General features: G+C 71.2%; 49 protein-coding genes, 2 tRNA genes, 1 other RNA gene and 3 pseudogenes (1 of these 55 only partly in view). 37 read left to right on the forward strand and 18 right to left on the reverse strand.

What is annotated here, in order from left to right:
* Positions 1-1439: DNA polymerase III subunit gamma and tau (locus ACFWPI_RS29510; RefSeq protein WP_380425156.1), on the reverse strand; the 1439-nt coding region annotated here is incomplete at its 3' end.
* 81 nt (positions 1440-1520) lie between these two features.
* Positions 1521-1611: signal recognition particle sRNA small type (gene ffs, locus ACFWPI_RS29515), an RNA gene on the reverse strand.
* Positions 1612-1721: 110 nt separating this feature from the next.
* Here ffs and ACFWPI_RS29520 point away from each other — a divergent pair.
* A tRNA-Ser gene (locus ACFWPI_RS29520) sits at positions 1722-1809 on the forward strand.
* Between the two features lie 348 nt (positions 1810-2157).
* Positions 2158-4140: an AAA family ATPase gene (locus ACFWPI_RS29525; RefSeq protein ID WP_380374479.1), complete on the forward strand. Its 1983-nt coding sequence runs from the start codon at positions 2158-2160 to the stop codon at positions 4138-4140.
* A gap of 87 nt (positions 4141-4227) precedes the next feature.
* On the opposite strand, the gene ACFWPI_RS29530 is transcribed toward ACFWPI_RS29525, so the two are convergent.
* The 3 genes from ACFWPI_RS29530 to ACFWPI_RS29540 form a co-directional block, all read right to left on the reverse strand.
* Positions 4228-5454, reverse strand: a complete 1227-nt coding sequence (locus ACFWPI_RS29530) for a tyrosine-type recombinase/integrase (protein ID WP_380374481.1) — start codon at positions 5452-5454, stop codon at positions 4228-4230.
* A gap of 10 nt (positions 5455-5464) precedes the next feature.
* Positions 5465-5770: an excisionase family DNA-binding protein gene (locus ACFWPI_RS29535; protein WP_380374484.1), complete on the reverse strand. Its 306-nt coding sequence runs from the start codon at positions 5768-5770 to the stop codon at positions 5465-5467.
* A gap of 363 nt (positions 5771-6133) precedes the next feature.
* Positions 6134-6700, reverse strand: coding sequence for a helix-turn-helix domain-containing protein (locus tag ACFWPI_RS29540; protein ID WP_380374487.1), 567 nt, complete (start codon positions 6698-6700; stop codon positions 6134-6136).
* On the opposite strand from ACFWPI_RS29540, the pseudogene ACFWPI_RS29545 reads away from it, so the two are divergent.
* The 9 genes and pseudogenes from ACFWPI_RS29545 to ACFWPI_RS29585 form a co-directional block, all read left to right on the forward strand.
* A pseudogene (locus tag ACFWPI_RS29545) lies at positions 6674-7837 on the forward strand (AAA family ATPase); the annotation flags it as partial. The gene ACFWPI_RS29540 and the pseudogene ACFWPI_RS29545 sit on opposite strands and share 27 nt — an antisense overlap.
* Before the next feature lie 821 nt (positions 7838-8658).
* Positions 8659-9975, forward strand: coding sequence for an XRE family transcriptional regulator (locus tag ACFWPI_RS29550; RefSeq protein ID WP_380374489.1), 1317 nt, complete (start codon positions 8659-8661; stop codon positions 9973-9975).
* 103 nt (positions 9976-10078) lie between these two features.
* Positions 10079-10285, forward strand: a complete 207-nt coding sequence (locus ACFWPI_RS29555) for a hypothetical protein (RefSeq protein WP_380374491.1) — start codon at positions 10079-10081, stop codon at positions 10283-10285.
* A gap of 70 nt (positions 10286-10355) precedes the next feature.
* Positions 10356-11096, forward strand: coding sequence for a hypothetical protein (locus ACFWPI_RS29560; protein WP_380374493.1), 741 nt, complete (start codon positions 10356-10358; stop codon positions 11094-11096).
* Between the two features lie 2 nt (positions 11097-11098).
* Positions 11099-12403 carry a UDP-N-acetylglucosamine 1-carboxyvinyltransferase gene (locus ACFWPI_RS29565; protein ID WP_380374495.1) on the forward strand — a complete coding sequence of 435 codons (1305 nt, stop codon included), beginning with the start codon at positions 11099-11101 and terminating at the stop codon, positions 12401-12403.
* 2 nt (positions 12404-12405) lie between these two features.
* Positions 12406-13449: a serine hydrolase domain-containing protein gene (locus ACFWPI_RS29570; RefSeq protein WP_380374498.1), complete on the forward strand. Its 1044-nt coding sequence runs from the start codon at positions 12406-12408 to the stop codon at positions 13447-13449.
* Between the two features lie 11 nt (positions 13450-13460).
* Positions 13461-14495 carry a UDP-N-acetylmuramate dehydrogenase gene (locus ACFWPI_RS29575; RefSeq protein WP_380374500.1) on the forward strand — a complete coding sequence of 345 codons (1035 nt, stop codon included), beginning with the start codon at positions 13461-13463 and terminating at the stop codon, positions 14493-14495.
* Between the two features lie 1188 nt (positions 14496-15683).
* Positions 15684-16526: a DUF6551 family protein gene (locus tag ACFWPI_RS29580; protein ID WP_380374502.1), complete on the forward strand. Its 843-nt coding sequence runs from the start codon at positions 15684-15686 to the stop codon at positions 16524-16526.
* A 254-nt stretch (positions 16527-16780) separates the two neighbouring features.
* Positions 16781-17263 (forward strand): hypothetical protein, encoded by a 483-nt coding sequence (locus ACFWPI_RS29585; protein ID WP_380374504.1) that lies wholly within the window; start codon positions 16781-16783, stop codon positions 17261-17263.
* A 70-nt stretch (positions 17264-17333) separates the two neighbouring features.
* Here the strand turns inward: ACFWPI_RS29585 and ACFWPI_RS29590 are convergent.
* Positions 17334-18337 (reverse strand): annotated as a pseudogene (locus tag ACFWPI_RS29590) (IS5 family transposase).
* 365 nt (positions 18338-18702) lie between these two features.
* On the opposite strand from ACFWPI_RS29590, the gene ACFWPI_RS29595 reads away from it, so the two are divergent.
* Together ACFWPI_RS29595 and ACFWPI_RS29600 are read left to right on the forward strand one after the other, a co-directional pair.
* Positions 18703-19833, forward strand: coding sequence for a hypothetical protein (locus ACFWPI_RS29595; RefSeq protein ID WP_380374506.1), 1131 nt, complete (start codon positions 18703-18705; stop codon positions 19831-19833).
* Between the two features lie 247 nt (positions 19834-20080).
* Positions 20081-20572: a hypothetical protein gene (locus ACFWPI_RS29600; protein ID WP_380374508.1), complete on the forward strand. Its 492-nt coding sequence runs from the start codon at positions 20081-20083 to the stop codon at positions 20570-20572.
* 49 nt (positions 20573-20621) lie between these two features.
* On the opposite strand, the gene ACFWPI_RS29605 is transcribed toward ACFWPI_RS29600, so the two are convergent.
* The gene (locus tag ACFWPI_RS29605; protein ID WP_380374510.1) at positions 20622-21581 is read right to left on the reverse strand and encodes an aldo/keto reductase; all 960 of its coding nucleotides are present in this window, start codon (positions 21579-21581) and stop codon (positions 20622-20624) included.
* 182 nt (positions 21582-21763) lie between these two features.
* Here ACFWPI_RS29605 and ACFWPI_RS29610 point away from each other — a divergent pair, with 182 nt between their 5' ends.
* Positions 21764-22180: a VOC family protein gene (locus ACFWPI_RS29610; protein WP_380374513.1), complete on the forward strand. Its 417-nt coding sequence runs from the start codon at positions 21764-21766 to the stop codon at positions 22178-22180.
* A 1-nt stretch (position 22181) separates the two neighbouring features.
* Here ACFWPI_RS29610 and ACFWPI_RS29615 read toward each other — a convergent pair whose 3' ends face one another.
* Positions 22182-22889: a helix-turn-helix domain-containing protein gene (locus tag ACFWPI_RS29615; protein WP_380374515.1), complete on the reverse strand. Its 708-nt coding sequence runs from the start codon at positions 22887-22889 to the stop codon at positions 22182-22184.
* Positions 22890-23028: 139 nt separating this feature from the next.
* Positions 23029-24558, reverse strand: coding sequence for an MFS transporter (locus ACFWPI_RS29620; protein ID WP_380374517.1), 1530 nt, complete (start codon positions 24556-24558; stop codon positions 23029-23031).
* Positions 24559-24791: 233 nt separating this feature from the next.
* Here ACFWPI_RS29620 and ACFWPI_RS29625 point away from each other — a divergent pair, with 233 nt between their 5' ends.
* Positions 24792-25544 (forward strand): TetR/AcrR family transcriptional regulator C-terminal domain-containing protein, encoded by a 753-nt coding sequence (locus ACFWPI_RS29625; protein ID WP_380374519.1) that lies wholly within the window; start codon positions 24792-24794, stop codon positions 25542-25544.
* A gap of 172 nt (positions 25545-25716) precedes the next feature.
* On the opposite strand, the gene ACFWPI_RS29630 is transcribed toward ACFWPI_RS29625, so the two are convergent.
* The gene (locus ACFWPI_RS29630) at positions 25717-28110 is read right to left on the reverse strand and encodes a germacradienol/geosmin synthase (protein WP_380374521.1); all 2394 of its coding nucleotides are present in this window, start codon (positions 28108-28110) and stop codon (positions 25717-25719) included.
* 344 nt (positions 28111-28454) lie between these two features.
* Between ACFWPI_RS29630 and ACFWPI_RS29635 the strand changes: the two genes are divergently transcribed.
* Positions 28455-29090, forward strand: coding sequence for an HhH-GPD-type base excision DNA repair protein (locus ACFWPI_RS29635; protein ID WP_371518035.1), 636 nt, complete (start codon positions 28455-28457; stop codon positions 29088-29090).
* A 137-nt stretch (positions 29091-29227) separates the two neighbouring features.
* Here ACFWPI_RS29635 and ACFWPI_RS29640 read toward each other — a convergent pair whose 3' ends face one another.
* Positions 29228-30748, reverse strand: coding sequence for an MFS transporter (locus tag ACFWPI_RS29640; protein WP_380374524.1), 1521 nt, complete (start codon positions 30746-30748; stop codon positions 29228-29230).
* Positions 30749-30880: 132 nt separating this feature from the next.
* On the opposite strand from ACFWPI_RS29640, the gene ACFWPI_RS29645 reads away from it, so the two are divergent.
* Entirely contained in the window at positions 30881-31846 is a 966-nt protein-coding gene (locus ACFWPI_RS29645; protein WP_363370701.1) for a YafY family protein, read from the forward strand.
* A 31-nt stretch (positions 31847-31877) separates the two neighbouring features.
* On the opposite strand, the gene ACFWPI_RS29650 is transcribed toward ACFWPI_RS29645, so the two are convergent.
* Both ACFWPI_RS29650 and ACFWPI_RS29655 read right to left on the reverse strand, forming a co-directional pair.
* The gene (locus ACFWPI_RS29650; protein ID WP_380374526.1) at positions 31878-32759 is read right to left on the reverse strand and encodes a hypothetical protein; all 882 of its coding nucleotides are present in this window, start codon (positions 32757-32759) and stop codon (positions 31878-31880) included.
* Positions 32760-32764: 5 nt separating this feature from the next.
* On the reverse strand, positions 32765-33283 hold the full coding sequence (locus ACFWPI_RS29655) for a YbhB/YbcL family Raf kinase inhibitor-like protein (protein WP_063348638.1): 519 nt from the start codon (positions 33281-33283) through the stop codon (positions 32765-32767).
* 255 nt (positions 33284-33538) lie between these two features.
* Between ACFWPI_RS29655 and ACFWPI_RS29660 the strand changes: the two genes are divergently transcribed.
* The gene (locus ACFWPI_RS29660; RefSeq protein ID WP_380374529.1) at positions 33539-34705 is read left to right on the forward strand and encodes a hypothetical protein; all 1167 of its coding nucleotides are present in this window, start codon (positions 33539-33541) and stop codon (positions 34703-34705) included.
* 26 nt (positions 34706-34731) lie between these two features.
* On the opposite strand, the gene ACFWPI_RS29665 is transcribed toward ACFWPI_RS29660, so the two are convergent.
* Positions 34732-36297, reverse strand: coding sequence for a helicase HerA-like domain-containing protein (locus ACFWPI_RS29665; protein ID WP_380374532.1), 1566 nt, complete (start codon positions 36295-36297; stop codon positions 34732-34734).
* A gap of 202 nt (positions 36298-36499) precedes the next feature.
* On the opposite strand from ACFWPI_RS29665, the gene ACFWPI_RS29670 reads away from it, so the two are divergent.
* Both ACFWPI_RS29670 and ACFWPI_RS29675 read left to right on the forward strand, forming a co-directional pair.
* Complete coding sequence (locus ACFWPI_RS29670; RefSeq protein WP_063348635.1) at positions 36500-36796, forward strand: type II toxin-antitoxin system VapB family antitoxin; 297 nt, start codon at positions 36500-36502, stop codon at positions 36794-36796.
* A 253-nt stretch (positions 36797-37049) separates the two neighbouring features.
* Positions 37050-37730 (forward strand): LytR C-terminal domain-containing protein, encoded by a 681-nt coding sequence (locus ACFWPI_RS29675; RefSeq protein WP_380374565.1) that lies wholly within the window; start codon positions 37050-37052, stop codon positions 37728-37730.
* A gap of 74 nt (positions 37731-37804) precedes the next feature.
* Here the strand turns inward: ACFWPI_RS29675 and upp are convergent, their stop codons facing one another.
* Positions 37805-38440, reverse strand: a complete 636-nt coding sequence (upp, locus tag ACFWPI_RS29680) for a uracil phosphoribosyltransferase (protein WP_063348633.1) — start codon at positions 38438-38440, stop codon at positions 37805-37807.
* Between the two features lie 164 nt (positions 38441-38604).
* On the opposite strand from upp, the gene ACFWPI_RS29685 reads away from it, so the two are divergent.
* The 8 genes from ACFWPI_RS29685 (at position 38605) to ACFWPI_RS29720 (ending at position 43613) form a co-directional block, all read left to right on the forward strand.
* The gene (locus tag ACFWPI_RS29685; protein WP_063348632.1) at positions 38605-38841 is read left to right on the forward strand and encodes a hypothetical protein; all 237 of its coding nucleotides are present in this window, start codon (positions 38605-38607) and stop codon (positions 38839-38841) included.
* Between the two features lie 303 nt (positions 38842-39144).
* Positions 39145-39681, forward strand: coding sequence for a tRNA adenosine deaminase-associated protein (locus ACFWPI_RS29690; RefSeq protein WP_063351275.1), 537 nt, complete (start codon positions 39145-39147; stop codon positions 39679-39681).
* Between the two features lie 63 nt (positions 39682-39744).
* Positions 39745-40272, forward strand: a complete 528-nt coding sequence (tadA, locus tag ACFWPI_RS29695) for a tRNA adenosine(34) deaminase TadA (RefSeq protein ID WP_063348631.1) — start codon at positions 39745-39747, stop codon at positions 40270-40272.
* Between the two features lie 92 nt (positions 40273-40364).
* Positions 40365-40451: transfer RNA gene (locus ACFWPI_RS29700), tRNA-Ser, on the forward strand.
* Between the two features lie 452 nt (positions 40452-40903).
* A complete protein-coding gene (locus ACFWPI_RS29705) occupies positions 40904-41068 on the forward strand; it encodes a hypothetical protein (protein ID WP_167745863.1) in 165 nt (54 codons plus the stop codon).
* Positions 41069-41160: 92 nt separating this feature from the next.
* Entirely contained in the window at positions 41161-41454 is a 294-nt protein-coding gene (locus tag ACFWPI_RS29710) for a Dabb family protein (RefSeq protein ID WP_063348630.1), read from the forward strand.
* A 338-nt stretch (positions 41455-41792) separates the two neighbouring features.
* Positions 41793-42575, forward strand: a complete 783-nt coding sequence (locus ACFWPI_RS29715) for an RNA polymerase sigma factor SigF (RefSeq protein ID WP_244293642.1) — start codon at positions 41793-41795, stop codon at positions 42573-42575.
* Between the two features lie 144 nt (positions 42576-42719).
* Positions 42720-43613, forward strand: coding sequence for an RNA polymerase sigma factor SigF (locus ACFWPI_RS29720; protein ID WP_063348628.1), 894 nt, complete (start codon positions 42720-42722; stop codon positions 43611-43613).
* Positions 43614-43658: 45 nt separating this feature from the next.
* Here ACFWPI_RS29720 and ACFWPI_RS29725 read toward each other — a convergent pair whose 3' ends face one another.
* Positions 43659-43841, reverse strand: coding sequence for a hypothetical protein (locus tag ACFWPI_RS29725; protein ID WP_380374540.1), 183 nt, complete (start codon positions 43839-43841; stop codon positions 43659-43661).
* A 581-nt stretch (positions 43842-44422) separates the two neighbouring features.
* On the opposite strand from ACFWPI_RS29725, the gene ACFWPI_RS29730 reads away from it, so the two are divergent.
* From ACFWPI_RS29730 to ACFWPI_RS29765, 8 genes and pseudogenes are all read left to right on the forward strand, one after another.
* Entirely contained in the window at positions 44423-46774 is a 2352-nt protein-coding gene (locus tag ACFWPI_RS29730; RefSeq protein WP_380374542.1) for a hypothetical protein, read from the forward strand.
* Positions 46775-46888: 114 nt separating this feature from the next.
* Positions 46889-48403, forward strand: coding sequence for a GT4 family glycosyltransferase PelF (gene pelF / locus ACFWPI_RS29735; protein ID WP_079135759.1), 1515 nt, complete (start codon positions 46889-46891; stop codon positions 48401-48403).
* Positions 48404-48621: 218 nt separating this feature from the next.
* Positions 48622-50139 carry a hypothetical protein gene (locus ACFWPI_RS29740; RefSeq protein ID WP_380374545.1) on the forward strand — a complete coding sequence of 506 codons (1518 nt, stop codon included), beginning with the start codon at positions 48622-48624 and terminating at the stop codon, positions 50137-50139.
* Positions 50140-50329: 190 nt separating this feature from the next.
* Positions 50330-51322, forward strand: a complete 993-nt coding sequence (locus ACFWPI_RS29745; protein ID WP_063348624.1) for a GDP-mannose 4,6-dehydratase — start codon at positions 50330-50332, stop codon at positions 51320-51322.
* A gap of 74 nt (positions 51323-51396) precedes the next feature.
* Positions 51397-52098, forward strand: a pseudogene (locus ACFWPI_RS29750) (NDP-sugar synthase); the annotation flags it as partial.
* A gap of 125 nt (positions 52099-52223) precedes the next feature.
* The gene (locus ACFWPI_RS29755; RefSeq protein WP_380374548.1) at positions 52224-53141 is read left to right on the forward strand and encodes an NAD-dependent epimerase/dehydratase family protein; all 918 of its coding nucleotides are present in this window, start codon (positions 52224-52226) and stop codon (positions 53139-53141) included.
* Positions 53138-53833 (forward strand): spherulation-specific family 4 protein, encoded by a 696-nt coding sequence (locus tag ACFWPI_RS29760; RefSeq protein WP_063348622.1) that lies wholly within the window; start codon positions 53138-53140, stop codon positions 53831-53833. Before ACFWPI_RS29755 ends, ACFWPI_RS29760 begins: the two co-directional genes overlap by 4 nt.
* Positions 53834-53855: 22 nt before the next feature.
* Positions 53856-54896, forward strand: coding sequence for an endo alpha-1,4 polygalactosaminidase (locus ACFWPI_RS29765; RefSeq protein ID WP_380374551.1), 1041 nt, complete (start codon positions 53856-53858; stop codon positions 54894-54896).
* Between the two features lie 75 nt (positions 54897-54971).
* Here ACFWPI_RS29765 and ACFWPI_RS29770 read toward each other — a convergent pair whose 3' ends face one another.
* Positions 54972-55181, reverse strand: a complete 210-nt coding sequence (locus tag ACFWPI_RS29770) for a hypothetical protein (RefSeq protein ID WP_063348621.1) — start codon at positions 55179-55181, stop codon at positions 54972-54974.
* Positions 55182-55335: 154 nt separating this feature from the next.
* Here ACFWPI_RS29770 and ACFWPI_RS29775 point away from each other — a divergent pair, with 154 nt between their 5' ends.
* Positions 55336-56301: an aldo/keto reductase gene (locus ACFWPI_RS29775; protein ID WP_380374554.1), complete on the forward strand. Its 966-nt coding sequence runs from the start codon at positions 55336-55338 to the stop codon at positions 56299-56301.
* 522 nt (positions 56302-56823) lie between these two features.
* Here the strand turns inward: ACFWPI_RS29775 and ACFWPI_RS29780 are convergent.
* Positions 56824-57537: the 3' portion of a C40 family peptidase gene (locus ACFWPI_RS29780; protein WP_380374556.1), read on the reverse strand. It continues 300 nt past the right edge of the window; 714 of the gene's 1014 nt are visible here — the last part of the coding sequence; its start codon lies off the right edge, out of view; it ends in the stop codon at positions 56824-56826.

Below are 57537 nucleotides of genomic sequence, written 5' to 3' on the forward strand. Positions count from 1 at the left end.
GGCGCGGGGGCCGCGGCCGGGGCGCCGCCCGCCGGCGGGAAGCTGCGCGGGATCGGCCAGGCACCCGGCGCGGGCCCGGCGGGCGCCGCGGGGGCTGCCGGTGCGATCGGTGCGGCCGGTGCGGCCGGTGCGGCCGGTGCAGGGGCCACCACAGGGGCCGCCGCGACCGGCGCGGCCTGCACCGGGGCGGTCTCCACTACGGGCGCCGTCGCCGGAACGGGCGCGGCCATGGGCGCCGCCACCGGCACCCCCGCCGCCATCGGCGCGGCGAACCCGCCCGCCGCCGCCCGGCGCTCCAGCTTGTCCAGCCGCGCCTGCAACGACAGCTCGTCGCTGTAGGCACCCGGCAGCATCACCCGGGCGCAGATCAGCTCCAGCTGCAGCCTCGGCGCCGCGTTGCCGCGCATCTCGGTCAGCCCGGTGTTGACGATGTCCGCCGCCCGGCTCAGCTCCGCCGAACCGAACGCGTCCGCCTGCGCCTGCATGATCGCGACCCGGTCCGCCGGGGCGTCGATCAGCCCCTTCTCCCCCGCCTCCGGCACGGTGGCCAGGATCACCAGGTCGCGCAGCCGCTCCAGCAGGTCGGCGACGAAGCGGCGCGGATCGTGCCCGCCCTCGACCACCCGGTCGATCACCTGGAACACCGTCGCCCCGTCGTGCGCGCCGAAGGCGTCCACCACCTCGTCGAGCAGCGCCGAGTCGGTGTACCCGAGCAACGAGGTCGCCATCTGGTACGTCACGCCGCCCTCGGCGGCGCCGGCCAGCAGCTGGTCCATGACCGACATCGAGTCACGCACCGACCCGGCCCCGGCCCGGACCACCAGCGGGAACACCGAGTCCTCGACCTGGATGCCCTCCCGGCCGCAGACCTCCACCAGGTAGTCGCGCAGCGTGCCCGGCGGGACCAGCCGGAACGGGTAGTGGTGCGTCCGGGACCGGATCGTCCCGATCACCTTCTCCGGCTCCGTGGTCGCGAAGATGAACTTGAGGTGCTCCGGAGGCTCCTCGACCACCTTGAGCAGCGCGTTGAACCCGGCCGAGGTCACCATGTGCGCCTCGTCCAGGATGAAGATCTTGTAGCGGCTGTGGACCGGCGCGAAGAACGCCCGCTCCCGCAGCTCGCGCGCGTCGTCCACACCACCGTGCGAGGCCGCGTCGATCTCGATCACGTCGATCGAGCCGGGCCCGCCGGTCGCGAGGTCGCGACAGGACTGGCACTCTCCGCAGGGCGTCGGCGTCGGCCCCTGCTCACAGTTCAGACAGCGGGCCAGGATGCGCGCACTCGTCGTCTTCCCGCAGCCGCGCGGCCCGCTGAACAGGTACGCGTGGTTGACCCTGTTGTTACGCAGGGCCTGCTGGAGCGGAGCGGTCACGTGCTCCTGCCCGATGACCTCCGCGAAGGTCTCGGGGCGGTAGCGGCGGTACAGGGCTAGGGACACACCCCCGACGATATCGGGACGCACCGACAAACGCGTCGCCCCTCGCCTCGCCACCGTCCCCCGGCGACCGCCCGGGAACGCAAAGACCCCCCGTGCACCCGCCAGAGCCCTCTTACCCTTGCTGCCTTCCGGCCCTGGGGGGGTTCAGAGAGATAACGCCACACGAGGGGCTGACCCCCACACTACCGGATCCGGGCCCCCACGATCCACAGGCAACCCCACCCTCCCGCCTACGGGATTGCTGGTCGCGACCACCCCCGAACATGTACTAAGCTCTCCCACGGAGGATTCGCCTAGAGGCCTAGGGCGCACGCTTGGAAAGCGTGTTGGGGGCAACCCCTCACGAGTTCGAATCTCGTATCCTCCGCCATGGCTGACCAGCCATAACGAAGGCCCCGACCGCTCAGCGGCCGGGGCCTTCGTCGTTGCGTGGTCTCAATTCTGGTCTCAGTTCGAACCCTGGACCCGCGCAGAAGACACTCGGCACCGCCCGAATGACGGCAGCGAGGCTTGTGACAGGGCCCGAGGGCTGCTCCTGGAGCTCCCGCGACCGTGAGTCGCCCTTCCCGTGACCGCCGGACGGCACAGCGTGAACTGCGGAAACTGGGCCCCGCAAAAGCCTCCCGCGATTGTCGGTGCGTCCAGTCATACTGACGGATCAGGCTGCCAGGTCGCCTGCTGAACGACCAGGGCACCGTCGCCCAGGGAGGGAACGCCCGTGTTGGTGCTGTCCGTACAGATCGACAAGTTCCGGAACTTCACGAACGAGCAGACCATGGCCGTCGACGCCAGCGTCACCTGCTTGATCGGGAAGAACGAGTCGGGGAAGACCACCATTCTTCAGGCCCTCCACCGGCTGAACCCTGCGAACAACCCGGACACGTTCGACCTCACGAAGGATTACCCGCGCCGGCACCTGGCCCGGGACCGCCGGACACACAGCCTTCCCAACCTCGCACCCGTGACGGCGGCGTTCGCCCTGGAGGAACGCGACCTCGACGCCCTCGAAGACCAGTGGGGCGTGCGACCCCCGGCCGACGCCCGTATCGAGGCCTCCCGGACCTACGACGACGAGCTCAAGGTCCGGATAGTCTGCGACCTGCACCAGGTCCTGGAGCTGGTCTTCAACGAGGCTGGTATCGATGACCTCGACGACCGCGACTACCTGACCGCTGGCCACGGGAGCACCGCGGAAGTCGTGACCGCAGCGAACGCGCGGTCAAAGGAGCTGAAGGCGGACAAGAAAACCGCCCGCGCCAAGGTCATCGACAAGGTGCCGACCGAGCTCAAGAAGTACCAGTTGCTCCTCGACGGCAACCTGGACGACGACCAGCACCAAGCGCTCGTGGATCTCCTGCCGAAGTTCTTCTACTTCTCGACCTACGAGCTCTTGCCCGGCGAATGCGACCTCCACGACCTCGCCGCCCGCGTCCAGAGCCGCCGCACGCGGCGCGGCGACGCCACCATGCTCTCCCTGCTGCGTCTGGCTGGCGAGAAGCCCGGGGACCTTCTGGACGAGGACTACGACAGTCGCAAGGCCGAACTCCAAGCCGCGAGCATGGACCTCAGCCAGCAGGTTTTCGAGTACTGGAAGCAGAACGACGCCCTCACGGTCGTCTTCGACACCGACCTCGTGGCGATGCCCCCGAACGCCGAGACCGGGCAACCGGAGCCACACCACCGCATTCTCAAGATCGAGCTGCGCGACGAGCGGCACGGGGTGGAGACCAACTTCTCCACCCGCTCCACGGGCTTCCAGTGGTTCTTCTCGTTCCTCGCAGCGTTCAGCGCCTACCACGACCGCGGGGAGCGGGTGGTAGTCCTGCTCGACGAGCCCGGTACCAGTCTGCACGGCGAGGCCCAGGGCGACTTCCTTCGCTACATCTACGGTGAACTGGGCACCACACAGCAGGTGTTGTACACCACCCACTCCCAGCACATGATCGACCCGACGCGGTACGAGACCATGCGCGCCATCCATGACCAGGCAACTCGCCAAGACCCAAGTCTGGGAGTGGTCGTCACGCCCGTGAGCCTGTCGGCGGACCCCAAGACGATCCTGCCCGTGGAGGCCGCTCTTGGGTACTCCGTCGCCCAGCACCTCTTCCTGGGAGCCGGGCCGCTCCTGGCGGTGGAGGGCAGCAGCGACTTCGTCTTCCTGATGCGCGTGTCGGACTACCTGATCAACAGAGGTCGCACCGGTCTCGACCCGCGTCTGGCCATCATCCCGGTGGGCGGCGTGGGCAACATGCCAGCCTTCATCGCGGTCATGGGCCGGAGGCTGACGGTCCGCGCCATCATCGACGGCGCGGAGGCCACCAAGGTCACCTCCAAGGTCTTCAGCGCGGCCGAGGCGGCGGGCGTCGAGCCCTCCAGCATCATCGTCATCGGCCAGCTCGGCGGTCTGCCCGACACCGCTGACATCGAAGATCTCTTCACTGCCAAGGACTACCTCTGGCTCTACAACAAGGCCGCAGGCAGCTCTCTTACCGAGACCGACCTGATCCACACGGAGAAGCCCACCCCGATTCTGATGCGCCTCAAGATCGCACGCGAGAAGCAGGGCAAGCCCAGTGCCTTCGACCACGTTGGGCCTGCCCACGAGCTCACCCGCCACCGAGACGAGTTCTTCAAGCAGGTCGACGACCAGACCCTCGACCGCTTCGAAGAAGTGTTCAAGAAGCTGAAGGTCGTCTCCTGACCTCTTTCTCCCTCTGTGGCCCCGTTCGCTCGAACGGGGCCACAGAGGATCTACCGGCTCACTCGCTTGTGAGCCCCCCCTGGATCGTCACTCTGCGGTTTCCACCGCAGATCCGCTCCAGAGCAAGCCACCGATCTTCCGCCCGACGTCGTGCAGCATCGGGTCGGTGACGTGCTGGTAGCGCTGGGCCATGGCGGTCGAGGACCAGCCCATGATCGCCATGACGATCCGCTCCGGCACGCCGAGCAGGAGCAGAACGGTCGAGGCGTTGTGGCGGGCGTCATGAAGGCGGCCGTCGCGGATGCCGGCCTCGCGCAGGAGCCGCTTCCAGTGGTGGTAGTCGGTGCTGGGGTTGAGCGGCTCGCCGGTCTCCGAAGTGAAGACATATCCCTTGTCCGTCCAGAGGTCGCGCGCGAGCGCCCGCTCGCGGTCCTGCTCCTCCTTGTGCAGCCGGAGGATCACGACGAGCTGCTCGGGCAGCGGCACCGCGCGCCGCCCGGCCCGGGACTTGGTGTCCTTGGTCTCGCGCCGGACCAGATCCTTCTGCGGACAGAAGCCGGGCTTGCGCCCGCAGCGGTCACCACAGCCGTGCCGGTACTTGGGCCGCAGCCGGCCGCGCCGGACCCAGGCAACGCCTCGGGAGAAGTCGACGTCCTTCCACTGGAGCCCGAGCACCTCGCCCTGCCGCAGGCCAAGGGCGAGCGCAAAGATCCAGCGGGCGGAGTTGCGGCGCTGACGCGCCGTCTCCATAAGCGATTGGACCTCCTCGATCTCGAACGGCTCGACCTCCTCCTCTTCGAGCTTCGGGGCCTTGGCGATCGTGGCCACGTTACGGGTGAGGTGTTGGCGCCGTACCGCCTCGCCGAGGGCTACCCGGACCGTGCGGTGGGCCTGGTGGGCAGTCCCGGCGGCGCTGCCGCTGGCCTGCATCTTCTTGTAGAAGCGCTCCAGGTGCTCGGGCTCCAGCTTCTCCAGGCGGTGCGCGCCGAGGCCGGGGACGAGGTGCACGCGGACGGCAACCTCGTATCCGGCGTACGTGTTCTCGCTGACGGTGCCGGGGACGATCTCGGTGATCCAGTGGGTCAGCCACTTGTCGACCGTCCACTTCTGGCCGGCCTTGTGCACAGTGCCGTCGTCACTCAGCTGCTCCAGCTTGCGGACCTTGGCCGTGACCTCGGGCCGGGTCTTGGCACTGACGTGGCGCCGGTCGGGGGTGCCGTCGTCCTTTACGCCGACCGTGACGCGGCCGTGCCAGCGGCCGTCACTGCCCTCGTAGATCGAGGAGTCGCCGTTGGGCTTGCGGGTCTTCGCCATCTGCGCCCTCTCAGGCCGCAAGGGCGACGTTCGAAGCGGCGGCGGCCGTGCGGGCGGCCATGTACTCCTTGAGCGCCTCGGCGGGCACTCGGCGGAGGCGGCCGATCGTCACGGACGGGACTTCGCCGGAGGCCACCAGGGCATACATGGTCGTCCGGCCGACGCCGAGACGGCGGGCAGATTCCTCGACGGTGAGGGCGACGAGCGTCGGGTCGGCTGCACCACCGCCCTGATCTGCGATCAGGCGGAGGAGGACGCGCTCGGTAGTGCCGAGAGCGCGGGCCACCCGGGCAAGCTCCAACGATGTTTCGGGCATGGGTGTCCTATCCCGGCGGCGCTTTCGGCTATGCGCCGCCGTTGTCGGTGTTCCAGGGATGGGCGAATCGGTTGTATGGGCCCGCGTTTTGGCCCCGGCGTTCGTAGCACCGAGGGGTTGCGGAAGGCATGACGGGTCGAGGCTCCACAGGCGGGCAAAGCCCGTGGTCGGACCGGCGGGAGGGGACGTTAGCGGTTGATTACGGCCGCACCAAACCACCGAACATCCAGCATGATCTGGTCCTCATCGGATCAGCGGCAGGAGTGACGTGCGGACTCGGCAACGTGCGGCAGGCACCCTCAAGTGGCCAGGGCCGCCGTTGGGGGCGACGGGCTACGTCGCGGCTCCTGGGTCAGCGAGACCCTAGGCGTCGGGCGAGCCGGGCGGAAGGCTCGGCGAGTGGTGGTCGTCACCAGCGTCGTCAGCCACGACCTGGGTGATCATCGCGCTGATGAGTTCGGCAAGGTTCGGGTGGGCTGCGCCGTAGGCATCGAGCGCGTAACGGGCGCGATCCATCTCCTTGCGAGCGGCGACGGACTTATGCCAGCTCTCGGCAAACTCCGCCAGCAACCGCTTCACGTGGGCGTTGGCAGCGATCTCGGGTGGCCCGACCAGGTTGTCCAGGGAGATGCCGAAGACCTTGGCGAAGCCGATGGCCTCGTCCAGGTTCACCCTGCGACGCGGTTCGCCGCTCTCGATGCGCCACACCGCCGACTGGTTGAGCGGGTAGCCGGCCTCTGTCAGGCGCTCCGCGAGCGTGGCAGTACTCCACCCGCGCGCCTCGCGCTCCATCTTGATGCGTTGGGCGACGTTCTCCTCCCCTTCCAGTCGCCGTCTCGGATCCGCACCAGTCACGGTCAACCCTCCATGCATTGTTGTTAAGCCCATTTGCAATGCGCCGCCGCGCAGATCGTGCGTCGTGACGCCCAACTGCGGTCACTACATGCCACCGGCATCCGCACGGTCCAGCACGCGCTGACTCCGGGCGCCGACCCGGACGAGATCCGTACGACCGTCGAGGCCGAGATCCGTGCCGAGCGCGAACGCGCCCTGGCCTCCGGTAGCAGCCGCCTGTCTCGCTACATCGTCAACGGCTGGGACTTCGTCACCAAAACCGGCGCGAACAAGGAACCGCTATGGGGCACCCGAGAACAGACCGCCTGGGCCTCCGGCGAGAGCCTGATGATCGTCGGCGCGCCCGGCGTCGGCAAGACCACCATCGCCCACCAGGTCGTCCTCGCCCGCCTCGGCCTCCAAGCCGCCGTCCTCGACCTCCCCGTCGCAGAGGGAGAACGCGTCCTCTACCTCGCCATGGACCGCCCCCAGCAGATCGCCCGCGCCATGGCCCGCCGCATCCTGCCTGCCGACGAGGCCCACCTGCGCGACCGCCTCGCCGTGTGGCAGGGACCGCTCCCCGCCACCCTCGACAAGGAACCCGACCTCCTCGCCGAACTCGCCGCCGCCCACCGCGCCGACACCATCGTCATCGACAGCCTCAAGGACGCAGTCAGCACCCTCGTCGACGACTCCCTGGCCGTCGCCTTCAACAACGCCCGCATGCGGGCCCTTCGCGCAGGCGTCCAGATCATGGAGCTCCACCACCAGCGCAAGGCCACCGCCGACGCGCCACGCGGCCAGCGACCCACCCTGGACCGGGTGTACGGCTCGACTTGGCTGACCGCCGGAGCGGGCAGTGTCCTGTTCATCGCTGGAGAGGCCGGCGACCCGGCGGTCACCATTCACCACCTCAAGACCGTGACCGGCGAGATCGGCCCGCTGCCGGTCGTCCACGACCACCAGCGCGGAACCACCTACGTCGAGCCGACCCTGGACCCGGTCACCCTCCTGCGCGCCGCTACGGACGGTCTGACCGCCCGTGACCTGGCGACCGCCCTGACCGGCGAGGCCAACCCCGACCGCGCCGACATCGAGAAGGCCCGCCGCCACCTTGACCGCCTGGTCAAGAGTGGGTTGGCGGTCAAGGCCGAAGGCACCACCGGTGGCGCCGGGGGCGGCCAGCAGGCGCGTTACCGCCCCTCCGCCCGACACATCACCGCCGTCTCCTGACTGCCAGCGCGGTGACAGGAGTGACCGAGGACAGCGCAGTGACCGAGTCTCCGGTCAGTCCGTCGTACTGACCGACCGCAGTGACCAGAGTTCCGGTCAGCCCGGTGGCTGCGACCGACCGGACTGACCGGGGTGACCCTCGGCCAGCGGGCAGCGCCGACCGTCGCAACTGCCCCGCCGGTGAACGGGCGGATCATCGCCACCATGGGGCACCTTCCGGGCGTGGACCGCACACGGGACCGTCCACGCGCGCCTTCCGCAGAGGGCCTTGCGAGAGCCGTTCACACCGTCCACGCTCGGCAAAGAAACCGCAGGTAGAGCGATCACGGAGGCGTACACGCCGTCCACGCGACCCAGCGTTCACGCGCGAGCCCCCCTCTAATAGGGGGCTCGCGTGTACGCCCCGTCGTGAACGCCCTGCCATCGAGGAGATGGCCGAGTTTCCACCGCACGCCGTAACGTCCACTGGCCCGGCCTGCAAGGCTCACCCACATCTCGAACTGACGTCAGACCAGCGGAAGCCGGAGCAAGTTGTGGGATAAGCGATGCTTACCCCCGGCACCGCCAAGGCGGAGCAAGTTGTGAGGCAAGGAGTCCTTACCTCGCCTGCACCTCGCAGCGGATGGAGTTGCCCTCGCCCAGGGGTGCGAGGACAACGCGAATAACCTTCAGGGCAAGATCTTCAGGGACCAGCAACGCAGCCCGACCCAAGCCGGACAGTGCGGTGAACGCTGGCACGGTACTGAAAGCCCCACACCGTGGCCCCCGACCACCGGTACGGTAGCAATCCGTAGCGGCTTCAACACGGCATGGGGGCCAGCGTGGGGGGCAGTGGCATCACGTTCGGCAAGTTCATCGCGCTCCGTCGCGCCGAGATGGAGTGGACCCAGCTCCGTCTCGCCACTGAGCTCGACCGCAGCGAAGTCTGGATGTCGCTGGTCGAACGGGACTTGCAGCGGGTGAAAGACCTGACCCTGCTCCGGCGCCTCGCGCAGGTACTGCGCTGCGAGCTCAACGAGCTGATGGCCTTACCGCAACCGGCCTCCGAGCGGCCAAGGTCCCGCCCTCGCAAGTCCACCTCCGTTACGCTGACGAGCAGTTCCGCTGCCGAGGAGGACGATGTGCGACGCCGCCCGTTCCTGACCCTGGCGGCTGCCGCCCTGTTCACCCCGGTCGCAGGCCAGCAGGCCGCGCACGCCGAGACGACCTCACCGCTGGCCGGTCTGGAGGACCTGCTGCTCTACGGGACGGGACGGGTTCCGGCACCCCGCAGCGAGCCGACCCACGAGTTCGTAACCGCTTCTCTCCTGACGTCTCGTCGCGAGTTCAAGGCAGCACAGTACAACGCACTCGCTGAGGCCCTGCCGAGCCGGATCGCCGCCGCCCAAATGGTCGGTAGCACCGAGGAGCGGGCCCTGAACGTCGCCCAGCTCTACAACCTCGCGGTCCGGCTGTGCATCAAGATCGGCGACAACAACCTGGTGGCCATCACCGCCGACCGCGCGCTCACCGCCGCCCGGGACGGCGGCGACCCGCTGGTGGTCGCCGAGGCACAGCGGATGGTGTCCAGCGCCTGGCGCCGGCAGGGCAGCCTGGCCCGAGCAACCGACATCGTGGTCGTCGCCGCCGAAGACCTCCTCGTCGACACCGCGGTGCCCGAGTCCGCCCGACTGGCCGCCCGTGGTGATCTGTACGCCACCGCGGCCTACACCGCCGCAAAGACCGGAGACCGGGCCTACGCGCACTCGCTAATCCGGGAGGCCGCCGACAGCGCCGCAGCCGCCAGCCGGGCCTCCGGCCTGATGGACGGCGTCCAGGGCATCGCCCTGCACGAGTTGTCGGTGCACTACGAGCTCGGCGACGCCGGCCGGGCGATCGAACTGGCCTCCACGATCGACCCCACCGCGCTGCCGACCGCCGAACGTCAAGCGCGCTTCTTCACCGACGTGGCCCGCGCGTTCGACCAGTGGGGCAAGCCCGAACAGTGCTACCGGGCTCTGTTGGCCGCCGAGGAAGCAGCCCCGCAGGAAGTCCGCCGGGGTGCCGTCCGCGACCTCGCCAGCACCCTGCTGCGGCACGACCGCAAGCTGCCCGGAGTCCGGGACTTCGCCACCCGCGCGGGCGTGCAAATCATCTGACCCGTAGCCGGACTACGGGCCGTAGTCCGGCTACGGATCCGGCCTTTCGCCCGGCAGTTCACTGGGGAGCGTCCACCCCTCCCCCGCTGCCGAAGGCCCTCCCATGCCAACGCCCAGCACCTCCCCGCCGCCCGCCAGCCGGCGCCACGTCGCCCCGGCGGACCGCGACCGGCTCGGCACCTTCCTCACCGCCTCCTGGGCCGCCCTGCACCTGCCCGTGCTCACCCTCCTCGGCCTGGCTGTTCACAACCACCCGGCCGAGGCCAGCCCTCAGAGCGCGGCGACCGCACCCGATGCACCTGCCTCCTGAGGCCCCCAGGGGCCGTCGCGACGACCCCGCTCTCCTTCTTCCACTCGCTCGCCCGAGAGGAGACCCAGCCATGCACCGGCTGACCGACGCGCCCGCGCTGCACACCGAGTTGGAGCGCATCGACTACCGCACCACCCCCGCGTACTACTTCGACATCGAGCACGTCACCGACCCGGTCGTGCTGGAGCTGCTGAACTGCTGCCCCACCGTGTTCGGCCTCAAGAAGGCCATCACCAACCTGCTGGCCGGCAACCTGGACATCCCGCTGCCGGACGCGACCGGGACCATCGAGCCCGGCGCCACCGTTCGGGGCCACGTGATCGTGGCGCCCGGAGCCGTCATCGCCGAAGGCGCGTTCGTCACCGGCCCGGTGCTGGTCTGCTCCGGCGCGGTGATCGAGGCCGGCGCCCGGGTGCGCGGCAACACCGTCGTCGGCCCCGGCTGCCGCATCGGCTTCGGCGCCGAGGTCACCCGTTCCTTGCTGACCGGCGGGGTCTTCATGAAGCACACCAGCTTCGTCGGGGACTCCGTGCTCGGCCTCGGCGTCAACATCGGCGCATTCGTATCCACCACCGGCCTGCGGGTCACCTCCGGGCCGGTCACCGAACCGGCCACCGAAGAGGTCTGCGCTCACCTCGACGGCCGGCGAATCGCCACCGGCCAGACGAAGTTCGGCGCGGTGGTCGGCGACGGCGTGATCGTTCCCGCCGGCACTGTGCTCCAGCCCGCCACCCTGATCGGCGCGCACACCCTGCTCTACCCGAAGACCCAGGTCGGGGGCTTCTTCCCGGCCGGAAGCCAGGGAAGGTGACCATGCCCACCACCGACACCACCACGACGACCGACCAGCGGGCCGTACGGATCACCGGAGGCCGCCGCCTGGCCGGCACCGCCACTGTCCAGGGCAGCAAGAACATCGCCCTGCACCTGTACGCCGCCGCGATCCTCGCCGACGACCCGCTCACCCTGGCCGGTGCGCCCGAGATCCTGGACACCCTGGTCGTCGCCGACATCCTGCACCGCACCGGCACCCGCGCCACCGTGACCGGCGACGAGTTCGCCACCCGACCGGCCGACTCCTACTTCCCCGTTATCCCGGACGACCTCGGACGGCGCATCCGCACCACCGCGGTGATGGGCGGAGCTCTGCTGGCCCGCGCCGGCAAGGTCACCTTCCCCACCCCCGGCGGGGACGCCTTCTGCGCCCGCTACATCGACCGGCACCTGGCCGCGATGGAAGCCGCCGGGGCCGAGGTCGAGGTGAATCGGGGCCGGGTGCGGGCCCGCTTCACCGGTAAGCGGCTGCCGTTCATCACCGATGCCGAGACCCGCTCGTGGGGGCCGAGCCTGGGTGCGACGGTCACCGCGATGCTGCTGGCCGCCCGTACCCCGGGCACCTCCTCGATCCTCAACCCCAGTGTGGAGCCCGAGGTCACCCACACCGCCGCCCTGCTCTCGCAGGCCGGCGTCGGCATCGAGTGGCGCGGCAGGACGGCGCTGAACGTCACCGGCACCGACCGCATCCGGGGCGGGGTGTTCACCGTGCCGCCGGACCGGCTGGAGGCCGCCACCCTCGCGCTGGCCGCCGCCATCACCGGCGGCGCCGTCCACCTGGACGGCTTCCCTCCGGCCGCGTTCCCGGACGGGCTGGTGTCGGTGTTCGCCGACGCCGGAATCCAGCTCGACCCGCTGGACGGCGGCACGGCCGTCAGCCTCCCGGCCGGGCCTCGGCCGGTGCAGATGGCCACCGGCCCGCACCCGAGGTTCCCGACCGACGTGCAGCCGCAGCTGACCGCCTTCCTCACCCAGGCCGAGGGCACCTCTCGCATCGACGAGCGGATCTACACCCAGCGCGACACCCACCTGTCGGCCTTGGCCTCGTTCGGCGCGGCCGTCAACGCGAACGGCTCGGTGATCACCGTCCGGGGCCGGTCCGCCCTCACCGGCGCCGGCGTGGCCGGGGAGGACATCCGGGCGGTGACCGCTCTAGTGATCGCCGCGCTGGCCGCCGAGGGCACCTCTACGATCCGAGGGATGTATCACCTGCGGCGCGGATACGGCAGCCTGCTGCCGAAGTTGGCCGCGCTCGGTGCCGACCTGACGATCGACCAGGAGTAGCCGTGACCAACCCCGTGCCGTGGAAGCCGAACGCGCTCGCCGACCTGCGCGAGTGCCTGAACCTGATGACCGCTGACAGCACCGTGCCCGGTGGAGTCATCGCCCACGGCACCTTCGACACCGAGCCCGGCTACCTTGCCTCCGGTGTCGTCGCCCCCGAGTGCGGCGACGCCCGGCCGGGGCCGGACACGGTGTACGACGTGGCGTCGCTGACGAAGGTCCTGGCCACCTGGCCGCTGGTCGGCGCTTCCCTCCTGGACGGCTTCACCCTGGACACCCCGATCCGCGAACTGCTGCCCGACATCCCGGCCGACGCCCCCGGCGGCCGGGTCACACCCCGACAGATCCTCGCCCACACCTCCGGGCTCCGCGCCGACACCCGCCTCGACCAGTACCGGGGCCGCCCCGAACCGCTGGCCCAGCTGATCTGTGGAGAGGCCCTGATCGCCGATCCCGGGGCCGGACACCGCTACATCAACCGCGGGTTCATCCTCCTTGGCCTGGCCCTGGCCCACTATCGCTGCCAGCGCCTGGACGAGCTGGCGGCCGAACTCTGGCAGCACCTCGGCATGCCGAACACGACGTACGGACCGGTGCCCCGCTCCGCCCGGGTCGCCCCGACCGAGCAGCGGCTGACCGGCGGGCCCCGGCTGTGGGGCATGCCGCACGACGACAACGCCGCCCTGCTCGGCGGAGTCGCCGGCCACGCCGGGGTGTTCACCACCCCGGCCGACCTCGCCGCCTTCGCCACCCACCTGCTGACCCCGCACGCTGCCGGCGCTCCCCTGGGCCGCTGGCTCACACACAGCATGCAACCGCAGGCCGCGATCGAACCGGGCCTCGACCGTGGCCTGGCCTGGATCCTCGCCGACGAGGGCCGGGTCGCCTACCACCACGGCTTCACCGGGACCAGCCTCTACCTCGCCCCGGCCACCGGCCGCTACCTGGCCATCTGCACCAACGCCGTCTACCACCACCAGGACAACCGCACCCGCCTCGCCCCGCTGCGGACCCTCGCCCTGAAGGCGATCACCGACGAACCCTAGGAGGGCCACCCGTGCCCAGCACCACGCTCGCGTCCCTCACCACCCTGCGGCTCGGCGGCCCGGCCAGCGACGTCCTGCAGGTCGCCGACCCCGACGACTGGTTCGAACTGGTCCGCACGATCGGCGACCGGCAGGAGGACGCGCCCCTCACCCTCGGCCACGGCAGCAACGTCATCGCCTCCGACACCGGCCACGAGGGCACCGTCGCCGTGATGAACACCCGGGGCATCGCCGTGAAGCGGGTGGACGACGACACGGTGGCCGTGACCGTCCAGGCCGGCCACCCGCTCGCCGACCTCGTCCAGTGGGCCTCAGCCGAACACCTCGCCGGAATCGAGTGCCTGGCTGGCATTCCCGGCACTGTCGGGGCCGCCCCCGTCCAGAACGCCGGAGCCTACGGCCAGCAGGTTTCCGACACCCTCGACCACCTCACTGCCTGGGACTGGGACATGGGCCGCCTACGGACCCTGCCCGCCCAGGCGTGCCGCCTCCGCCACCGCGACAGTCGCTTCAGGAACGACCCCGGCCGCTGGACCATCCTGACCGCGACGTTCCGCCTCAACCGCTCACCGGCTGCGCCGATCACGTACCAGCCGCTCGCCGACGAACTCGGCGTCCCTGTCGGCGCCCGACCGCCCGTGGCCGAGGTGGCCGCCGCCGTCCTCGCCAACCGCCACCGCCGCGGGCTCCTCCTGGACCCCCACGGTCCCGAGGCCCGCCAGGCCGGATCGGTCTTCCTCAACCCGCCCGTCACCGCCACCCAGGCCACCCGCCTGTCCACCGCCGGCTGCCCCGTCCACACCGACAGCGACGGACAACTCCGGGCCAGCGCCGGCTGGCTGCTGGAGCACATCGGCTACCGCCCCGGTTACAAGATCGCAGCCGGCATCCGCTGCTCGGAACGCCGCACCCTCACCCTCACCGCCCACGACGGCGCGACCGCAACGGGCTTCGCCCAAGCCCTCACCGAGCTCTCGGCGCAGGTCGAGATCGCAACCGGGATCAAGCTCCGGCCCGAGCCGACGTTGGTCGGCGCCTGGGCATAAGAAGTCCGGGGGAACCAAGACCTCCAGGGCCGCCAAGACCGTCCCTCTTCGCACCGTGGAATCTCGTCTTCATGCACTCCGTGCGACGGCGGCTTCCCGACCCTCGGCTACATCGCCGAGCGCTCGAAAATCCTATATGCGTCTTATATTCACCATCCAGCTCCCCCTAATAGAGCATTCTTCATACCGCTTTTGAACCCCTCGCGGGCATCCCAAGAATCACCCCAGAGCGCTTCTTGCAATCCCGCCCACGCCCGGTCTAACCTTCCGGCCATCGAGGAAGATTCCATCGCTGCCACGGAATGTCGAATTGAAGTATAAAGAGATTCGTCTGGATAGCATCCTAGCGGACCGTCCCGTCCGAGTGAGTTCAGTAGAGGACGACCTGGCCGCGTCGATCAAGCGAAACTGGGTAAACGTTCCACTGATGGTGAACCCGGAAAACAACCGGCTCATTAGTGGTTACCGTCGATATGCCGCATGCCTGACGACTGGCAGGATTCTCGTGCGCGTCGGAGTTCCTGCAGATGCCCTGGAGGGATGCGAAGAGATCCGAAAGCATCTCGAGGATCCGAATATTCGGGCGGTACCACTTTATCCGCGCGAGCGACTAAACCTCGCTCTTCTACTTGGAGAACTCCCCAGGCCTGCGGAAACGGAGGCGGACTCCTTCAAGTTTGATACACACATCGGGCCAGCAGTCGGCCTCACCTCCAGCATTCTATGGAGGCTGCGATCCACTCTCGGAAAGACTTGCGAGGGCGAGGCCGCAGTGAGCGAGAAGACCGCGACAGCCCGGAGATCTTTTGCCCTGATGCTGGAGGCTGTCGAATACCCTCCGGCGGGCATGACAGCTGGCCAGGCAGTTCGTCAGCTGCACGACCTCCTAAAGAAAGGGATCTGCCCCCCATCGCTGCATGACCTGGCGTCGGGGGCACCGAGGGAAAAGCCCGCCGGATCACCGGTTCCATGGCAGAGAAACCACGCTCGACCAGATGCACCCAAAAGGATCGTCGCTTCGGAGGTCCGGCGAGCACTGGATGCGATCTCCGGAGCGTGCGTCGGGCTAGCCAGCCTTGGAACGTCAGGCCTTCCAAGGGAAGAGGTCGACCACGCCAATCGCGAGGTCAAAAGCATTAGTCAGCTCCTTCGCCAATTCACCAAGAGCCTGCCCACGGGAGAATTGAAATGACATCAAATGGCAAGATTTCCGGAATCGAAATGATTGCACCCGAGAATGTAACTGCAGACTCCAGGGTAAATACCAGGCCCGTCGACAAGACTTGGGTCCAAAGGAAGCACCGAGAAGGGTACGACGAGAAACGCATCGGCGTACCAACAGTCTCCGCTCGAAGCGATGGGACGTACGTCTGGCTCGATGGCCAGAACCGCGGAGCGCTGTGCGTGATGGCTGGCCGAGGCGGCGAGAAAATCGCCATGAAGGCGTTCAGAGGGCTGAGCCTGGCAGAAGAGGCTGAACTCTTCCTCGGCCTCAATGACAACCGCAGGGTTGCCCCCATCTACAAGTTTGCTGCCGAAGTCACCGCATGCCACCCAGAAGCGGTTTCCATCAGCCGGATTGTGGCGGAATTCGGTTGGGCAGTTTCCGATGCTGGAAACCCCAACAACATCGCAGCAGTGGCGGCCCTGAGCTCGATCTATCGTTCTACGACACCGACAGGGAAGACCCTCCGCTTGGCGCTCTCCGTCCTCACGCAGGCCTGGGGGCACACTCAGGAGGCTGTCACAGCCCCATTGATGCTCGGGCTTGCATCGGTCTTGAATGAGTGCCCAAACCTCAACGCGGCGTCGCTAATCAAGAAGCTCAGCGTCTACGACGGCGGCCCGTCGAGTCTGCTCGGCAAGGGGCGCGGCTTCCGGTCGGCCACAGGCTGCACTGTGCCACAGGGCGTCGACCAGGTCATCAGGATGGTCTACAACAACGGGCGCCGGGCTGGCCGCCTGAACACCTGGGGACCGCCGGCGGCTCGGACAGCGGCACCTCAAGAGCAGCTATCCGTTCGACTCTGACATCGCCACACTGCAGCCTCGGCAACAGACCTGCCACACCTGCCGTGCCTCTGAAGGCCCAGACGGCGACGCCGCCTGGGCCTTCAACTATGCCGTTCGGCGCGATACCCATGCCGGAACAACGAGCGCCAGACGTAGAAACAAGTGAAGACTAGTAATAGAGACAAGCATCGGTTAGTACATAGACACCAGGATATGTGACGTGCGAGTATCCAACTGTCCGCCAGACGGCGGACCCTTCGGGAGGGAATGGCATGTCACAGGAGCAGCAGTTCATCTCGGTACCGGTGCCGAGTCAGCACGTCACGCAGGTGTACGCGCTGCTCGCGGAGCTCGCCGGCGTCACGACGGCACGGTCTGCGGGAGGCACCGCCGCTCCACTGGAGGATGGCGAATGGCCCTTCGTCGAGTGGAGCCTGCATGACCTGCGCAAGCTGACGGAGGATGCGCTGGACTCCGTACAGGTGGTCACCGGCGTACTGGACATCCTGGCCAAGCAGCCTGGTGAGCGAGTGAGTTACACGTCTCTCGTCGAGCTGCTCAAGGTCGACCGGAAGCGCCTGCGGGGCGTCCTGTCCGCGTTCACCCGTGTCGTGCACAAGCACTACGGCCGACGGAACTGGCCGATGACCTGGGTGGAGGCCCCCAGCGAAGGTGCCGAGTTGAAGTCCGAGTTCTATTACACGGTGAGCGTGACCACCGCCGCACGGTGGCGGGAGATTCGTCCTCAGAGCTGACGGCGGCCGAAGCTCGCATCCGCCCCCTCGGGAGGGGCCTGAGACGACTAGGGAGCGTATTTGGTCGTGATCAAGGGTTGGCTCTGGTGAGGTCTTTGATCCAGATCATCGCGCCGCGGAGGTGGAGGCCAGCAAGGTAGCTCGCCGGGGTCTTGTCGTAGCGGGTGGCGATGCCTCGCCAGGCCTTCAGCTTGTTGATCAGGCGCTCGACGGTGTTGCGCTCCTTGTAGAGGTCGACGTCGTGGCTGACGGGCCGGCCACCCCGGCCGCCCTTCTTCTTCCGGTGCGCGGCCTGGTCCTTCTTCTCCGGGATGACCGCCTTGATCGCGCGCCCGCGCAGGTGGGCGCGGTTGCCGCGGGACGAGTAGGCCTTGTCCCCGGCGACCGCGTCGGGCCGGGTGCGGGGACGGCCGACCGGCCCGCGGACCCGGACCTTCTTGAGCACGGGGACGAACTGCGGACTGTCAGCGGCCTGCCCCTCGGTCAGAATGAACGCCAGCGGGCGGCACCTGCGCTCGCCGGCGACGTGGACCTTGCTGGTCTGTCCACCCCTTGAGCGCCCAAGCAGGGCGGCCTTCAGGCGGAGCTTGCACCGGCGCCGGAGGCGTCGCCGCTCTTCCCGTTCCGGGTCGCCCGCAGCGCCCTGTCCGTCTTGTCCTTGCGGGTCACCCCTTTTTGCCGGGCCTTCTCCGCCTCGTCGGCCGCCTTCTCCAAAGCGGCCAGCGCGTCGGGACCCAGGTGCATCCCGGCGGCATCGTGGTGGGCCCGAACAGTGGTGGAATCCACACTGACCAGCGATAAGTCCACCTCGCCCCGCCTCGCGGCCTCCGCGATCGCGCCCTCCAGCAGGGCTTCGAAGACGCCCGCGTCACGCCACTGCCGGAAGCGATTGGAGACGGTCGACCACGCGCCGAACTCCGCCGGCATCTCCCGCCACTGCCCACCGGTCCTGAAGCGCCAGATCACGCCCTCGAACTGCTGCCGCAACCGCTCCGGATACGGGCCGTACTCGCCGATCGGCAAGTACGACCCGATGAACTCCCACTCCGTATCTGATAGTTGCGCTCGCGTCACGCAACATGGTCTACCTGATCGGGCCACGCCATGAGGGCGAATCCCACATATTGATCACAACCGAATACGTGCCCTAGTTCTGGTTGCAGTTCTGGTTGCATTCACCCCCGTCCAGGATCGCTCAGCACCCAGCCGAAGGTGCGCTCCACCGCAGGTCGGGACGCCTGCGGCCCTCCCCGGACGGTCGGACGAACATTTGGAAAGCGTGTTGGGGGCAACCCCTCACGAGTTCGAATCTCGTATCCTCCGCCGGCAGAAGGCCCGGACCGTTCCGACGGTCCGGGCCTTCGTCGTTTCGCGGCGCGGGGACACCGCTGGGTGAACTCCGCGCGCTGGGCGGTTCGGCTGCGGCATAACTTTGAGTTATGAGACTTCACTCTTCGCGCACGAGGTTCTGGGGGCGGGTCGGCGTGGTCGCCGCCGCCGCGGTGGTGTTCGGCGCCACGGCGGTGGGTGGCGCCGTCGGCCGGGCGCCGTTCCTCGGGCCGCTGAACACCGTGTCACCGGTCGCCTCGACCGTGCCCGCGAACGGGGACCAGAACCCGTACGGCACGTTCGTGGTCCAGCACAGCGTGGGCAAGCTGCGCCGCGGCAACGTCCTCATCAGCAACTTCAACAACGGGCAGAACCTGCAGGGCACCGGTACCACCCTGGTCCAGGTCAGCCCGGACGGCACCGTCGGCGAGTTCGCCCGGATCGACCCGGCGAAGCTGCCCGGGCCCTGCCCCGGCGGGGTCGGGCTCTCGACCGCGCTGACCGTTCTGCCGGGCGGCTGGGTCGTGGTCGGCAGCACGCCCACCACCGACGGCACCTCCGCCACCGTCCAGGCCGGCTGCCTGCTGGTCCTGGACAGCAACGGGACGGTCCGCGAGACGATCGTCGGCGACGGCATCAACGGCCCGTGGGACATGACGGCCGCCAGCTTCGACGACCGCGACGAACTGTTCGTGACCAATGTGCTGAACGGCACGGTCGCGGGCGGCGGGGCCGAGGTCGACCAGGGCACCGTCCTGCGGATCACCCTGTGCCGGCAGGGCGACGCACCGCCGCAGCGGCTCGCGACCACCCGGATCGGCTCGGGCTTCGGCCAGCGGACCGACCAGGCCGCCCTGGTGATCGGCCCGACCGGCGTCGGGCTGGGCCACGACGACACGCTCTACGTGGCGGACACCCTCGCCAACCGGATCACCGCGATCCCCGACGCCGTCCACCGCACCACCGACGCGGGCACCGGCACCACCGTCAGCACCGGCGGCCACCTCAACGGGCCGCTCGGCCTGGCCGTCGCCCCGGGCGGCGACGTCCTCACGGTGAACTCCGGCGACGGCAACCTCGTCGAGACCACCCCCGCCGGCGACCAGGTCGCCGTCCGCACGCTCGACAGCAGTGGCACCCCGCCCGGCGCCGGCGCCCTGTTCGGGCTCGCGGTCGACCTCGACCACGACGCCGTGTACTTCGTCGACGACGCCGCCAACTTCCTGAACGTCCTCCACTGACCGCAACGGGCGGCGACAGCCGGAAGACCCGGACCGCCTCACGCGGTCCGGGCCTTCGTCGGCTCCACGGCCCCGACTGGCCGGCCGGTACCGGAAGTGGCTTCCGCCCTCCCGTGCAGCGCCGCGAGGTGGACTAATCGAGCCTTAGTCTCGGAATTAGTCCAGGTTAGTACCTGGACACCTGGACACATGGCGTGCAAGTATCTGTCCTGCCGCCAGACGGGCGACACGTCGGAGGGGAAGAAACATGACGCAGGACAGCCAGCAGTTCATCTCGGTGCCGGTGCCGGCTCAGTACGTCACGCAGGTGTACGCGTTCCTCGCGGAGCTCTCGGGGGCCGCTGCGGGGGCCGCGGTGGCGGCGGCGGCCGAGAAAGGGCCGCAGGAGGACGGCGAGTGGCCGTTCGTCGAGTGGACCGTGCAGGATCTGCGCCGGCTGACGGCCGATCCGCTGGACTCGGTACAGGCGGTGACCGGGGTGCTCGACATCCTGGCGAAGCAGCCCGGCGAGCGGGTGAGTTACACGTCCCTGGTCGAGCTGCTCGACGTGGACCGGAAGCGGCTGCGCGGCGTGCTGTCCGCGTTCACCCGGGTCGTGCACAAGCACTACGGCCGGCGGAACTGGCCGATGAGCTGGGTGGAGGCGCTCAGTGACGGGGCCGAGTTCAAGTCGGAGTTCTTCTACACGGTGAGCGAGACCACCGCCAACCGGTGGCGGGCGGTCCGCGCCCAGGGCTGACGGCACCCAGGACTGACGGCGCGCAGCCGGTTCGAGGCGGACGCCGCGGTCAGGCCGCGGTGTCCAGCCGCCGGCGCTGGTCCTCGTCGAGCACCAGGTCCAGGGCGGCCAGACTCTCGTCCAGCTGGGCGACGGAGCTGGCGCCCACGACCGGGATCGTCGGCACCGGGTGGCCCAGCAGCCAGGCGAGCACCACCTGGTTGACGGTGGCCCCGGTCTCCTTCGCCACCTCGGCCAGGGCGGCCAACTGGGCCTGCACCACCGGCCACTGGTACTTCTCGGACAGCGGCCGGTCGGGTCGGCAGTACGCGCCGCCGAGCAGCGGGGAGTACGCCAGCAGCAGCAGCTCCGGCCGCTGCGCGACGTACGACAGCAGCTCCTCGTCGGCGTGCTTCTGGATGCCGAAGTCCGCGTCCGGCCGTGGCCGGAGGTAGCTGTGGCGCTGCTGGACGCACCGGCAGCCGGGCCAACCCCGCTGCTCGGCAAGCTCGTTGGCGGCGGCCAGGTCCGCGGCGCTGTGGTTGCTGCAGCCGAGCCGGCCGACCTTTCCGTCGGCCACCAGCTCGGCGAAGGCCCCGAGGGTCTCCTCGACCGGGGTGGACGGGTCCGTCACGTGGGCGTAGTAGACGTCCACGCGGTCGGTGCCGAGCCGGCGCAGGCTGCCCTCGGCCGCGTTGTGCAGCGCAGCGGCGGACAGCCCCTCCATGTGTTCGGGGAAGGGGAGTTCGGACACCGGGCGGGCTCCCGCCTTGGTGGCGAGGACCAGTTCGGCACGGTTGCGCCGGCGGGCGATCCAGCGGCCGAGCAGTTCCTCGCTCTCGTACCCCGTCCCGCCGGGGGCCCAGAAGGCGTAGTTGTTCGAGGTGTCGACGAAGGTCCCGCCGGCCTCGGTGAACCGGTCCAGGATCGCCGTCGCGGTCTGCTCGTCCACGGTGGTGCCGAAGGTCATGGCGCCGAGGCACAGCGCGCTGGCCTTCGGTCCGTCAACTCCGAGGCTGCGGTACAGCATCAGTCATCCCTCCCAGGGGTCGGTAATGGTGGTGCGGGCCACGATCGGGGCGTGGCGCGCCGCGATCCGGTCACCAGAATCATCACCCCGGCCGCGCCCGACTCGGCCAATGCGCAGACCAGCCGGGAAACCGTCCGATTCGTTCAAGACGGGGCGTCCGGGCGCCGCCTACCGTGACGGGCATGAACAGCACACCAGCACCGCAGTTCGCCGTCGTGGGCCTCGCCGTCTTGGACCTGGCCGCCTCGATCGCCTTCTACCGGCGGCTCGGACTCGCGTTCCCCGACGGGGCCGAGCAGGAGCCGCACGTCGAGGCCGTGCTGCCGGGCGGGCTGCGCCTGGCCCTCGACCCCGAGTCCACCATCCGCTCGTTCCACCCGGACTGGCGTCCGCCGGCGGGCGGCGGCCGGACGGCACTGGCGTTCCGGTGCGCCGACCCCGCCCAGGTGGACGCGGTCTACGAGGACCTGGTCGGCGCCGGGTACCACGGCGAGTTGAAGCCGTGGGACGCCTTCTGGGGCCAGCGGTACGCCGTGGTGCACGACCCGGACGGCAACGGCGTCGACCTGTTCGCGCCGCTGCCGGGCGCCACGGACTGAGTCAACGGGGCAGCAGGGCGGTCGCCGGCATTCCCGCCAACTCCCGTACGTCGCGCGCCAGATGGGCCTGGTCGGCGTAGCCCGTCCGGGCCGCCGTCTCGGCGAGGGGCACGCCGGAGCGGGCCAGCGCGAGGGCGCGCTGCAAGCGGAGGATCCGGGCCAGGGTCTTGGGACCGTAGCCGAAGGCGGTCAGTGAGCGGCGGTGCAGTTGCCGCGCACCGAGGCCGACCGCCTCGGCGGTCGCCGCGACCGAACGGCCGGCCGCCAGGGCATCGGCGACCGCCCGGACGAGCGGGTCCACCGGCCGCGCGTCGGCCGCCAGGCGCAGCGCCAACTCCTCCAGGGCCACGGCCGGGTCGGGCGCCGCGTCGATGCGCCCGGTGCGGCGGCGCACCTCTGCTCCGGGCCGGAGATCGGCCAGGTCGACCCGCCGGTCGCGCAGTTCGTATGCGGGCACGCCCAGCAGGGCGGGGGCGGCGCCGGGCGGGAGGCGGACGCCCGCCCACGGGCCGCGCAGCCCCGGTCCGAGCTGGAAGGCGCGGGTGTCCGGCCCGGCGACGAGGAGCCGGCCCTCGGTCCAGAGCAGGTCCATGCAGCCGTCGGGCAGGACGAGCCCGGCCGCGCCGCCGCCCGTGCTCCCGACGGCCCGGCGCCTCCACACGACCGCTCCCGGCAGCCTCGACGCCCGCTCCGCGTACTCGGGGGACATGAGGCCCAGGCTACGCGCCGCCGCCGGGCGCCGCCGGGGGTCGGCGACACGCCGGCGGCACGCCCACGGCCCCGGCCGCGCGAGGCGGACGGGGCCGAGACGGACAGGACAGGACAGGGCCGGGCAGGACAGGGCAGGCTCAGCCCACCCGCTGGACGGCCTCCGCCACCTCCGCCGCGTCCTCGACCGAGCCCGCCTCCACCGGAGCGGTCTTCCGGCCGTCCCGCATCAGCACCAGGGTCAGCCCCGCGGCCGCCAGGACGGAGATCCCGCCCGCCGTGAAGGTGACGGAGGCCGCGGTGTTGAACGCGTCGCGCGCGGCGGCGGCCAGTCCGCCGTCCCCGGTGCTCGCGGCGAGGGCGAGCGCGTCCGTGATCGCGTGCTTCCCGGCGGCGGGCGTGTCGGTGGGCATCGAGCCGGTGAAGGTGCTGGACAGGACGGCGCCGAGGATGGCCACGCCCAGCGCGGAACCGGACTGCTGGATGGTGTCGTTGAGCGCGGAGCCGACACCGGCGTGCTCACCGGGGATCGCGCCCATCAGCGCGTTGGACGCGGCCGGCATCGCGAGGCCGGAGCCGGCGCCCAGCACCAGCATGGCCAGGGCGACCTTGGCGAAGCCGTCGCCGACCGAGAGCGTGGCCAGCAGCCCGAACCCGGCCGCGATGATCAGCATGCCGGCCGAGGTCGTCACCCGCGGGGCGACCTTCTTGCTGAGCACGGCGCCGAGGGCGTTGAACACCAGCGAGGCGACGGCCAGCGGGAGGAACGCCAGGCCGGTGTCGGTGGCCGAGAACTTCAGCACGAACTGCAGGTACTGGGTGAGGACCAGCATCAGGCCGCCGGTGGCGAAGGTCAGCAGGACGAGCGAGAAGCTGGCCCCGGTGAACACCCGGTTGCGGAACAGCTTGAGCGGGACCATCGGCGAGTCGGTCCGGACCTGGCGGACGGCGAACCCGGTCAGCGCGAGCACCCCGACGACGAGCGTGCCGAGCGTGCCGGGGCTGGTGATGCCGTCCCGGGGCAGCACGGTGATCGACCAGACCAGCGCGGTCATCCCGGTCATCGAGAGCACCATGCCGGGCAGGTCGGGCCGGCGCCACGGCCCCCTGGACTCCGGCATCAGCACGACCGCCGCGATGACGGCGACCACTGCGACCGGCACGTTGAGCAGGAAGACCGCGCCCCACCAGAAGTGCGCGATCAGCGCACCGCCGAGCACCGGCCCGCCGATCATGCCGATCATGGCCACCGCGCTCCACGCGGCGATCGCCTTGGGCCGTTCCTCGTCGTCGAAGACGGTGATCAGGATGGAGAGCGTGCTCGGCATGACCAGGGCTCCGCCCACGCCCATCAGCACGCGTCCGGCGATGAGCTGGCCGGGGCTGTCGGCGACGGCCGCGACCAGGGAGGCGGCGCCGAACACCACCAGCCCGATGATCATCATCTTCCGCCGGCCGAACCGGTCGGAGAGGCTGCCCGAGGTGAGCAGCAGCCCGGCGAAGACCAGGATGTACGAGTCGATGATCCACTGGATGTCCTCGGCCCCGGCCCCGAGGTCCGCCGCGATCTGCGGGATGGACACCGTGAGCACCATGTTGTCGACCACCAGCACCAGGCTGCTGAGACAGAGCACGACCAGGATGAGCCAGCGGCGCGGATGTCGGTCCACCGCGGTCCCCCTTCGAAGTGAGCGCGCCGGCCGTAGCCGGACGGAAGTCGTCGCGGGTGCACCGCGGTCCGTCCCCACGGCCGCGGTGCACCTCGATCCGCACACCGTGCGGATGCCACACACTGTACGGAGACCGCACAGCGTTCGCAAAGCCGTACGGTGTGCGGCGCGGCTTATGCTGAACGGAGCAGCCGAGCCGAGCACAGGCGGGCGAAGACCGAGAGGAGGGCCGGATGCCGGCCAGGTCGAAGGACGCGCCCGGGACACCGTGGAGCCGCCCCGAGCGCCCCCGGCGCGAGCAGCCGGCGCTCAGCCGGGCCCAGATCGTCGCGGAGGCACTCGCCATCCTGGACAGCGACGGCATCGAAGCCCTGAGCATGCGCAAGCTCGGCGCCCGCCTCAACGCCGGTGCCACCTCGATGTACACCCACGTCGCCAACAAGGACGAACTGCTCGCCCTGGCCGTCGACGAGGTGTTCGGCAAGATCTGGATCCCGGCGGTCACCGACACGAACCCGGCGGACTGGCGCGCCACCGTCGCCGAGTGCGCGGGCAGCGTGCGCCAGGTCATCCTGCGCCACCCGTGGATGGTGTCGGTGATCGGCGACCTGGGGCTCGTCTACTTCGGGCCGAACTGGATGCGCCTCTCCGAGGCCCTGCTCACCTTCCTGGAGGCAGCCGGCTTCACCCCGATGGAGGCCAGCGACGCGATGAGGGCCCTGCTCGGCTATGTCATCGGGACGTCCAGCGTAGAGGCCTCCTGGCTGAGCGCACTGGCCCGGCACGGCCGGGAGGAGCAGGGCTGGATGGACGAACTCCTGCCCGCCATCATCGAGGCCACCCGGGACTTCCCGCGCCTGCACCGCCTCTACACCACCGACGCCAACGGGGTGACCGACGGCTCCCGCGACAGCGGCTTCACCAACGGCATCCGGCTGATCCTGGACGGCATCGAGGCCACTCGGCAGGCCCGGCCTGACAGTTGACGGGGCGTCAGTTCTGGCTCAGCGCCCGGGCCCCGCCGTAGCCCGGGCGCTGGACCGACCGCGCCGCCCACACCACCGACCGGGCCGCCGGGGCGGGCAGTCGGTGGTGCGGGCAGTCGGTGGTGCGGGCGGCCGGTGGTGCGGGCGGCCGGTGGTGCGCAGCACCCTCCGGTCAGCCCAGGGCCGCCACCCCGGCGGCCGGAGCCGCGCCGGCCAGCGGCGGGCGCAGCGAGGCCGTGCCCAGGCCGGTCGGGCCGAGCGGCACCGCGGCGGGCGCGGGCAGTTCCTCGACCGCCGCCCCCGCCCTGAGCTGCCGCTCCGCGCCGAAGTGCCGCAGCAGGTCCTCCTCGCGGTACCGGCGGCAGTCCCGGTGCCAGACCAGGATGCCCGCGAGCCAGTGCTCCAGCTCCTTCACGTACCCGTCCAGCAGCTCCCGCGCTTCCGGCTCCAGCGCGAAGTCGTCGTACAGGACGGGGAGTTCCTTCGCCGCGACGTGCTGGAACTGGTCCAGCCGGGAGTGCATCAGGTCGTCGACGATCCGGACCGCCGACGGGTAGTCGCAGTTGAAGAAGTTCTGCACCACCAGGACGGCGTTGTGCACCTCGCCCTCGTACTCGACCTCCTTCTGGTACGAGAACAGGTCGTTCATCATGCACGCGTAGTCCGCGGCCGAGTTCTCCAGCGAACGCATCGAGCCGTGCTCGTGCACCCCGGGCGGCACGGCCTTCCCGTGGGCGAGCCGGCACAGGCTCATGGTGAGGTCGGAGCCGAAGGTGGCGCGGCGCATCTCCAGGTAGTCCACCGGGTCCGGAATCCGGTTCTGCACCTGGTTGTTGAGCTCCCAGATCCAGCTCGCGGTCATGTCCTCGACGGTCTGGCGGAACGTCCGCCGGGCGTCCGCCGTCATCGGGCCGGCGGTGCGCTCCCAGATGTCGGCGAGGCCGCGTTCCAGGGCGTTGGCGGGCTCGGGCGCGGGGCTGCCGTCCACCGGCATGAACAGCGGGAGCCGCTCGTTGGCGAGCTTGGCGCCGGCCAGGTCGCGGGTGCGTCCGAAGACCGCCGGGTAGTAGTCGTCGGCCCAGGTCCCCCAGGCCAACCAGGCGGAGGAGACGTCGAGTTGGTCGGCGGTGGCGTTCGGGTGGATGCCGGCCGCGCAGAGCGGGAGGTCGTAGTCCCGCATGGACGCGGCGTCCCAGATGCCGGATCCGGGGATGCCGGGCTGCTCCGCCAGCAGGCCCATCCGCTCGGCCCACTCGATCACCCGCTCCCGCGCGCCGCCCAGGTGCGGGTTCAGGGTGGCCTCGAACGGCAGCTTGAACTCGGGCAGTCGGGACGGTCCGACGGGCTGGTACGGCACGTGGGCGTGCGACCGGGCCCGCCGGACGGCCGGTCCGACGCCGCCCGGGCCGGCCTGGCCGGCCGCAGGTCCACCGCCGCCCATCGCCGTGCTGCGCAGGATGTCCAGCGCCGAGGTGCCCACCCCGCCGATCGCGAACGGGTCCCACCAGTTGCCGGTGCCGGGCAGCGCGCCGCCCGTTCCCGCCGCGACGCGGCCGCCCGAACCGGCCGCCGCACCACCGCCGTTCATGTACCGGCTGGAGCGCATGTGCCACTCGTGGCCGCCGGACTGCCAGTCCTGGAGGCCCTTGACGTACGCCAGCACCCGGGCGCGGCCCTCGGGGGCGAGCCCGGTCTCGGCGAACAGCACGGGCAGTTCGGTGAACACGGTGTTCTCGAACTGCTGGAGCCGCGAGGTGAGCAGGTCGTTGACCGCCTCGGCGGCCTCCTGGGTGGAGCACTCCAGGAACTTCTCCAGCACCAGGATGCCGTTGCTCAGCTCGCCCTCGTCCTCCACCTCCCGCTGGTAGGAGAAGATGTCGTTGCGCAGGTGCACGCCGTCCGAGAAGGCGTCCATCAGCACCCGCAGCGCGCGCGAGCCGGAGACCTCCTTCGGGACCTCGGCGCCGGCCGCGTACTCGACCAGTTGGGCGGACCAGGGCGCGCCGCCCACCTTGCGGCGCATCTCGATGTACTCGACCGGGTTGGAGATCCGGCCGGCGTTGATGTTGGCGAGCTCCCAGAGCGACTCGTTGAGCAGGTTGCGGGTGCTCTCGGCGAAGCGGATCCGCCAGTCCTCGCCCATCACCGGCACGGTGCGCCGCCACAGGTCGGCCAGGCCCGCCTCGACCGGGTTCTCCGGCTCCGGCATCGGGGTGGCCGGGTCGGCCGGCATGAACAGCGGCAGCCGGTCGAGGTGCGCCTTGCCGGCCTCGCGGTCGTTGCTGCGCTTGAACATGTCGAGGAAGTGGTCGTCGAAGAAGAAGACCCACACGTACCAGTCGGTGACCAGCGAGAGCGCCTCGGCGGAGGCGTCGGGGTGGGTGTAGGCGCAGAGCAGGCCGTAGTCGTGGGCGTCCAGGTCGGCCTGGTCCCAGATGCCGGAGCCCTCCAGCATTCCCATCTCCCGTGCCCAGACGGAGGAATGGGCCCGTGCCTCGTCCAGATGGGGGTTGAGGCGTGCCGGGTGCGGCAGGTAGAAGGACGGCAGTTCGAACGGCTGGGTCACGGCGGGCGAGCCTTTCTGGACGCGTCGATTGCACCAAGAATGGCCCGCCGGCAGGTCGCCGCACCGGCGCAACGGAAACAGTCATACAAGATGACCAGCCGCCTCCAACCTGCCCACGCCGCCCTCCTCTTCGCCGCCCGACGCGGGCAAAAAGTACTCCGCCGGCTCTCCCGACCGCCGGATCGGGTGTCTCGGGCGGTCGCTCCGCCAACGAACAAGCCAGCTGCGCCAAGGCCCTGGAACACCAAGACTTCCCCTGCTACGGGCGTGTTGACCGCCTCCGCCCCCGCCCCGTCCACCAGACTGGGCGCCGACCCGACGTCAACTCCGAGGAGGGCAAGCCCATGAACGTCACCGTCCGGCTCGCACAGCAGCCCGAGGCCGACGAACTGCTCGGACGGAGTGCGCTGGCCGCGCTCGTCGGCATGTTGCTTGACCAACAGGTGCCGATGGAATGGGCGTTCACCGGTCCGCTGACCATCGCCCAGCGGCTCGGACGCAACGACCTGGACGCCCGGGAGATCGCCGTGTACAACCCGGAGGAGTTCGTCGCCCTCCTGTCCGCGAAGCCCGCCGTGCACCGCTACCCGGCCGCGATGGCCAAACGGGTCCAGCAGCTCTGCCAGTTCCTGGTGGCGCAGTACGACGCCGACGCCGCCGCGCTCTGGAAGGACACCCGCACCGGCAAGGAACTGCTCAGCCGCCTCAACGCCCTGCCCGGTTTCGGCAAACAGAAGTCGCAGATCTTCCTGGCCCTACTCGGCAAGCAGTACGGCGTGCGGCCGGAGGGCTGGCGCGAGGCGGCCGGCGTGTACGGCGAGGAGGGCGCGCACCGCTCGGTCGCCGACATCACCGGGCCCGAATCCCTCGACCTGGTACGGGAGTTCAAGCAGGAGATGAAGCGCGCCGCGAAGGAGGCCAAGTCCGCGGCGAAGACCACGACCCGGACGACGGCGGTGAGCACGGCCGGGGCGCGCTGAAAACCGATCGCCCGGCCGGCCCCGCCGGGAACCGTTGCCGAGCCGCCGAGGAGTCCACCGCCGTACGGTCCACGGCCTCCCAGGATGCGCTGAGGGCCCCGGTCGCGCCGCGCGACCGGGGCCCTCAGCAGTGCCTGTCAGGCCAGGACGGACTCCCGCTCGTCCGTCGGATCCGCCGCACCCGCCGTCGCCGGCGCGTCCACCGCACCCGCCGCATCCGCGCCGGCCGGCGCGACCGCCTTGCGCCGCGGCAGCGCGAACATCAGCAGGAACACCACCAGCAGCGCCCCCGCGACCCACCACATCGCGTGGACGAACGCCCCGCCGAACGCGGTGCCCATCGCCTCCGGCGCGACCACGTCGTCCATCGCCCCGAAGAAGGCCACCGACACCAGCGCGAGCCCCAGCGCGTTCCCCATCTGCTGGACGGTGTTGATCAGCCCCGACGCCGAACCGGCGTGCGCGCGCGGCACCTCCGCCAGGATCGCGTCGGTGATCGGCGCGACGATCAGGCCCATCCCCAGGCCCATCACCACCAGCGGCAGCGCCATCTGCCAGGGCGCGATCGCCGTCCCGTACCGGTCCGCCTCCCAGATGTACGTCAGCACGCCCGCCGCCATCACCAGCGCGCCGGTCTGGAGCACCCGGCGTCCGAACCGGGGCACCAGCTTCTGCACGGACAGCCCGGCCGCGGCCGAGACGGCGAGCGAGAACGGGATGCCGGTGGAGCCGGCCTTGAGCGGGCTCCAGCCGAGGCCCAGCTGCATGTACAGCGTCCAGACCAGGAAGAAGATCCCGCAGACCACGCCGAAGGCCAGCTGCACGCCGATGCCGGCCGCGAAGCTCTTCACCCGGAACAGCGACAGCTCGACCAGCGGCGAGCCGTCCCGCCGCGTCTTGGCCTTCTCGTACGCCACGAACAGCGCGAACACCACCAGGCTGCCGGCCATCGACAGGTAGCCCCAGAGCGGCCAGCCGGCCTCCCGCCCGTGCGTCAGCGGGTAGATCAGCATCAGCAGGCCGACGCTCGCCAGCGCCACCCCGACCAGGTCCAGCTTGAGCGCCCGCTCGGCCTTCGACTCGTCGATGAAGCGGCGCCCGAGCAGCAGCCCGGCGATGCCGACCGGCAGGTTGATCAGGAAGATCGGGCGCCAGGCCAGGCCGAACAGGTCCCACTCGGTGAGCAGCGCGCCGATCAGCGGCCCGGAGACGGCGCCCAGCCCGACCACCGCGCCGAACATGCCGAACACCTTGCCGCGCTCCTCCGCCGGGAAGGTCGCGTGGATGATCGACAGCACCTGCGGCACCATCATGGCCGCCGTGCCGCCCTGGAGCACCCGCATCCCGACCAGCATCTCGGGGCCGGAGGCCAGGCCGCACAGCGCGGACGCCACGGTGAACCCGCCGATGCCGATCAGGAACAGCCGCTTGCGGCCGTAGATGTCGCCCAGCCGACCACCGGTGATCAGCCCGATCGCGAAGGCCAGCGCGTAGCCGCCGGTGACCCACTGGATGGCGCTGAAGGAGGCGCCGGTGTCCTCCTGGATGCTGGGGATGGCGATGTTGACGATGGTGACGTCCACCAGGTCCATGAAGGAGGCGACCATCACGATCGCCAGCGCGATCCACCTCCGTCGGTCCGCGTCCGCGGTCTTCATTCGGTACTCCTCATCCGTCCTGCTCGTCCTGCTCGTCCTGCTCGCGCTGCTCGCACTGCTCGTCGGCACGTCCACGAGGGTACGGGGCATATAGGTCAGATCCTGTCCCAGTTGTCCGGCATCCTGGACGGCATGACGGACACCCCCGCACGGCTGCTGAACCTGCTGTCCCTGCTGCAGACCCCGCGCGAGTGGCCCGGCAGCGAACTCGCCGAACGGCTCGGCGTCAGCCCCCGGACGATCCGGCGCGACATCGACCGGCTGCGCGACCTCGGCTACCCGGTGCAGGCCACCATGGGCGCGGTCGGCGGCTACCGGCTGGTCGCGGGGACGGCGATGCCGCCACTGCTGCTGGACGACGAGGAGGCCGTCGCCATCGCGGTCGGACTGCGGGCGGCCGCCGGGCACGCGGTGGTCGGCATAGAGGAGGCCTCGGTCCGCGCCCTCGCCAAGCTCCTCCAGGTGCTGCCGGGCCGCCTGCGGCACCGGGTGGGCGCGCTCAACACCGCCACCATGCCACTGCTCACCGGCGACGGCCCGACCGTCGACCCGGACGACCTCACCGTGCTCGCCGGTGCCGTCACCAACCGGGAACGGCTGCGCTTCGCCTACCGGGCCGGCGACGGCGCCGAGACCAGGCGCAACGTCGAACCCGAGCGGCTGGTCTCGGCCGGCCGCCGCTGGTACCTGGTCGGCTACGACCTGGACCGGGACGACTGGCGGCTCTTCCGCGTCGACCGCCTCAGCGAACCCCGCGCCACCGGCGCCCACTTCACCCCGCGCCCGCTCCCGGCCGAGGACGCCGCCGCGTACGTGGCGGGCAAACTGCGCCGCCAGTCACCGGCCCGCGCCGTGGTCGCCACCGTGCACGCCCCGGCCGCGAACGTCCGGCGGCACTTCGACCGGGGCGACTCCGAGATCGAGCCGATCGACGAACACCGCTGCCGGCTGCGCTCCCGCACGGACTCCCTGGAGTGGACGGCGGTGCGGCTGCTGACGCTGGACTGCGAGTTCGAGGTGCACGAGCCGCCGGAGCTGATCACCCACCTGCGCACCCTGGCCGCCCGCGCCGACCGGGCCACCCGCGCGGGCGGCTAGGGCCCGCGCGGCAGGATCCGCCGGGCAGGCCCTAAGCCTCGATCCGGTACCAGCAGTCCCCCGCGCGGAACCACAGCGCGCCGTCCCGGCCGTGCGCCCGCACCCGGTCGAGCGCGCCGGGCACGCTCAGCTGCCGGCGCCGGGTCTGCTTCCACTCCTTGCCGATCAGCTGGTACCAGGTCAACTCGCCGCCGCTGGACAGGAAGACACCCTGCCCGCCGCGGATCGCGAAGCCGACCGGCAGCCGGACCGGGCACGGCACGGTGGTCGACGGCCGGTCGACCGCGTCGATCCGGGTGAGGTGGCTGACCGACGGGCTCGGGTGCCAGGCCAGCCAGGCGCTCCGGCCGTCGGTCGCGCCGGCCAGGCCCTCCAGCGGGTAGGACGGCAGCTTGTCCGGGCTCCACACCACCCGGCCCCGGGTGTCGGCGGCCCGCAGCCCGGCGGCCGCCATCGGGTGGTCGCCGTAGATGCCCTCGTCCCCGTAGGCCATCCAGATCCGGCCGTCCAGGTCGGTCACCAGCACCTGGACGTCGTCACCGAGCGCGAGCTCCCGTTCGAGCGCCCCGTCCGCGCCGTACACGACCGCGTTGGGCAGCCACTCCTCCCCGTCCTGCTCGGCCCGGTACCCGGCCAGCAGCACCCGGCCGCCCGGCAGCAGCCCGAGGTGGTCGGGCGAGCAGGAGACGCCGGACAGCGGCACCCGCCACTCCCCTTGCGGGGAAACCACGACCGCCTCGCCGTCGAACGGCAGCCGGACCGGCGGCCAGGATCCGGCCGGCGCCAGGTGCTGCTCCGGCACCACCAGGAGGGCCAGTTCCCCGGCCGGCCCGACCGTCCAGGCCACGGCCCTGCGACCGGCCGACCGGTCCTCCTCGGGCAGCCGCCAGACCTCGACCGGATCGTGGCCCACCGCGCTCAGACCCCGTACTCGGCGGTGAGCAGCGCCCGCCCCAGCGTGTGGAAGGTCAGGTGGAAGCCGATCTGGGCCGCCGGGGTGTCGGCGGAGACGTCCAGCTTCTCGACGTCCAGGGCGTGCACCGCGAAGACGTACCGGTGCGGGGCGCCGGGCGGCGGGGCGGCGCCGTCGTACTGGTGGCCGGGGAAGTCGTTGCGGCCGTGGAAGGAGGCCGCGCCGGGCAGGTCGTCGTCCGAGGAGCCGGCGCCGCGCGGCAGTTCGACCGTGTCGGCGGGCAGGTTGAGGGCGAGCCAGTGCCACCAGCCGGAGCCGGTGGGCGCGTCCGGGTCGTAGCAGGTGACGGCGATGCTCCGGGTGCCCTCGGGCAGCCCCGACCAGGCCAGTTGCGGCGACCGGTTGCCGCCGGCGTGGCTGAACTCCCCGTCCAGTGTGCCGCCGTCGGCGATGTCCTGGCTGGTCAGCGGGAAGGACGGCACCTGCGGCAGGAAGTCGTACGGCAGCGGCGGGCGAACGCTCATGGGGTGGTCACCTCTCAACGGGCCGTGGACGGCCTCGGGCTGAAGGACGCTGAAGAACACGGTCCGACGGGCACGGCCTGTCGGACACGGTCTGTCGGACACGGCTCACTGTAGTGGGGTGCCCGTCCGGTCCGGCCGCCCCGATCCGGTCGCCCCTCGTTCGGGCCCGGTCCGCTCAAATCGCCAGGTATAGACCAATCCGGCCCCTGCGGCTAGCGTGGACAGCGCACCCGCCCCCAGCTCCGGAGCCGCACCGTGGAGTCGTCCGTCCTCGCCTTCGCCACCGACCTGCTCGACGAGGGCGCCGACACCTTCTTCGGCAACCTCACCGACCGCGCCGGGGTCGGCGGCGTCACCCTCGCCTCGGTCTACCACGAGGCCCGGGACGTCTTCCCGCACAACCCCCGCCGGGTGATCCGCTACCTGGAGCCGGGCGCGGCGTACTTCCGCCCCGATCCGGCCCGCTGGCGGGGCCGCCGGCTCGCGCCCGCCCCGTCCACCGCGATCGGCGACCGCGACCCCTTCGCCGAGGCCGCCGCCGAGACCCGCCGCCGGGGGCTGAAGCTGCACGCCTGGACGGTGTTCTGCCACAACGACCGGCTCGGCTTCGCCCACCCGGACTGCGCCCCGGCCAACGCCTTCGGCGACCGCCACCTCACCGAGCTCTGCCCGGCCGCCCCGGAGGTCCGGGAGTACGCGCGGACCCTGGTCGCCGAGCTGGCCCGGTACGGCGTGGACGCGATCCGGGCCGAGTCCCTGCACTTCCACGGGCTGCGCCACGGCTACCACCACGAGCGCTACTTCGAGGAACTGGGCGCGGGCGCCGAGGCGCTGCTCGGCATCTGCTTCTGCCCGCACTGCCGCGCCGCCGCCACCCGCACGGGCGTCCCGGCGGAGGAGGTCGCGGAGGCCGTCCGCACCGAGCTGCGCCGCCGGCTGGCCGACGAGGCGGCCGCCGCCGAGCCCGCCGACCTGAGCGCGCTCGCGGACGGCGCCCTGGCCGCCTACCTGGACGCCGCCACCACCACCGTCACCACGCTGGCCGCCGAACTGACCGAGGAGGCCCGGCGCCACGGCATGCGGCTGAGCTTCATGGACGGCGCCGGCCCGGGCAAGGGCTGGCTGTCCGGCATCGACCTGCCCGCGCTCGCCAAGGCGGCCGACCAGATCGAGACGCTCGGCTACGCGAAGACCCCGGAGGCCGTCCGGGAGAAGATCGCCGCGTTCGCCCTGCACGGCGTCCGCCCGCAGGACATGGCGGTGATCCTGCGGCCGATGGCCTCGGACTGCGACGGCCCGGCGAACCTCGCCGCCAAGATCGCGACCCTGCGCGAACTGGGCGTCCCCGAGGTCGAGTTCTACAACTACGGCCTGATGCGGCTGTCCTCGCTCGACCGGATCGGCGCCGCCCTGGCCGGGTAAGGCTCCAGTCCTGCGGGGCCCGGCCGCTACCGCCGCCGCTTGGACGTCCCGAACAGGCTGCGCGAGATCTCCTGCCCGAGCTGCTTCCCGGCCGAACGTGCCAGGGACTTCACCGTCGGGTTGCTGAGCAGCGAATCGAGCAGCCCGCCCGCCCCCTTCGGCTCCTCCCGCCGCGGGGCGGGCTCCCGCTCCTTCGGCACCCTGGCCGGTGCGGCGGCCTCCGGCCTGGGCGCCCGCGCTGCCCGCGCGGCCAGCTTCTCGTACGCCGACTCCCGGTCGATCGCGTCCCGGTAGCGCGCCGTCAGCGGCGAGGCGTCGACGACGGCCCGCAGCGCGCCCGCCTCGATCGGCCCCATCAGGGACTGCGGCGCCCGCAGCCGGGTGGCCGCGACCGGCGTCGGCGCGCCCTTCTCGGAGAGCACCGTCACCACGGCCTCGCCGGTGCCGAGCGAGGTGAGCACCGCGCCGAGGTCGTAGGAGGAACGCGGGAAGGTCGAGACGGTGGCCTTGAGCGCCTTGGCGTCGTCCGGGGTGAAGGCGCGCAGCGCGTGCTGCACCCGGTTGCCCAGCTGCGCGAGCACGTCGGAGGGGACGTCGCGCGGGGATTGGGTGACGAAGAAGATGCCCACGGCCTTCGAGCGGATCAGCCGGACGGTCTGGGTGATGGCCTCCAGGAAGGCCTTGGAGGCGCCCTTGAACAGCAGGTGCGCCTCGTCGAAGAAGAACACCAGCTTGGGCTTGTCCAGGTCGCCGACCTCGGGCAGTTCCTGGTAGAGGTCGGCGAGCAGCCACATCAGGAAGGTGGAGAACAGCCGCGGCCGGTCCTGGACGGCGGGCAGTTCCAGCACCGAGACGACGCCCCGGCCGTCCGGGGCGGTCCGCAGCAGTTCGGCGGTGTCGAACTCGGGCTCGCCGAAGAACGCCCCGGCGCCCTCGTTCTCCAGCAGGGTGAGCGCGCGCAGGATCACCCCGGCGGTGGCCGACGAGAGGCCGCCGATGGTCCTCAGCTCCTCCTTGCCCTCGGGCGAGGCGAGGAAGGCGATGACGGCGGTGAGGTCCTTGAGGTCGTACAGCTCCAGGCCCTTGGTGTCGGCGTAGTGGAACACCAGGCTGAGCGAGGACTCCTGGGTCTCGTTCAGGTCGAGCACCTTGGCGAGCAGCAGCGGCCCGAAGCTGGTGACGGTGGCGCGGATCGGGATCCCGGCGCCCTGGCCGCCGAGCGAGTAGAACTCGACCGGGCAGCCCTGTGGGGTCCACTGCTGTCCGACCTCGGCCGCGCGGGCGGCGGTGCGCTCGCTCGGCGCGCCGGGCGCGGCGACGCCGGAGACGTCCCCCTTGACGTCGGCGAGGAACACCGGCACGCCCTGGGCGGAGAGCTGTTCGGCGATCAGCTGGAGGGTCTTGGTCTTGCCGGTGCCGGTGGCGCCGGCGACCAGCCCGTGCCGGTTGAGCACCCCGAGCGGGATGCGCACCTGGGCGTCCGGGTAGGCGGTGCCGTCCAGCAGCACCGCGCCGAGGTCGAGGGCGGGCCCGGTGAAGGCGTACCCGTCGGCGATCTCCCGGACGGCCGGCGGGGTGAGGGCGGAGGACATCGGGGCACTCTCCTGGGCGGTGCGGGGAGGCGGGGCGGGCCCGGAACCCGGTCCCGGGCGGGCCGTGTCCCGATCGGAACCCGGCGATGTTCGCGACATTTCCCATCAAACAGCCGCAATCGCCCTCCCGCAGCTCACACCCGAGCGCGTGGCGGCGTCGCGGCGGCTGCGCCATCCGCCGCCCAAACGGTAGGCTTTCCGTGTGATCTTCAAGCGCATCGGCAATGGGCGGCCGTACCCGGATCACGGCCGGACGAGCACCCGACAGTGGGCTGACGTCGCCCCACGCCCGGTGCGGCTCGACCAGCTGGTGACCACCAAGGGGCAACTCGACCTCGAAACCCTGCTCGCCGAGGACTCGACCTTCTACGGGGACCTCTTCGCGCACGTGGTGAAGTGGCGCGGCGACCTGTACCTGGAGGACGGACTGCACCGGGCGGTGCGGGCCGCACTGCAGCAGCGCCAGGTGCTGCACGCCCGGGTCCTCGAAATGGAATGACGGACCCTCTACACGGGCTCCTGGACCGCCCCCTCGCCACCCGGCGGAGGGCGGTCCGCGCGTACCCGGGTACCTCCTTTCGGGTACCGGCGTACTCCAGATGATGATCATTTAGTACCTTCGCAGCCGGACGGCACTACGCTGCTGACTACGGCCGCGACCAGGGGATCCGCCCGCACCACGGGATCCACTCGCACCAGCCGATCCGTCATCCCGACCCCGCCCTGGCACGAGGGGGAGACAAACCGTGAGCATGTTGACTCCCCAAGGCCTCAAGGGGAAGCAGTACCGCGTCACCGGCAACGCCTATCCACGACTCGGCCGGCCCCCGAGGAAGAGCCGCAAGGTGATCTCCGGGCTCGCGAGCCTGCTCGCCCTGGCCCTGATCGGCCTCGGTGGCGTCCAGCTCTACGACATCTTCAGCGGGAAGAACAAGAACTCCTCCGCCCAGGCCTGCGTGACCCCGTCGGGCAAGCCGCTGGCCGCCCCCTCCCCGGGCGCCACGCCCGGTGCGCCCACCGCCTCCGGCGCGCCCGCCGCCCCGGGCGACCCGCACGCGATCCCGCACCCGGCCGGCGTCACGGTGAACGTCTACAACGCCACCGCCAAGGGCGGCCTGGCCGGCCGGACCGCCGAGGAGCTCAAGAAGCGCGGCTTCACCATCGGCAAGGTCGGCAACGCCCCGGCCGAACTGGACAAGAAGGTGCCCGGCACCGCCCAGGTGATCGCCGGCCCGGCCGGCGCCGGCGCCGCCACCCTGCTCGGCTCGCAGATCGCCGGGGCCACCACCACCGCCGACGCCCGCACCGACGGCACCGTGGACTTCGTGGTCGGCGACAGCTACAACGCCCTGCTGGACGAGACCCAGGCGGCCGCCGCCCTCGCCCTCGCGACCAAGCCGTCCCCCACCCCGACCGCCACCGGCAGCTGCTGAGGCCGGTCGTCCCGCGCAACAGGAGAGCCCCCCGGCAACGCGCCGGGGGGCTCTCGTCCGTTCGGGGGATCCGCTCAGCCGGCGGTGCCGTACAGGCGGTCGCCCGCATCGCCGAGGCCGGGCACGATGTAGCCGTTCTCGTTGAGCCGCTCGTCCAGGGCGGCGGTGACCACGGTGACCGGCAGGCCGGCCAGCTCGCGCTTCATCACCTCGACGCCCTCGGGCGCGGCCAGCAGCACCACGGCGGTGACGTCGGTGGCGCCGCGCTCGATCAGCATCTTGATCGCCACGACGAGGGTGCCGCCGGTGGCCAGCATCGGGTCGAGCACGTAGACCTGGCGGCCGGAGAGGTCGTCCGGCATCCGGGTGGCGTAGGTGGAGGCCTCCAGGGTCTCCTCGTTGCGCACCATGCCGAGGAAGCCGACCTCGGCGGTCGGCAGCAGTCGGGTCATGCCGTCCAGCATGCCGAGACCGGCGCGCAGGATCGGCACGACCAGCGGGCGGGGGTAGCTGAGGCGGGTGCCGAGCGTGACCGCCACGGGGGTGGTGATCTCCACCTCGTCGGTGCGGACGTCCCGGGTGGCCTCGTAGGCGAGGAGGGTCACCAGCTCGTCGGTCAGGCGACGGAAAGTCGGCGAGTCGGTGCGCTCGTCGCGCAGGGTGGAGAGCTTGTGGGCCACCAGGGGGTGGTCGACGACGTGGAGACGCATGTATCGAGGTTAGCCCGGGTCTGCACGCCTGTACGACTCGCCGCGTGCCGACCGCCCCGTCGCCGGGGTGCACCCGGCCGTATCGCGCCGTGACGCCCCGCGAATGTCCGGACGGAAGCGCCTCCTGTGGTATCAACCGGGCTGATCTGGGAATGTCACGTCTTATGACGAGCAACCCGAACGCCGGGGACGGCTCGGCGGACGAGCCCGCAGGCCGGTCGGGCAATCGCCCCGGCCCGCCACAGGACCCCCCGGAGACCGAGGCGGACCGCCGCAGGCGGCGGGCCGTCTTCCTGCGCGAGCTCACCGAGGCCCGCGAACTCCGGGAGCGGGTCCAGCCCCGGCGGACCAAGGAACGGCGGATGCGCGAAGCCATGCGGATGCGAACCTTCCGGATCTGACGAGGATCCGAAGCGGTTCCGGCGCGGCTACCCCCGCAGCTCCCCCTGCGGCTCCGCCGACCGGCCGGTCCGGATCCGGCGGGCCCCGGGCGGTGGTGCCGGCGCCACACCGGCCGCCGGCCGGCCCTTCCGACACGACCTGCAAAGACGCGCTGCCGAACACCCCCCGCAAGGGCGGGCTTTCTGTCACGATTCCGATGGGACGGTCCGAACGAGCGGACCGCCTCTGGCGCGGGGGCGGCCAGATTTTCGCGTTGCCCGAGCGCGCCGACAGCCGAGACCGAGATCTTGGGAGTGTCCCTGGTGGCGTACTTCGCTGCAGTGCTTGCTCGCACCGAGGACGGGTGGGATGTGAGCGAGACGGAGCTCGACGACGTCGAAACCCTCGCCGACCTGACCGAACTGGCCCGCGACTCCACGCAGGACGACGACAGCGTCCTGATCTTCATCGAACAGGAGGACGCCTGGTTCGCCATCGTCCGGGTGGACGGCGAGGAGGACCCGCGGATCTTCGTGTCCGACGGCGCCGCCGCCGCCCGCAGCTCCTACGGCTCCGTCCTCACCGACGAGCTGGTCGACCAGGCCGGTGAGAGCGAGTTCGGCGACCTGGACCACCTGGTCGTCGAGCTGGAGGAGGACGAGGAGGCGCAGGAGCAGGACGAGGACGCCCGCAGCGGCGTCCCGGTCGGCCCGCTCGGCGACGCCCACCTGCTCACCGAGTTCGGCCTGGCCGCCGAGGAGCTGCTCGCCCTCAGCGGCGAGGGCGCCGTCCCGGGCGACGCCCTGGAGGAGATCGCCGAGGCCCTCGGCTGCGGCGAGGTCCTGGAGGCGGTCCGGTAGCGGGCGGTGACCAGGCCGGTGACCAGGCCAGTGCCCACCGCCGGATACCCGACACTGGATGCCATGCAGTCCGCATCCGCCCCGCAGGCCGTCCCCCGCATCGCCCCGCTGCCCGCCCCCGTCCGCCCCGACCCGGTCCGCGACCGCTGGGCGGCGCCGATGCGCCTCGCCATCGCCGAGGCCGCCCTGGCGCCGGCCACCGGCGACGTCCCGGTCGGGGCGCTCGTCCTGGGCCCGGACGGCGAGGTGATCGGGCGCGGCCACAACGAGCGCGAGGCGGTCGGCGACCCGACCGCGCACGCCGAGGTGGTCGCGATCCGGCAGGCGGCCGAACGGATCGGGGAGTGGCGGCTCAGCGGCTGCACCCTGGTCGTCACCCTGGAGCCCTGCACGATGTGCGCCGGCGCCATCGTGCTGTCCCGGATCGACCGGGTGGTCTACGGCGCCCTCGACGAGAAGGCCGGCGCGGCCGGCTCGCTCTTCGACGTGATGCGCGACCGCCGGCTCAACCACCGCCCCGAGGTGGTCTGGGGCGTCCTCGCCGACGAGTGCGGCGAGCAGCTGCGCGAGTTCTTCGAGTCCCACCGCTGACGTCCGGCGTCGACTTCCGCCGCCGGGTCCCCCGCCGGCCGCCCGTCCCTATGGATTTCGTGACCGCGCACCCGTCCGGTAGAGTTCCCCTCGGTAGCGTGTCCGAGCGGCCAAAGGAGCACGCCTCGAAAGCGTGTGTGGGGGCAACTTCACCGTGGGTTCGAATCCCACCGCTACCGCTGGAAAGCCCGAAGGCCCGTCCGATCCGGACGGGCCTTCGGCGTTTCCGCGCACCCTCGAACGCGAAAAGGGCTCCGCACTCCGGGCTGATGACCACCAACGCCCGGAGAGTACGGAGCCTGGAAAGGGGGAGCGGCTCGGGGGGACGACCGCTCCCCCGGCGGAGTCCCACAACCGGCGCCGCGTCGGGGGGAAGCCGCGGCGCCCGGTCCCACAGCGGGGAGCTCCGGATCCACGCACCGGGGATTCCTGCCAGATCCTCGGCACGTCTCCCATCCTGCCGCCCGGGCCGCTTCCGGGCATCCGGAGAAAGGCCCCACTCACGGGGACCTTCGTCCCGCCGGGCGAACGCGTCGCACACTTGATAGCCCGTCCGATGGATAAGCTGCTTCCGCAGGGCCGCTCGGGGACCCGGATGGCGGCGGCCCACAGCAGGAGAGGACGACACCCGATGGCGCAGGCGAAGAAGATCGGCATGGCCCTCCTGCTCATCTTCGTCCTCTACTCGATCATCAGCTCGCCGGCCCGCTCCGCCCAGCTCGTCCAACTGGGCTTCGAGGGCATCTCGAACGCGGCCAAGGCGGTCGGCACCTTCATGACCGGACTGATCAAGTGAGCGCTCCGCTCGCGTAGGGCCCGTCGTCCCGCCCCGGCGCACCGGCTACGGTGTGCGGGACCCTCTGTCCCCGTCCGCGAGGAGCGGCAATCGTGATCCGGCATCTGGTCCTGTTCAAGCTCAACGAAGGCGTCCGCAAGGACGACGAGCGCGCGCTCGCCGGCGCCAAGGCGTTCGCCGAGCTGGGTTCGCTGATCCCCGAGCTGCGCGAGTGGGAGTGCGGCTGGAACACCACCGAGCGGGACATCGCCCACGACTACGCGATCAACAGCCTGGTCGAGGACCGCGACGCCCTGCACGCGTACCTGACCCACCCGGCCCATCAGGCCGCGGCCGGTCAGTGGCGCGAATTCGCCACCTGGGTGATCGCCGACATCGAGGTCTGACACCCGAGGCACCCGGGTCCGTCCCTCGGACGGCCCGCCGCGCCCCGTCCGGCCACCGGACGGGGCGCCTTGCTCCGCCCCGGAACGATCCGTGCGGCGCCTGGGCGGGAAGCCCGGTGAAGCCCCGATGCCGCACCAACACACCTCCGCCGGGTGCTTGCCCGACCTGCGCCCGCCTTGTGATGCTATGACCGGTTTTGCCGGACATGGCGAGGTGGTGAAGCAGCCGCGACACCCGATCCGCAGGGCCCTTCGTTATCGACTGAGGGAGGGGTGACGTGTCCGACGAGGTACTGGCGTCGATCATCAGCCCGGCCGGCGAGCTCCGCCCGGACGGTCTGCGCGGCCCCGGCGGCCGCCCCGCGGTGGACGTCCGGACGCTGACCCGGGTGCTGTTCGAACGGCTCGCGGAGCTGCCCCCGGGCACCCCCGAGCGGGAGCGGGTCCGGGCCGCCCTGATCGAGGTGAACATCCCCCTGGTCCGCTACGCGGCCACCCGCTTCCGCAGCCGCAGCGAGCCGATGGAGGACGTCGTCCAGGTCGGCACCATCGGCCTGATCAACGCGATCGACCGGTTCGACCCCACCCGCGGCGTCCAGTTCCCCACCTACGCACTGCCCACCATCCTCGGCGAGATCAAGCGCTACTTCCGGGACAACGTCCGCACCATGCACGTCCCGCGCCGGCTCCAGGAGCTGTGGGTCCAGGTCAGCGGCGCGATGGAGGAGCTGACGGTGCTGCACGGCCGGGCCCCCAAGGTGCCGGAGATCGCCGCCAGCCTGCGGATCCCCGAGGAGGACGTCCGGGCCTGCCTGGACGCCGGGCGGGCCTACAACGCGGCCTCGCTGGAGGCGGCGCAGGAGCACGAGGGCGGGCTCGCCCTGCTGGATCGGCTCGGCTACGAGGACTCCGCGCTGGCCGAGGTCGAGCACCGGGACATGGTCCGCCACCTGCTGGTCCAGCTGCCCGAGCGGGAGCGGCGGATCGTGATGCTGCGGTTCTTCGCCAACCTGACCCAGTCACAGATCAGCACCGAGCTGGGGATGTCCCAGATGCACGTCTCGCGGCTGCTCTCCCGCATCCTGACGAGGCTTCGGACCGGCAACTCCTGGGAAGACTGAGATTGCAGCGCGTTACCCTCGCGTGACATCTTGCGACGTTCGGGTTTGCCGTGCACCGTGTTCCGGTATGGAGGGGGAGGGCCCCCGCCGGGAACCTCCGTGCGACGGCCCCCGTTCAACTGTCAGTCACAAGGGGGTGGGCGCATGTCCGGAGAGCTGGGCACTGCGGAGATCCACGCTGGTCAGGCCAACGGTACGGCTGTCGCCGAGGACCGGATCCCGCTCCAGCGGGTCCCGGCCGCCGCGCCGCCCGGGCCCGAGGCGCCGCCCGGCTCCGGGCTGGACACCCGGACGCTGTCGCGCTCGCTGTTCCTGCGGCTGGCCGCCCTGGAACCGGGCAGCGCGGAGCACACGTACGTCCGCGACACCCTGATCGAGCTCAACCTGCCGCTGGTCCGGTACGCCTCGGCGCGCTTCCGCAGCCGCAACGAGCCGATGGAGGACATCGTCCAGGTCGGCACCATCGGCCTGATCAAGGCGATCGACCGGTTCGACCCCGAGCGCGGGGTGGAGTTCCCCACCTTCGCGATGCCCACCGTGGTGGGCGAGATCAAACGCTTCTTCCGGGACACCAGCTGGTCGGTCCGGGTGCCCCGACGGCTCCAGGAGCTGCGGCTGGCGCTCACCAAGGCCGGTGACGACCTGTCCCAGCGGCTGGACCGCTCCCCCACCGTCGCCGAACTGGCCACCTGCCTGGGGGTCAGCGAGGAGGACGTGGTCGAGGGCCTCGCGGTGGGCAACGCGTACACCGCCAGCTCGCTCGACTCCAGCCCCAGCGAGGAGGACGGCGACGGACCGCTGGCCGAGCGGCTCGGCTACGAGGACCTCGCGCTGGAAGGCGTCGAGTACCGGGAGTCGCTGAAGCCGTTGCTGGCCAAGCTGCCGCCGCGCGAGCGCCGGATCATCATGCTGCGGTTCTTCGGCAACCTCACCCAGTCGCAGATCGGCGACGAGATCGGCATCTCCCAGATGCACGTCTCCCGGCTACTCACCAGGACGCTGACCCAGCTCCGTGAGGGTCTGATCAGCGAGGGCTGATCCTGCCCCGGGAGGCCACCCGTCGCCGTCCTGGCAGGCTGCGCGTCAGCCTGCCGGGACGGCGTCGTCCATCGCCCGGCCGACCACTGCGGCGGCGCGTTCGACGACGAGTTCGGCGGCGCGCAGGTAGTCGGCGAGGACGGGTCCGCGGTCGGCGCCGACGGCGTGCGCGCGGGGGCCGAAGTCGTCGGCAACGACATGGTTCAGGCCATCACTGCACAGGGCCACAGCGCACCACGGCGCCCGCCCGCCCGGCCGTCCAATAGCCGCCGGGATCACGGGCGTTGGCCTTACCGCGGCAGCCCGGGACTGCGCCCGACCAGCGCCGTTCGACCGGCTCCGGCGCCGCTTTCCGCCCGGCCCCGATTGCACCGGACTCGGTCCGCCGATCGACCGCGCGTGCACCTCCATTGCATATTCGGACTGTCACATGGCACAGCGGTGCCCGATATTGCATGAACCTGCCCAAGGCGTCGGCAAGATGTGCAAGAGTGTCATGCGCGACGACGACAGTGTAGGTGTCCGGTGGTCCGCCCAAGCCGCACGGGCGGTAACCAGGTGTAGCTCTCAGCTTCCGCTTTTTCATTCTCAATTCATTATTTGCATGGCCGGTCCGGTTCCGGTCACAATCGGCGCCTTCATGGCTTCGCCATGAACGTTGGTAACAGGTTCGCTGCACTCTCGCCCAATTGGTCCCTCGCAGAGGCCCCCCTCGACCAGGATGGGCGCCGGGCAGCCTGCTGCCCGCGAACAGCTACAGGGCAGGCGAGCGCTGAGCAGCGAGGCGCCTACCCAAGGGGAGGATCACCATGGGTCGAGCGACCCGAAGAGTTGCCGCGTGCGCGGCGGCAGTTCTGCTGGCCAGCGGCCTGCAGACCACCCTGGCCCACGGCGACACGCCGCCCAGGATCGACCTCACCATCCTGGTCATCGACGACGGAGGCCCGTCGGTCGCGGCGATCACCGCCGAACTCAAGAACCAGGGCACCCCGTACAAGGTCGTCAACCTCAACGACACCAACCGTCCCATCATCAACTCCGCTTTCCTCAGCGACACGGTGAACGGCCAGCCCCGCGGGAAGTACCAGGGCATCGTCCTTCCCAACGAAAACCCCTTCCCCAACAGTGCGGCCGAGATGACGGCCATCGCGGGCTACGAAGCTGCATTCGGAATCCGGCAGATCGACGCGTACACGTTCGCCAGTCCTGCGGTGGGGCTGAACTACGCGGTGAATCCCGGTTACTACGGCACGCTGGACGGATTCCAGGGCGCCACCACCACGGCCGGCACTTCGGGCCCGTTCGGGTACCTGAAGGGCAGCGTGCCGTTCGAGGACAACGATCCGACCGTCAGCGAGAGTTACGGCTACCTGGCCACGCCACTGGCCAACCTGCCGGCCGGCGCCTCGTTCGTCCCGCTGGTCGACGCCGCGATCCCGAGCACCACCTCGCGCGGTTCGCTGGTCGGCGAGTACACGCACGACGGCCGCAAGGAACTGGTCGTCACGTTCGTCTACAACCAGTACCAGCAGCAGTACCGCCTGCTGGCCCGCGGCATGGTCGACTGGATCACCCAGGGCGTCCACCTCGGCTACGACCGCAACTACTTCGCGGCCCACGTGGACGACGTCTTCCTCGCCGACGACCGCTGGGACACCGTGCTCAAGTGCACCCCCGGCGACGTCACCTGCCCGCCCGGCACCCCGGACACGGCCAACCCGATCCGGATGACGCCGGACGACGCCCAGCACCTCAAGCAGTGGCAGACCGCCAACAACTTCACCCTGGACATGGTGTTCAACGGTGGCGGCAGCGAGGACTGGAAGGCCGACCACCAGACCACGGTGGACCCCACGGCCAACCAGATGATCGCCGACCAGAACAGCTACCGCTGGGTCAACCACACCTACAGCCACCCGTACCTGGGCTGCGTCCAGGACGTCACCGTGGTGCCGTGGCGCTGCACCAAGGACTCCGCGGGCAAGACCGTCTGGACCGACCAGAACACCATCTCGGGCCAGATCAAGGACAACTTCGACTGGGCCGCCAAGAACGGCCTGAAGGTCGACCCGCAGGCCCTGGTCACCGGCGAGCACTCCGGTCTGCTGACCGCCCCGCAGGAGACCAGCGACAACCCGAACCTGGCACCGGCGCTGGCCGCCAACGGCATCAAGTTCACCGGCAGCGACGCCTCCCGCGAGCCCGCCCAGCGGACCGTCGGCTCGTCCACGCTGACCGTGCCGCGCTACCCGATGAACGTCTTCTACAACGCCGGCACGGCGAAGGAGGAGGCCGACGAGTACAACTGGATCTACACCAGCAAGGCCAACGGCGGCAGCGGCGTCTGTGAGAACAACGCCAACTCCACCTGCCTGACGCAGCCGCTGGACGCGAACACCGGCTTCCAGTCGTACATCGTGCCGCTGGAGGCCCGGATCGACCTCGGGCACGTGCTGAGCAACGACCCGCGGCCGCACTTCATCCACCAGTCGAACCTGTCCGAGGACCGGATCCTCTACCCGGTGCTGGAGAAGATCCTCGGCACCTACCGGTCGCTGCACGCCGACAACACCCCGATCGTGAACCTCGGCGAGCGCGAGATCGGCCAGGAGTTCCAGCGCCGCGCCGCCTGGAACTCGGCCGTCTCGGCCGGCCAGGTCACCGGCTACCGGGTCGGCAACACCGTCACGGTCAACGCTCCGGCCGGTGTTCAGGTCCAGGCCACCATGCCGACCGGAACTTCTCAGAAGCTGGTCATCGGATCGACCGCCTTCGGTTCGTCCTACGCCGGTACGATCTCCGGTTGGGTGTCCCCGGGCACCCTGCAGAGCAGCGTCTCCCTGCAGCTCCCCTCGGCCGGCACCCCGGCCGCCCCGGCCGCCGTCGCCCCCGGCGTCGCGGCCAAGTCCGTCCCGGCCCCGGCCCCGGCGGACAAGAAGGTCGTCCCGCAGGGCGTCGCCACTCCCGTCCCGGTGGGCCCGAGCGACACCGGTCGTACCAGCGCCCCGACCCTGGTCCCCGGTAGCGGAACCCCGGTGCCCGGCAAGGACGTCGCCACCAACGGCAACGGCGGCATCGCCGCGGCCGCCAAGAGCGGTAAGGCCACCGGGGGGGCGGCCTCGCTCGGCACCAGTACCACCGGACGCTCCGGCAACCGGTAGCCCGCAGCACCCGATGGCAGGGCCGGGCCGGTCGCCCGGTCCGGCCCTGCCTCGGGTCCCGTTCCGGCCACCCAGACCGGACACCGAAGCAAGGAACAGGAGGGGGGACAGGAGATGCGCGTCACCCTGCTCACCGAGGGGACGTATCCGCACCAGCACGGCGGTGTGAGTGTCTGGTGCGACCAGCTCGTTCAAGGCATGCCGGACGTCGACTTCGACGTCATCGCCGTCACTGGTACCGGCCAGGAACCACTGGCCTGGGAGCTGCCCGCCAACGTGCGGTCGGTCACGACCGCACCGCTGTGGGGCCCGGCCTCCGAGGCCGGACCGCCCCGCGGCAAGGAGATGCGGCGCTTCCTCAACGCGTACGAGCGCTTCCTCCACTCCATCCTCGATCCGGTCTACACCACCCACTTCGGCACCGAGCTGTACGGCTTCGCCGACCTCGCCCGGCGCGGGCTGCTCAGCCCGGCGCTGCGCAGCGAGCGCGCCCTGCGCACCCTCCAGCACGTCTGGACCCGGGACTACCTGCCCACGGCCGTCTCCCGGCCCACCATGCACGACGCCCTGAACGCCACCGACCTGCTGGAGCACGCCCTGCGGCCGCTCTCGGTCGAACCGCCCACCGGCGGCGTCGCGCACGCCGCCAGCGGCGGGCTGGCCACCCTGCCGGGGCTGATCGCCGCCCAGCAGTACGGCGTACCGTTTCTGCTCACCGAGCACGGCATCTACCTGCGCGAGCGCTACCTCGGCTACCGCACCGGCCCGTACCGCTGGCCGGTCAAGGCGCTGCTGCTCGGCTTCTACCGGATGCTCGCCGAGGAGAGCTACCGGCAGGCCGCGCTGGTCACCCCCGGCAACCGGTACAACCGGCGCTGGGAGGAGCGCGGCGGCACGCCGTCCGCCCACATCCGCACCGTCTACAACGGCGTGGACCCGGCGGCCTTCCCGCCCGCCGGGCCCGAACCCGAGACGCCGACCCTCAGCTGGGCCGGCCGGGTCGACCCGATCAAGGACCTGGAGACGCTGATCCGGGCCTTCGCCATCGTCCACCGTGAGATCCCCGAGGCGCGGCTGCGGCTCTTCGGCGGAACCCCCAAGGGCGGCGAGGCCTACCGGGACGGCTGCATAGCCCTGGCCGCCGAACTCGGCATCGCCGACTCGGTGGCCTTCGAGGGCCGCGTCGCCGACATCACCGACGCGTACGCGGCGGGCAACGTGGTCATGCTCTCCAGCATCAGCGAGGGCTTCCCGTTCACCCTGATCGAGGCGATGTCCTGCGGCCGCGCGACCGTCTCGACCGACGTCGGCGGCGTCCGCGAAGCCGTCGGCGACACCGGACTCGTCGTCCCGCCCCGCGAACCCGAGCCCATGGCGGCCGCCTCGATCGAGCTGCTGCGCGACGCCGAACGGCGCGCCCGCCTGGGCGAACAGGCCCGGCTGCGGGTCATCGAACAGTTCACGCTCCGCCAGAACATCGACGGCTTCCGGGGCATCTACACCGAACTCCTCGGCACCGCCCGCTGGATGCCGGACGGAGTGGTGGCCGTCACCGACCAGACCCCCACCACCGACTGGGACCAGCAGCTCGCCGCCGCCCAGCCCCAGCACAGCGAGGTGGGCGCGTGAACGAGCGGACGAACGACAGGTGCGTGTACCGCGAAGCGGCCACCGAGCGCGGCGGGGTGGCAGCGTGAACGAGCGGAGCGAGAGAACCATCGACAGGTGCGTGTACCGCGAAGCGGCCACCGAGCGCAGCGGGGTGGAAGCGTGAACGAGCGGAGCGAGAGAACCATCGACAGGTGCGTGTACCGCGAAGCGGCCACCGAGCGCAGCGGGGTGGAAGCATGAGTGGCCCCCTGCGGCTCGTCGAGGACGAGGGCGGCTCCGAGCGGACGATGCAGCTGCGTACCCTGCCGCTCAAGCGCCGCCGCCCCACCTCGTCGGCCCAGCCCGAGCCCGAGGAGCAGCTCGACCTCTCCGCGGACCCGCTGGACGAGCTCGCCGAGCGGCTGCACGACATCTGCGCCGATGCCGTCCACCCGTACGAGATCGCCGCGTTCCTGGAGTCCGACGGCCTCTCCGACGAGCAGGCCGCCCTGCTGTACGGCCGCCCCGACTCGTTCACCCTCGCCGAGGAGCTGTTCGAGAAGGTCGAGCGCCGCTACCCCGGCCCGAGCTCCGAGTTCGCCAACCCGTGGCGGGCCGACCCCTGGCGCTGCGTCGTGCGCGGCCTGGTGTTCGCCCTGCCCGGGCTCGGCTACCTGCTCGGCGCCAACCTGTTCGCGGCCACCCGGATGCGGTTCGGCCTGCCCTCCGGAATGCTCGCGCTGTCCGTCGCGACACTGGTCAGCTGGGGCTTCAACCAGGCGCTGGCACACCGCTCGTACCGCTGGCTCGGCCGGCTGCGGCGCCGCGAGGCCGCGATCTGCCTGGCCCTCGGGGCGCCGCTGGGCGCGCTGGTCGCGTCCGCCGCGGCGTACGTGGTCGGCGGGCCGCTGGGCGCGCTCTTCTTCGCCGCCGGGCAGTCGCTGTACCTGGGCGCGGCCACCGTCCTGCTGGTGCTGGGGCGGGAGAAGTTCCTGCTGCTGGCGCTGGTTCCGGCCTCGGTGGGCGCGGGCGTGGTGCTGGCCGCGGACGTCCCGCAGGTCGTGCGGACGGTCGTGCTGCTCGTCTCGCTGGTGCTGGCGGTCGGCCTGGCCGCCCGGGAGCTGCTGTTCTGCATCCGGGGCGGCGAGAAGGAGTCCGTCGAGCTGAAACTGCCGATCCGCCAGGAGGTCCCGCACCTGCTGTTCGGCTTGGCCTGCGGCACCCTCACGCTGATCGCCGGTCTCGGCGAGACCATCCACCAGGCGGTGCAGACCGGCGCCGCGCACGGTGCGAAGGCCACCCCGACCGGACCGGCCATGATCGCGCTGACGCTCAGTCTCGGCCTCGCCGAGTGGCTGCTCTTCCGCTACCGGGCGATGGCCGTGGCCGCGCTGCGCACCAGCCACACCAGCGGGCAGTTCACCCGCCGCACCGGCGGGATCCTGCTCGGCTGCCTGTTCATCTACCTCACCACCGTGGCCGCGCTGGACGCCGCCACGACCGTGCTGTGGCCCGGCGCCCCCGCGCTCGGTGTGCCGCAGCTCGGCGCGATGCTGCTCCTCGGCGGCTCGCTCTGGCTGGCGCTGCTGCTGAACGCCTTCGGGTTCAGCTGGAGCACCGCCCTCATCTGTCTGGCCGCCGCGGGTGCCGAGAGCGCCGGGCTGCTGACCGGTGCGGATCCGATCGTCCTGCAGCTGATCGGCTGCGGGGCGGCCGCCTTGCTCCTCACCGCCATCGCCGGGCCTGCGCTCGGCCGCACCACCCAGCACCGCTGAACACCGAACACCGAAATCACGCACGCCCAATTCGCGTGCACCGCTGGACCCGCTTCACCCGAACACGCTCCACAACGCGCTTCACCCGAACACGCTTCACCTCAACGCGCTTCACGGCACAGCTGAACCACCACCGGCCGGTCGCCACCGGGAGTCCGGCCGTTCCCAAATTCGAGAGAGCGAATCACGCATGAGCAGCGTCGCGGTCACCGGAGCCGAGGGTTTCATCGGCTCCCACCTCGTCGAGTCCCTGGTCGCCGACGGGCACCAGGTCCGGGCGATGGTCCAGTACAACTCCTTCTCGTCCTTCGGCTGGCTGGAGACCCTGTCCAAGGAGGTGCTGGACTCGGTCGAGATCGTCCTCGGCGACGTCCGGGACCCGGGCTCGGTCAACGGCCTGGTCAAGGGCACCGAGGCGGTCTACCACCTGGCCGCCCTGATAGCGATCCCGTACTCCTACCTGGCCCCGCACTCGTACGTCGACACCAACGTCACCGGCACCCTGAACGTGCTGGAGGCGGTGCGCCACCAGGAGATCCCGCGCCTGGTGCACACCTCCACCAGCGAGACGTACGGCACCGCGCAGACCGTGCCGATCACCGAGGACCACCCGATCAACACCCAGTCCCCGTACGCCGCCTCCAAGGCCGGCGGGGACCGGCTGGCCGACAGCTACCACGCCAGCTTCGAGACCCCGGTCGTCACCCTGCGCCCGTTCAACACCTTCGGCCCGCGCCAGTCGATGCGCGCCGTCATCCCGACCGTGATCGCCCAGGTCGCCGCCGGCGAGACCGAGATCACCCTCGGCGACCTGCGCCCGACCCGCGACTTCATGTTCGTCAAGGACACCGCGCACGCGTTCCGCACGGTCGGCACCGCTCCCGCCGAGACCGTGGTCGGCAGGACCTTCAACGCCGGCACCGGTGGCGAGATCTCGGTCGGCGACCTGGTCTCCCTGGTCGGCAAGCTGATGGGCGTCGACCTCCTGGTGAAGGAGGACGAGCAGCGCATCCGCCCGGCCAACTCCGAGGTCATGCGCCTGGTCGCGGACGCCACCCGGCTGCGCGAGGCCACCGGCTGGGCCCCCCAGTTCACCCTGGAGCAGGGTCTGGAGCAGACCATCGAGTTCTTCCGCGACCCGGCCAACCTGGCCCGCTACAAGACCGACATCTACAACGTCTGACCGCCGTACCGATCAATGCCCGTCCTGGTAACCAAGGTTCGTGTCCTGCACATCCTTTCCGTGGGGGAAACACCATGCATGCAGTGATCCTGGCCGGCGGTAAGGGCGTCCGCCTCCGCCCGTACACCACCGCCCTTCCCAAGCCGCTCGTCCCGATCGGCGACCAGCACGCGATCCTGGAGATCGTGATGCGCCAGCTCGCCGCCGCGGGCTTCAAGACCGTCACCCTGGCCATCGGCCACCTCGGCCACATCATCCGCGCGTACGTCGGCAACGGCTCCCAGTGGGGGCTGCGGGTCGGCTACGCCGTCGAGGACAGCCCGCTCGGCACCATGGGCCCGCTGCTCACCATGCAGGACCGCCTGCCGGAGCACTTCCTGGTGATGAACGGCGACATCCTCACCGACCTGGACTTCGCCGGGGTGCTCAAGCACCACGAGGCGTCCGGGGCGCCGCTCACCATCGCCACCTACGCACGTCAGGTGAAGATCGACTTCGGCGTGCTGACCGCCGAGTCCGGCAGCATCACCGGCTTCCAGGAGAAGCCGAGCATCGACTACCGCGTCTCGATGGGCGTGTACGGCGTGTCCCGTTCGGCACTCGCCAAGTACACCCCCGGCCTGCCGCTGGGCTTCGACGAGCTGGTGCTGGACCTGCTCGCCGCCAAGACCCCGCCCGCCGCGTACGACTTCGGCGGCTACTGGCTGGACATCGGCCGCCCGGACGACTACGACCGGGCGAACGCCGAGTTCTCGTCCATCCGACCGGTGCTGATGCCCTTCGAGTCGGCCGGCGCCGGCCAGGGCGTGGCGGAGCTGCCGATCCCGGCCGCCCGCACCGCCCCGGACGACACGGCCGAGGCTCCCGCCACCGCGGGCGCCCAGAGTGACGGACGGGCCGCGTGAGAATCCTGCTCCTCGGCGGCGACGGCTTCCTCGGCCGTCACGCCACCGCCGTCCTGCGGTCACTGCCCGGTGCCACCGTGCTGACCGCGGGCCGGCGGCCCGCCCACGACCTCCGGCTGGACCTGGCCACCGCCCAGGCCGGCCCGCTCGGCGGGGAACTGGCCGCGCTGGCACCCGACGTGGTGGTCAACTTCGCCGGCGCGGTGGCCGGCAGCGCGGTCAAGCTCGCCGAGGTGAACGCGCGCGGCCCGGCCGTGCTCTGCGAGGCGCTGCAGCTCGGCGCCCCGAAGACCCGGCTGGTGCACATCGGTTCGGCCGGCGAGTACGGCGTCTGTCCGGCGGGCAGCTCGCTGTCCGAGGACTCCGACGCCCGCCCGGTCGGCGTGTACGGCGCGACCAAGCTGGCCGGCTCCCTCGCGGTGGCCGGCTCGGCGCTGGACGCCGTGGTCCTGCGGGTGTTCAACCCGGTCGGCCCGGGGGCACCGGCGGGCTCGCTGCCCGGCCGGCTGGCCGCCGAGCTGCTCCGGGTGGCGCCCGAGGGCGCCGACGGCGTGATCACGGTCGGCGACCTCTCCGCCTACCGCGACTTCGTCGACGCCCGGGACATCGCCCGCGCGGTCGGCCTGGCCGCCGCCGCGGACCGTCCGCTCCCCCGGGTGCTCAACCTCGCCTCCGGGCAGGCCCGGCAGGTCCGGGCGATCGCGGACGGGCTGGTCGCCGCGGCCGGCTTCGCCGGCCGGATCGACGAGAGCGGGGCGGGCTCCGAGCGCTCGGCCGCGGTCTCCTGGCAGCAGGCCGACGTGTCGGCCGCCGCCCGGGAGCTCGGCTGGCACCCGGAGACGGACCTCGCCGACACCCTGCGCGACCTGTGGCTCAGCACCGCCGAGCCCGCCTGCCCACCGGTCGTCGCATGACCGGCGGGATCATCCCCGACGGCCGCCTGCTGGTGCCGCTGTACGTCCACCCCGCGGTGGACCCGGCGGCCTGGCAGGCGGTCGCCGCCGCCGACCCGGGCCGGATCGCCGCCGTCGTGCTCAACCTCGCCGACGGGCCGGGCGAGAACCCGGACAACGTCTTCGCCGAGGCCGCCGACCAACTCCGCGCGGCCGGAGTGCCGTTGGTCGGCTACACCGACACCGACTACGGCCGCCGACCGCACGCGGCGGTGGTCGCCGACATCCTGACCTACCGTCAACGCCACGACATCACCGGCGTCTACCTCGACCAGGTGGCCACCCACCCGGGCGCCCTCGCGCACTACCGGCGGCTGGCCACGGCCGCGCGCGCGGCCGGCTGCGGCACCGTGGTCTTCGGCCACGGCGAGCACCCCGACCCGGGGTACGCCGAAGTCGGTCTGGCCGACCTGCTGGTCACCTTCGAGGGCGACTGGGACACGTACCGCGCGATGACGCTCCCGCTGTGGACCGGCCGCCACGCGGCCTCCCGCTTCTGCCACCTGGTGTACGACGTCCCCGCCGAACACGCCGAGGACGCCACCGCGCTGATCGCCGCCCGCCGGGCCGGCGTCGGCTGCGCCGTACCGGGCGCCGGGGAGAACCCCTGGCGCACCCTGCCCTACGGCCTGACCGCTGCTGAACTGACCTGACCTGATCCGGAGTTCGACTACCGTGAACCGCCGTACCCGGCTCCTGCCGGTCGCCATCACCATCGCCGCCGCCCTGCTGGCGACCTCGTGCAGCAGCTCAGGCTCGGACGACGACAACTCCTCGGCCGACGGCTCCCCGAGCAGCCCGCCCGCGGCCACCGCCCCGACCAGCCCGGACGGCAGCACCGCCCCGGGCACCCCGTCGGACGCCGCCAGCACGCCCCCGGCCCCCGGCACGCCCAGCGCCCCCGGCTCGCCCACCGCGCCCGGCGCCACCACTCCCCCGGGCGCCACCACCGCCCCGGGCACCCCCAGCGCCCCCGGCGGCACTCCCGGCGGCACCACCTCCCCGCCGCCGGCCGGCGCCCGCTGGCAGCCCACCCCGGGCCTCGCCTGGCAGTGGCAGCTCGGCGGCACCGTCGACCAGTCCGTGGACGTCCCGGTCTACGACATCGACGGCTTCGAGAACGACGCCTCGGTGGTGGCCGCGCTGCACGCCAAGGGCCGCAAGGTGATCTGCTACATCAACGCCGGCTCCTGGGAGAACTTCCGCCCCGACTCCGCCGCCTTCGCCAAGTCCCTGCAGGGCTCCGACACCGGCTGGAAGGGCGAGAAGTGGTTCGACATCCGCAAGCTCGACCAGCTCAAGCCGCTGATGGCGGCCCGCTTCGACATGTGCAAGAGCAAGGGCTTCGACGCCATCGAGCCGGACACCATCGAGGCCTACAACCAGAACAGCGGTTTCCCGCTCACCCCTGACGACCAGGTCAAGTACAACCGCATGCTGGCCCAGCTCGCCCACGAACGCGGCCTGGCCATCGGCCTGAAGAACGACCTCGACCAGATCCCGGCGCTGCTGCCGGACTTCGACTTCGCGGTCAACGAGGAGTGCTCGCAGTTCGACGAGTGCGACCGGGTCGCGCCGTTCGTCAAGGCGGGCAAGGCGGTGTTCCACGTCGAGTACAAGCTCGGCACGGACCAGTTCTGTGCCAAGGCCAAGTCGCTCGGCTTCAGTTCGATGCAGAAGAAGCTCGACCTGGACGCCTGGCGCAAGCCCTGCTGAGCGCCGGCGCACCGGTCCTCGGTGCACCGGTTTCCGTCGCGCGGGTGACCCTCGTCCGGGTCACCCGCGCGATGATCACTTGACCGCCAGCCAGATGACGCCGCCCAACACGGCCAGCACGATGACGGCGACCAGCGCGATCACGCCGGTACGGCCACCACCACCGCTGCTGCTGCGGCCGTAGGTGGAGACGGTGCCCGGCGCCTGCGGGGCCGCCGGGGTCTCGTCGACGAACGCCCGGAACATCTGGGTGCTGCCGGCGGGGTCGTAGTCGTTGTCAGCCATGGCACGGACTCTAACGAATCCGCCCACCTCACGGACACCCCGGACCCCTCCTGCGCGACCCCCACCACCCGGTCGTGCAACGGTGGTACGACATCCTCGTGAAGTCCGCCCGACACGCGGAATGCCGCCCGGTGCGATCCGGTTGAATCCGACCATGACCGGAAACCACAGCGACGCCCCGGGCCGGGTCCGCCTCGGCGCCTCCGACCTGTCCGTCTTCCCGCTCTCCCTCGGCGGCAACGTCTTCGGCTGGACGGCCGACGAGCAGCAGTCCTTCGCCGTCCTGGACGCCTACGCGGCGGCCGGCGGCAACTTCGTCGACACCGCCGACGTCTACTCGGCCTGGGCCCCGGGCAACACCGGCGGCGAGTCCGAGACCGTCCTCGGCAACTGGCTGCGCAGCCGCGGCAACCGCGACGACGTCGTGATCGCCACCAAGGTCGGCATGCACCCCGAGGCCGGCGGTCTGGGCGCGGCCAACATCAAGGCCGCGGCCGAGGGTTCGCTGCGCCGCCTGGGCGTCGAGCGGATCGACCTGTACTACACCCACCGGGACGACGACACCCCGGTCGAGGAGTTCGTCACCGCGCTGGACGAGCTGGTCCGCGAGGGCAAGGTCGCCGCAGTCGGCGCCTCCAACATCGGCGCCGAGCGGCTGTCCGAGGCGCTGGCCTTCGCCGACCGCGAGGGCCTGGCCAAGTACGTCGCCGTCCAGCCGCACTACAACCTGGTCTCGCGCGGCACCTTCGAGGGCCCGCTGGCCGACGTGGTCGCCGAGCACGGCCTCGCCACCGTCCCGTACTACGCGCTCGCCTCCGGCTTCCTCACCGGCAAGTACCGCCCCGGCGGCCCCGGCGTCGACAGCGCCCGCTCCGAGGGCGCCGCCCGCTACCTGGACGACCCGCGCGGCCCGAAGGTGCTGGCGGCCCTGGACACCGTCGCCGGGGAGCACGGCGTCGCCCCCGCCACGGTCGCCCTCGCCTGGCTGGCCGGGCGGCCGACGGTCGCCGCCCCCATCGCCAGCGCCCGCACCGTCGAGCAGCTCCCGCCCCTGCTGGCAGCCACCACGCTCCGCCTCACCCCCGAACAGACCGCCCTCCTCGACACCGCCTCCGCCTGACCCCGCCCCACCCCGCAGGCTGCGAACCCGCCCCCGCCCGGGCCCGTTCGCAGCCTGCACCCGTGCCCGGCGAACCCCACCCGGCTGAGAACACCGGCCGCAGTGATCAGCCTTGGCCCACGAACGACCGGGCACGGAACAGGACTTCGACGTCGAAGCCGCCACGGGGGCAGCCTCGCCGGAAATCCCGCCCGGGACGGGCTCTTCGACGACGAGGACCGGAAGAAGTACGCGCGCCCGGCCCTCGATTCCGCAAACAATCCGGGCCCGGGCGGTAACACCGGCAGAGTGACCGTCGGCCCCGCCGATCCGAGGGCCCGCGCCGGCACCGTCGACGAAATCCAGGAGACTTTCCGGGCGGTCGGCGAATCCGCCCCGGAAAAGACGGCCAACGCGCACGGCGCACCGGCCGATTGGCAGATCGGGCCCGAACTGCGCACCCGTTCCCTCCGCGGGGACGACCAGGTCCTGCTTCGGGCCCCCGACAGCGGCGTGCTGTCGGGGGCCCGGTACGCCCCGGCGCTACGGCCGCCCGAAGTGGGTCGGGTAGTAGCCCGAGTTGAGGGTGGACACCCGGACCGTCTTGCCGGGCCTCGGCGCCTCGACGAACTTGCCGCCACCCAGGTAGATCCCCACGTGGTGGATCCCGGAGGCCCGGCCGCTGTCCGACCAGAACACCAGGTCACCGCGGCGCAGTTGCCCCGCGCTGATCGGCGTGGTGGCCGCGTACTGGTCGTCGGCCACCCGCGGCAGGCTGATCCCGCTACGCCGGTAGGCCTGCTGGACGAGCCCCGAGCAGTCGTAGCCGGACGGGCCGTTGCCGCCCCAGACGTACGGCTTGCCCAGCTGGGCGAGCGCGTAGTCGATGGCCGACTCCACGCTGCCGGAGGCCGGTGCCTGGTCCGCCGACGGCGTGGCCGCGGGCCGGGCGGGAGCGGGATCCGCGCCGCCGCCGGACTGGCCGGTGCGGTTCGCGTAGACGTCGTAGTGGCTGGTCCACCGCCACTCGCCGCCGCTGTTCTTGAACCAGTACTTCGACCCGTCCCAGCCCTGGCGCAGTCCGGAGGAGGAGGCCGAACCGTTGGACACGGCGGCCGCCTTGCCGCTGGCACCGCCGGAGCCGCCCGAGCCGCCGGACTGGCCGGTGCGGTTCGCGTAGACGTCGTAGTGGCTGGTCCACCGCCACTCGCCGGCGCCGTTCTTGAACCAGTACTTCGACCCGTCCCAGCCCTGCTT

Source organism: Kitasatospora sp. NPDC058492, from assembly GCF_042720685.1.
Lineage (GTDB): Bacteria > Actinomycetota > Actinomycetes > Streptomycetales > Streptomycetaceae > Kitasatospora.

Bases quoted from the DNA above. Each gene is read 5' to 3' on its own strand.
- ACFWPI_RS29530 (WP_380374481.1), bottom strand. From the start codon at position 5,454: ATGGCGAAGACCCGCAAGCCCAACGGCGACTCCTCGATCTACGAGGGC.
- ACFWPI_RS29535 (WP_380374484.1), bottom strand. From the start codon at position 5,770: ATGCCCGAAACATCGTTGGAGCTTGCCCGGGTGGCCCGCGCTCTCGGC.
- ACFWPI_RS29555 (WP_380374491.1), top strand. From the start codon at position 10,079: ATGCCAACGCCCAGCACCTCCCCGCCGCCCGCCAGCCGGCGCCACGTC.
- ACFWPI_RS29560 (WP_380374493.1), top strand. From the start codon at position 10,356: ATGCACCGGCTGACCGACGCGCCCGCGCTGCACACCGAGTTGGAGCGC.
- ACFWPI_RS29565 (WP_380374495.1), top strand. From the start codon at position 11,099: ATGCCCACCACCGACACCACCACGACGACCGACCAGCGGGCCGTACGG.
- ACFWPI_RS29580 (WP_380374502.1), top strand. From the start codon at position 15,684: ATGACATCAAATGGCAAGATTTCCGGAATCGAAATGATTGCACCCGAG.
- ACFWPI_RS29585 (WP_380374504.1), top strand. From the start codon at position 16,781: ATGTCACAGGAGCAGCAGTTCATCTCGGTACCGGTGCCGAGTCAGCAC.
- ACFWPI_RS29595 (WP_380374506.1), top strand. From the start codon at position 18,703: ATGAGACTTCACTCTTCGCGCACGAGGTTCTGGGGGCGGGTCGGCGTG.
- ACFWPI_RS29600 (WP_380374508.1), top strand. From the start codon at position 20,081: ATGACGCAGGACAGCCAGCAGTTCATCTCGGTGCCGGTGCCGGCTCAG.
- ACFWPI_RS29605 (WP_380374510.1), bottom strand. From the start codon at position 21,581: ATGCTGTACCGCAGCCTCGGAGTTGACGGACCGAAGGCCAGCGCGCTG.
- ACFWPI_RS29610 (WP_380374513.1), top strand. From the start codon at position 21,764: ATGAACAGCACACCAGCACCGCAGTTCGCCGTCGTGGGCCTCGCCGTC.
- ACFWPI_RS29615 (WP_380374515.1), bottom strand. From the start codon at position 22,889: ATGTCCCCCGAGTACGCGGAGCGGGCGTCGAGGCTGCCGGGAGCGGTC.
- ACFWPI_RS29625 (WP_380374519.1), top strand. From the start codon at position 24,792: ATGCCGGCCAGGTCGAAGGACGCGCCCGGGACACCGTGGAGCCGCCCC.
- ACFWPI_RS29635 (WP_371518035.1), top strand. From the start codon at position 28,455: ATGAACGTCACCGTCCGGCTCGCACAGCAGCCCGAGGCCGACGAACTG.
- ACFWPI_RS29640 (WP_380374524.1), bottom strand. From the start codon at position 30,748: ATGAAGACCGCGGACGCGGACCGACGGAGGTGGATCGCGCTGGCGATC.
- ACFWPI_RS29645 (WP_363370701.1), top strand. From the start codon at position 30,881: ATGACGGACACCCCCGCACGGCTGCTGAACCTGCTGTCCCTGCTGCAG.
- ACFWPI_RS29655 (WP_063348638.1), bottom strand. From the start codon at position 33,283: ATGAGCGTTCGCCCGCCGCTGCCGTACGACTTCCTGCCGCAGGTGCCG.
- ACFWPI_RS29665 (WP_380374532.1), bottom strand. From the start codon at position 36,297: ATGTCCTCCGCCCTCACCCCGCCGGCCGTCCGGGAGATCGCCGACGGG.
- ACFWPI_RS29675 (WP_380374565.1), top strand. From the start codon at position 37,050: ATGTTGACTCCCCAAGGCCTCAAGGGGAAGCAGTACCGCGTCACCGGC.
- upp (WP_063348633.1), bottom strand. From the start codon at position 38,440: ATGCGTCTCCACGTCGTCGACCACCCCCTGGTGGCCCACAAGCTCTCC.
- ACFWPI_RS29685 (WP_063348632.1), top strand. From the start codon at position 38,605: ATGACGAGCAACCCGAACGCCGGGGACGGCTCGGCGGACGAGCCCGCA.
- tadA (WP_063348631.1), top strand. From the start codon at position 39,745: ATGCAGTCCGCATCCGCCCCGCAGGCCGTCCCCCGCATCGCCCCGCTG.
- ACFWPI_RS29705 (WP_167745863.1), top strand. From the start codon at position 40,904: ATGGCGCAGGCGAAGAAGATCGGCATGGCCCTCCTGCTCATCTTCGTC.
- ACFWPI_RS29720 (WP_063348628.1), top strand. From the start codon at position 42,720: ATGTCCGGAGAGCTGGGCACTGCGGAGATCCACGCTGGTCAGGCCAAC.
- ACFWPI_RS29730 (WP_380374542.1), top strand. From the start codon at position 44,423: ATGGGTCGAGCGACCCGAAGAGTTGCCGCGTGCGCGGCGGCAGTTCTG.
- pelF (WP_079135759.1), top strand. From the start codon at position 46,889: ATGCGCGTCACCCTGCTCACCGAGGGGACGTATCCGCACCAGCACGGC.
- ACFWPI_RS29740 (WP_380374545.1), top strand. From the start codon at position 48,622: ATGAGTGGCCCCCTGCGGCTCGTCGAGGACGAGGGCGGCTCCGAGCGG.
- ACFWPI_RS29745 (WP_063348624.1), top strand. From the start codon at position 50,330: ATGAGCAGCGTCGCGGTCACCGGAGCCGAGGGTTTCATCGGCTCCCAC.
- ACFWPI_RS29760 (WP_063348622.1), top strand. From the start codon at position 53,138: ATGACCGGCGGGATCATCCCCGACGGCCGCCTGCTGGTGCCGCTGTAC.
- ACFWPI_RS29770 (WP_063348621.1), bottom strand. From the start codon at position 55,181: ATGGCTGACAACGACTACGACCCCGCCGGCAGCACCCAGATGTTCCGG.
- ACFWPI_RS29775 (WP_380374554.1), top strand. From the start codon at position 55,336: ATGACCGGAAACCACAGCGACGCCCCGGGCCGGGTCCGCCTCGGCGCC.